Source organism: Janthinobacterium pasteuri (assembly GCF_051380775.1).
Lineage (GTDB): Bacteria > Pseudomonadota > Gammaproteobacteria > Burkholderiales > Burkholderiaceae_D > Janthinobacterium.
On the sequence record NZ_JBNYXS010000026.1, the window covers coordinates 1 to 57,671 of the forward strand.

General features: G+C 61.5%; 48 protein-coding genes and 2 tRNA genes (1 of these 50 running past the window's edge). 13 read left to right on the forward strand and 37 right to left on the reverse strand.

All coding sequences use genetic code 11. The features are described from left to right. Nucleotides 1-160 (forward strand): IS3 family transposase (locus ACQ4WN_RS21735; protein ID WP_436553450.1); only part of this gene is annotated, 160 nt, incomplete at its 5' end. A 74-nt stretch (nt 161-234) separates the two neighbouring features. Here ACQ4WN_RS21735 and ACQ4WN_RS21740 read toward each other — a convergent pair. The 11 genes from ACQ4WN_RS21740 to xsc (ACQ4WN_RS21790) all read right to left on the reverse strand — a co-directional run bounded on the left by ACQ4WN_RS21740 (nt 235) and on the right by xsc (ACQ4WN_RS21790) (nt 14,939). Then, the gene (locus tag ACQ4WN_RS21740) at nt 235-2,601 is read right to left on the reverse strand and encodes a chitinase C-terminal domain-containing protein (protein ID WP_436553401.1); all 2,367 of its coding nucleotides are present in this window, start codon (nt 2,599-2,601) and stop codon (nt 235-237) included. Between the two features lie 104 nt (nt 2,602-2,705). Beyond that, on the reverse strand, nt 2,706-4,154 hold the full coding sequence (locus tag ACQ4WN_RS21745) for a glycoside hydrolase family 19 protein (RefSeq protein WP_436553402.1): 1,449 nt from the start codon (nt 4,152-4,154) through the stop codon (nt 2,706-2,708). A 302-nt stretch (nt 4,155-4,456) separates the two neighbouring features. Beyond that, complete coding sequence (gene sorB, locus ACQ4WN_RS21750; RefSeq protein ID WP_436553403.1) at nt 4,457-5,077, reverse strand: SorB family sulfite dehydrogenase c-type cytochrome subunit; 621 nt, start codon at nt 5,075-5,077, stop codon at nt 4,457-4,459. 10 nt (nt 5,078-5,087) lie between these two features. Continuing rightward, nucleotides 5,088-6,314, reverse strand: a complete 1,227-nt coding sequence (gene sorA, locus ACQ4WN_RS21755; protein ID WP_436553404.1) for a SorA family sulfite dehydrogenase catalytic subunit — start codon at nt 6,312-6,314, stop codon at nt 5,088-5,090. Next, nucleotides 6,307-7,740 carry an amino acid permease gene (locus ACQ4WN_RS21760; protein ID WP_219135577.1) on the reverse strand — a complete coding sequence of 478 codons (1,434 nt, stop codon included), beginning with the start codon at nt 7,738-7,740 and terminating at the stop codon, nt 6,307-6,309. The genes sorA and ACQ4WN_RS21760 overlap by 8 nt, the downstream gene beginning before the upstream one ends. 280 nt (nt 7,741-8,020) lie before the next feature. Next, complete coding sequence (locus tag ACQ4WN_RS21765) at nt 8,021-8,815, reverse strand: ABC transporter permease subunit (protein ID WP_353661072.1); 795 nt, start codon at nt 8,813-8,815, stop codon at nt 8,021-8,023. A gap of 79 nt (nt 8,816-8,894) precedes the next feature. Beyond that, a complete protein-coding gene (locus tag ACQ4WN_RS21770; RefSeq protein WP_436553405.1) occupies nt 8,895-9,728 on the reverse strand; it encodes a taurine ABC transporter ATP-binding protein in 834 nt (277 codons plus the stop codon). 80 nt (nt 9,729-9,808) lie between these two features. After that, entirely contained in the window at nt 9,809-10,861 is a 1,053-nt protein-coding gene (gene tauA / locus ACQ4WN_RS21775) for a taurine ABC transporter substrate-binding protein (protein ID WP_436553406.1), read from the reverse strand. Nucleotides 10,862-10,984: 123 nt separating this feature from the next. Further along, on the reverse strand, nt 10,985-12,424 hold the full coding sequence (locus ACQ4WN_RS21780) for an NAD(P)/FAD-dependent oxidoreductase (RefSeq protein WP_436553407.1): 1,440 nt from the start codon (nt 12,422-12,424) through the stop codon (nt 10,985-10,987). Nucleotides 12,425-12,449: 25 nt separating this feature from the next. Then, nucleotides 12,450-12,875, reverse strand: coding sequence for a nuclear transport factor 2 family protein (locus ACQ4WN_RS21785; RefSeq protein WP_436553408.1), 426 nt, complete (start codon nt 12,873-12,875; stop codon nt 12,450-12,452). 246 nt (nt 12,876-13,121) lie between these two features. Then, nucleotides 13,122-14,939, reverse strand: a complete 1,818-nt coding sequence (gene xsc, locus ACQ4WN_RS21790) for a sulfoacetaldehyde acetyltransferase (protein ID WP_436553451.1) — start codon at nt 14,937-14,939, stop codon at nt 13,122-13,124. A 200-nt stretch (nt 14,940-15,139) separates the two neighbouring features. Here xsc (ACQ4WN_RS21790) and ACQ4WN_RS21795 point away from each other — a divergent pair, with 200 nt between their 5' ends. The 3 genes from ACQ4WN_RS21795 to ACQ4WN_RS21805 are packed head-to-tail and all read left to right on the forward strand — an operon-like array spanning nt 15,140 to nt 18,725. Next, nucleotides 15,140-15,991: an IclR family transcriptional regulator gene (locus ACQ4WN_RS21795; protein WP_436474645.1), complete on the forward strand. Its 852-nt coding sequence runs from the start codon at nt 15,140-15,142 to the stop codon at nt 15,989-15,991. 41 nt (nt 15,992-16,032) lie between these two features. Then, nucleotides 16,033-17,007 (forward strand): AAA family ATPase, encoded by a 975-nt coding sequence (locus tag ACQ4WN_RS21800; protein ID WP_436553409.1) that lies wholly within the window; start codon nt 16,033-16,035, stop codon nt 17,005-17,007. Beyond that, a complete protein-coding gene (locus ACQ4WN_RS21805) occupies nt 17,004-18,725 on the forward strand; it encodes a cobaltochelatase CobT-related protein (protein WP_436553410.1) in 1,722 nt (573 codons plus the stop codon). The genes ACQ4WN_RS21800 and ACQ4WN_RS21805 overlap by 4 nt, the downstream gene beginning before the upstream one ends. Nucleotides 18,726-18,737: 12 nt before the next feature. Here ACQ4WN_RS21805 and ACQ4WN_RS21810 read toward each other — a convergent pair whose 3' ends face one another. From ACQ4WN_RS21810 to ACQ4WN_RS21830, 5 genes are all read right to left on the reverse strand, one after another. After that, entirely contained in the window at nt 18,738-19,880 is a 1,143-nt protein-coding gene (locus ACQ4WN_RS21810) for an AAA family ATPase (RefSeq protein WP_436553411.1), read from the reverse strand. Then, nucleotides 19,877-20,764 carry an RNA ligase family protein gene (locus ACQ4WN_RS21815; RefSeq protein ID WP_436553412.1) on the reverse strand — a complete coding sequence of 296 codons (888 nt, stop codon included), beginning with the start codon at nt 20,762-20,764 and terminating at the stop codon, nt 19,877-19,879. The genes ACQ4WN_RS21810 and ACQ4WN_RS21815 overlap by 4 nt, the downstream gene beginning before the upstream one ends. 312 nt (nt 20,765-21,076) lie before the next feature. Continuing rightward, the gene (locus ACQ4WN_RS21820) at nt 21,077-22,741 is read right to left on the reverse strand and encodes a ShlB/FhaC/HecB family hemolysin secretion/activation protein (protein WP_436553413.1); all 1,665 of its coding nucleotides are present in this window, start codon (nt 22,739-22,741) and stop codon (nt 21,077-21,079) included. A gap of 29 nt (nt 22,742-22,770) precedes the next feature. Continuing rightward, entirely contained in the window at nt 22,771-26,133 is a 3,363-nt protein-coding gene (locus ACQ4WN_RS21825) for a two-partner secretion domain-containing protein (RefSeq protein WP_436553414.1), read from the reverse strand. A 272-nt stretch (nt 26,134-26,405) separates the two neighbouring features. Beyond that, the gene (locus ACQ4WN_RS21830; RefSeq protein WP_436553415.1) at nt 26,406-28,412 is read right to left on the reverse strand and encodes a sensor histidine kinase; all 2,007 of its coding nucleotides are present in this window, start codon (nt 28,410-28,412) and stop codon (nt 26,406-26,408) included. A gap of 81 nt (nt 28,413-28,493) precedes the next feature. Here ACQ4WN_RS21830 and ACQ4WN_RS21835 point away from each other — a divergent pair, with 81 nt between their 5' ends. Beyond that, nucleotides 28,494-29,177, forward strand: coding sequence for a response regulator transcription factor (locus tag ACQ4WN_RS21835; RefSeq protein WP_436553416.1), 684 nt, complete (start codon nt 28,494-28,496; stop codon nt 29,175-29,177). A gap of 2 nt (nt 29,178-29,179) precedes the next feature. Here the strand turns inward: ACQ4WN_RS21835 and ACQ4WN_RS21840 are convergent, their stop codons facing one another. From ACQ4WN_RS21840 to hisC, 9 genes are all read right to left on the reverse strand, one after another. After that, nucleotides 29,180-29,941, reverse strand: coding sequence for a TSUP family transporter (locus ACQ4WN_RS21840; protein ID WP_436553417.1), 762 nt, complete (start codon nt 29,939-29,941; stop codon nt 29,180-29,182). 1 nt (nt 29,942) lies between these two features. Further along, nucleotides 29,943-30,944 (reverse strand): phosphate acetyltransferase, encoded by a 1,002-nt coding sequence (gene pta / locus ACQ4WN_RS21845; protein WP_436553418.1) that lies wholly within the window; start codon nt 30,942-30,944, stop codon nt 29,943-29,945. 129 nt (nt 30,945-31,073) lie between these two features. After that, nucleotides 31,074-32,828 (reverse strand): sulfoacetaldehyde acetyltransferase, encoded by a 1,755-nt coding sequence (xsc, locus tag ACQ4WN_RS21850; protein WP_436553452.1) that lies wholly within the window; start codon nt 32,826-32,828, stop codon nt 31,074-31,076. Nucleotides 32,829-33,129: 301 nt separating this feature from the next. Beyond that, on the reverse strand, nt 33,130-34,140 hold the full coding sequence (locus ACQ4WN_RS21855) for a porin (RefSeq protein WP_436553419.1): 1,011 nt from the start codon (nt 34,138-34,140) through the stop codon (nt 33,130-33,132). A gap of 107 nt (nt 34,141-34,247) precedes the next feature. Further along, entirely contained in the window at nt 34,248-35,063 is an 816-nt protein-coding gene (locus ACQ4WN_RS21860; protein WP_436553420.1) for a thiazole synthase, read from the reverse strand. A gap of 130 nt (nt 35,064-35,193) precedes the next feature. Then, nucleotides 35,194-35,589, reverse strand: a complete 396-nt coding sequence (locus tag ACQ4WN_RS21865) for an FAD-dependent oxidoreductase (protein WP_436553421.1) — start codon at nt 35,587-35,589, stop codon at nt 35,194-35,196. 16 nt (nt 35,590-35,605) lie between these two features. Next, entirely contained in the window at nt 35,606-36,670 is a 1,065-nt protein-coding gene (locus tag ACQ4WN_RS21870) for a YeiH family protein (RefSeq protein WP_436553422.1), read from the reverse strand. A gap of 204 nt (nt 36,671-36,874) precedes the next feature. Further along, the gene (locus ACQ4WN_RS21875) at nt 36,875-37,744 is read right to left on the reverse strand and encodes an NAD(P)-dependent oxidoreductase (RefSeq protein ID WP_436553423.1); all 870 of its coding nucleotides are present in this window, start codon (nt 37,742-37,744) and stop codon (nt 36,875-36,877) included. Nucleotides 37,745-37,800: 56 nt separating this feature from the next. Continuing rightward, the gene (gene hisC, locus ACQ4WN_RS21880; protein WP_436553424.1) at nt 37,801-38,856 is read right to left on the reverse strand and encodes a histidinol-phosphate transaminase; all 1,056 of its coding nucleotides are present in this window, start codon (nt 38,854-38,856) and stop codon (nt 37,801-37,803) included. 250 nt (nt 38,857-39,106) lie between these two features. Here hisC and ACQ4WN_RS21885 point away from each other — a divergent pair, with 250 nt between their 5' ends. Then, nucleotides 39,107-39,862, forward strand: a complete 756-nt coding sequence (locus ACQ4WN_RS21885; RefSeq protein WP_436553425.1) for a matrixin family metalloprotease — start codon at nt 39,107-39,109, stop codon at nt 39,860-39,862. 177 nt (nt 39,863-40,039) lie between these two features. On the opposite strand, the gene ACQ4WN_RS21890 is transcribed toward ACQ4WN_RS21885, so the two are convergent. The 5 genes from ACQ4WN_RS21890 to ACQ4WN_RS21910 form a co-directional block, all read right to left on the reverse strand. Then, nucleotides 40,040-40,129, reverse strand: a tRNA-Ser gene (locus ACQ4WN_RS21890). A 501-nt stretch (nt 40,130-40,630) separates the two neighbouring features. Then, nucleotides 40,631-40,720 (reverse strand) — tRNA-Ser (locus ACQ4WN_RS21895). Nucleotides 40,721-40,797: 77 nt separating this feature from the next. Then, a complete protein-coding gene (gene serS / locus ACQ4WN_RS21900) occupies nt 40,798-42,087 on the reverse strand; it encodes a serine--tRNA ligase (RefSeq protein WP_436553426.1) in 1,290 nt (429 codons plus the stop codon). A 135-nt stretch (nt 42,088-42,222) separates the two neighbouring features. Continuing rightward, entirely contained in the window at nt 42,223-42,426 is a 204-nt protein-coding gene (locus ACQ4WN_RS21905) for a hypothetical protein (protein ID WP_436553427.1), read from the reverse strand. A gap of 149 nt (nt 42,427-42,575) precedes the next feature. Next, on the reverse strand, nt 42,576-43,997 hold the full coding sequence (locus tag ACQ4WN_RS21910) for an aminotransferase-like domain-containing protein (protein ID WP_436553428.1): 1,422 nt from the start codon (nt 43,995-43,997) through the stop codon (nt 42,576-42,578). A gap of 180 nt (nt 43,998-44,177) precedes the next feature. Here ACQ4WN_RS21910 and ACQ4WN_RS21915 point away from each other — a divergent pair, with 180 nt between their 5' ends. Both ACQ4WN_RS21915 and ACQ4WN_RS21920 read left to right on the forward strand, forming a co-directional pair. After that, a complete protein-coding gene (locus ACQ4WN_RS21915) occupies nt 44,178-44,468 on the forward strand; it encodes a DUF2917 domain-containing protein (protein WP_436553429.1) in 291 nt (96 codons plus the stop codon). Next, on the forward strand, nt 44,465-45,205 hold the full coding sequence (locus tag ACQ4WN_RS21920; RefSeq protein WP_436553430.1) for an NAD-dependent epimerase/dehydratase family protein: 741 nt from the start codon (nt 44,465-44,467) through the stop codon (nt 45,203-45,205). Before ACQ4WN_RS21915 ends, ACQ4WN_RS21920 begins: the two co-directional genes overlap by 4 nt. A 2-nt stretch (nt 45,206-45,207) precedes the next feature. On the opposite strand, the gene ACQ4WN_RS21925 is transcribed toward ACQ4WN_RS21920, so the two are convergent. The 3 genes from ACQ4WN_RS21925 to ACQ4WN_RS21935 form a co-directional block, all read right to left on the reverse strand. Continuing rightward, nucleotides 45,208-46,527 carry a replication-associated recombination protein A gene (locus tag ACQ4WN_RS21925; protein ID WP_436553453.1) on the reverse strand — a complete coding sequence of 440 codons (1,320 nt, stop codon included), beginning with the start codon at nt 46,525-46,527 and terminating at the stop codon, nt 45,208-45,210. 70 nt (nt 46,528-46,597) lie between these two features. Further along, nucleotides 46,598-47,254 carry an outer membrane lipoprotein chaperone LolA gene (gene lolA / locus ACQ4WN_RS21930; RefSeq protein WP_436553431.1) on the reverse strand — a complete coding sequence of 219 codons (657 nt, stop codon included), beginning with the start codon at nt 47,252-47,254 and terminating at the stop codon, nt 46,598-46,600. Between the two features lie 6 nt (nt 47,255-47,260). Further along, on the reverse strand, nt 47,261-49,621 hold the full coding sequence (locus ACQ4WN_RS21935) for a DNA translocase FtsK (RefSeq protein ID WP_436553432.1): 2,361 nt from the start codon (nt 49,619-49,621) through the stop codon (nt 47,261-47,263). Between the two features lie 215 nt (nt 49,622-49,836). Between ACQ4WN_RS21935 and trxB the strand changes: the two genes are divergently transcribed. The 3 genes from trxB (at nt 49,837) to ACQ4WN_RS21950 (ending at nt 52,235) form a co-directional block, all read left to right on the forward strand. Next, nucleotides 49,837-50,790, forward strand: a complete 954-nt coding sequence (gene trxB, locus ACQ4WN_RS21940) for a thioredoxin-disulfide reductase (RefSeq protein WP_133992711.1) — start codon at nt 49,837-49,839, stop codon at nt 50,788-50,790. Nucleotides 50,791-50,797: 7 nt separating this feature from the next. Beyond that, the gene (locus ACQ4WN_RS21945; protein ID WP_436553433.1) at nt 50,798-51,472 is read left to right on the forward strand and encodes a Smr/MutS family protein; all 675 of its coding nucleotides are present in this window, start codon (nt 50,798-50,800) and stop codon (nt 51,470-51,472) included. Nucleotides 51,473-51,605: 133 nt separating this feature from the next. After that, on the forward strand, nt 51,606-52,235 hold the full coding sequence (locus tag ACQ4WN_RS21950; protein WP_436553434.1) for a trimeric intracellular cation channel family protein: 630 nt from the start codon (nt 51,606-51,608) through the stop codon (nt 52,233-52,235). A 25-nt stretch (nt 52,236-52,260) separates the two neighbouring features. Here the strand turns inward: ACQ4WN_RS21950 and ACQ4WN_RS21955 are convergent, their stop codons facing one another. Beyond that, on the reverse strand, nt 52,261-52,599 hold the full coding sequence (locus ACQ4WN_RS21955; protein WP_034758685.1) for a P-II family nitrogen regulator: 339 nt from the start codon (nt 52,597-52,599) through the stop codon (nt 52,261-52,263). 41 nt (nt 52,600-52,640) lie between these two features. Then, entirely contained in the window at nt 52,641-54,257 is a 1,617-nt protein-coding gene (locus ACQ4WN_RS21960) for an NAD+ synthase (RefSeq protein ID WP_436553435.1), read from the reverse strand. A gap of 90 nt (nt 54,258-54,347) precedes the next feature. Between ACQ4WN_RS21960 and ACQ4WN_RS21965 the strand changes: the two genes are divergently transcribed. Then, on the forward strand, nt 54,348-55,481 hold the full coding sequence (locus ACQ4WN_RS21965) for a GNAT family N-acetyltransferase (protein WP_436553454.1): 1,134 nt from the start codon (nt 54,348-54,350) through the stop codon (nt 55,479-55,481). Nucleotides 55,482-55,533: 52 nt separating this feature from the next. Here the strand turns inward: ACQ4WN_RS21965 and ppa are convergent, their stop codons facing one another. Further along, nucleotides 55,534-56,076 carry an inorganic diphosphatase gene (ppa, locus tag ACQ4WN_RS21970; protein WP_101480430.1) on the reverse strand — a complete coding sequence of 181 codons (543 nt, stop codon included), beginning with the start codon at nt 56,074-56,076 and terminating at the stop codon, nt 55,534-55,536. Between the two features lie 684 nt (nt 56,077-56,760). On the opposite strand from ppa, the gene ACQ4WN_RS21975 reads away from it, so the two are divergent. Next, nucleotides 56,761-57,078, forward strand: a complete 318-nt coding sequence (locus tag ACQ4WN_RS21975) for a hypothetical protein (RefSeq protein WP_436553436.1) — start codon at nt 56,761-56,763, stop codon at nt 57,076-57,078. 77 nt (nt 57,079-57,155) lie between these two features. On the opposite strand, the gene ACQ4WN_RS21980 is transcribed toward ACQ4WN_RS21975, so the two are convergent. Then, nucleotides 57,156-57,671 carry the final stretch of a heme biosynthesis protein HemY gene (locus ACQ4WN_RS21980; protein WP_436553437.1) on the reverse strand. 681 nt of this gene lie beyond the right edge of the window, so 516 of the gene's 1,197 nt are visible here — the last part of the coding sequence; its start codon lies off the right edge, out of view; the stop codon is at nt 57,156-57,158.

Here is a 57,671-nt window from a genome sequence, read left to right on the forward strand (position 1 = left end):
GTTGAAGTCGGAGTTCTTTTACTTGAACAAATTCGGCAGCGTCGACGAGCTGCAAGCTGGCATCAAGAAGTACATCCGATATTACAATCACGACCGCATCAAGATGAAACTAAAAGGTCTGAGTCCTGTGCAATACAGAACCCAGCCCTTGGCTACCTAACAAACTTAACCGTCCAACTTTACGGGGTCAGTTCATCTCTCCGCCCTTTTCTGTTTACCCTACCGTATCACTCCTTACGGCAAGGCCACCGGCAGTTCCGGATACTCCTGCGTCAGCGCATACTTGGTGCCGCCCACGGTGACCGTGTAGTTGGCCGGTCCCGAGATGGGCAAGCGGTAGTTCAGGGTCAGCGCCACGGAGCCGCCCGGCGCCAGCGATTGCCATGCGGGAATCGCGAAGCGGGCCCGGTTGTAGTTCTTCGTGAAGCCGCCGATATTGTTCGGCCCCGTGTAGCCGGCATTGATCACCGTCAGGCCGAAGCCCGACTGGTCGCTCATGTCCGATGGTGCCGACACGGGATAGTCGAACTCCACCACGGTGCCACCGGGCAAGGTCGAGGTCGTGTTGTTCTTCACCGTCATCACCGGGTTGATGGGGAAGTTATTGTCGCCCAGCTTCCAGCCGCCCAAGGTGATGCTGACGTTAGCCGTCGTGCCCGGCATGGCGATTTCGGCGCGCTTGTTGCCATACACGCCAGCCGTGCGGAAAGCCTGGTACAGCACGTCCGTCAGGGTGGTGCCCATGAAGTACTCACCCTTGCCGCCATTGCGCGTGGCATCCCAGGCATAGTCGCCCGCCATTTCCCAGATCATCACGCCGCCGATATGATTGTTGACGATGTACTGGGCCTTGGCCGCGATGGACTGCGTGGTTTCCGTGGAAATGAACACTTTCTTGCTCGCATTCCACAGCCACGGCGCCACCATGGTGCTGCTGTAGTACGGCACATAGGTGCCTACCAGGGCCTTGTCCGTGACTTTATACGCATCGAGGTAGCTTGGCACGATGCCGTTTTGCAAGTTCAGCGCATGCCAGATGGGGTTGCCACCGCCCGGCGTTGGCTTGCCTTGCGAGTCGAGGTCGTACCACACGTTATCGATGCCGGTAGCGCCCGTGCCGCAGGTTTTCACGCCCGCGCAAGTGACAGTGGAATTGCTTAGCGCCGTCGTGCCCCACAAGCCGTTGGTGCCGCCAGTGACATCCTTCCAGCCCCGCGTGTAGAACGGCACGCCGATATTGATGCGTCCCGCCTGCATGGCACCACGGTAGTAGCGGTAGGCCCAGTCCGTATTCAGGTAGCCGATGTTCTGGTACTGGTAAGCGTTGCCGGCCCGCAGTTCCCCATCGTTGCCGTCGTCAAACAGCGCCGCATTCGGTCCCACATACTGGTTCCACGCGCCATGCAAGTCGTAGGTCATCAGGCTGGCGTAATCGAGATATTTCAATCCCGACATATTTTCCTCGCCGCGCAAGACCCAGCCCGAGGCGGAACCGGCGATGGTCAGCAGATAGTATTTATTATCCTGCACCGCCGCTTCGTCGAGCTTCTGGCGCAGCACTTTCAGCAGCACGTTGTAGCTCGTCATCAACCCAGCCAGGCGCGGTTTCGAGATGGCGAAGTCGTTCGGATTGCCCGCTTCATTGTTGGTGGTCGGGTGTTCATAATCGACATCGACGCCATCGAAGAAGTTGTACTGGCGCACGAATGCCACCATGGAATCGGCCAGGGTATTGATGCCGGCCATGTTCACGCTACCGTCCGCATTCGTCGTGGCCGTGTAAAAGCCGCCGCTGCCGGCCCAGCCACCCACGGAAATCATCAATTTCACGCCCGGATACTTCTTCTTGTATTGCGACAGCAAGTTGAAGTGGCCCTTGTACGGCAGGGACGGGTCCATGGCCGCCGCCGGCACGTTCGGCCAGGTCAGGCCCGTATCGGGGTTGGCCGCGCCGCTACCGATGGCGATCTTCGAGGTGGCCGGGTCGACGGAAGCAAACGCATAGTTCAGGTGGGTGATCTTATCCCACGGCAGATTGTTTACCAGATAGGTGGGGCTGCCATCGACGCCCGTGCGCCAGCTGGCGAAATAGCCGACGATGCGCCGGTTCAAGCCATTGCCCAGCACTTCGCGGCCATTCGCGTCATACACCTTGCAATACGGCACATTCGGCACGGCCGAGATCAAGCCGTCGGGACGGCAAGCCGTAGGGGTCGGTGTTGGTGTTGGTGTTGGTGTTGGTGTTGGTGTTGGTGTTGGTGTTGGTGTCGGTGTCGGTGTCGGTGTCGGTGTCGGTGTCGGTGTCGGGGTCGGGGTCGGGGTCGGGGTCGGGGTCGGTGTTGGCGTATCCGTCACTGCCCAAGGCCCCCACTGATCGGCGGCGCTGGGGACATTGCCCTGCGTCCACCACTTGGCCTTGTAGGTGACGCCCTGGTAGAGCACGCACTGGCCGCCCGTGTAGACGGTGGCGGCATCCCATAAGGCGCACGCTTCGACGGCGGCCAGCAAGGTGTTTGGCGTGGCGGTCGTGCCTTCCTGGCCGCCGCCGCAAGCGACGAGCACGCCGCTGAGCAGGGCCATCAATAATGCATTCGATTTCATGTGGTGTCTGTCTCCGTTATGGTGGTACATCGAAAGCTTGTTGCAGGCCCCTGAAGGGGCTCTTGTCAACTGTTATCCCTGGCCGGCTATTCCTGCATTGACTGCTATTGCAACTTCACATTCCAGTTGGCTTCCACGCATTTCACGTAGTTCCCCGCCTGCAAGGCGCTGTACGGGGTTTGATAGCTGACCAGCTGGCATTGGTTGTCGCCACCCGCGCTCCAGTTCTTTTCCCAATAGATGTTGTAGGAAGCGGAACTGGCCGGTGTAAAGCGTTGCATATTGGCGCACGACAATTGTTCGCCGGAATAATCCCAGCCCATGTCGGCGGCAAATTGCTTGTAGTAATCGATGCGGTTTTGCGCGGCCTGCTTTTCCGTGCCCTGTCCGCATTCGGCGTTGATGATCATGATGGTGGTGGCGAAATTGTTGCCCGCGCCGGCCGCCGTATCGGCCGCATTCGGCACCCACGTGCCGTCGAGCACATGCAGCATCGACGGTTTCGGCGGTTGCGGATAGACAAAGAAGAACGTGGCCGACGCCAGGTTCAGCCAGGTCGAGGCCACCAGGTCCGGATTTTTCAGCAGCACGGACTGGTCGCCGTCATGCATGGCTTGGGAAAACGGACCGTAGTTGTAGTTGTAGGAAAGCTGCTTGGCGCCGCGGCCAAAGTATTTCTTGAAGCTGCCATCGGCATTCTTGCCGCAGGTCCACACCTTGTTGAAGACGGGATCCGCGCATTCGATGTTGTAGCCGCAGCCCGCACCCGTTTCATCGCAGCCCAGCTCGCGCAGATACTTCAAACCCTGACGCCATTGCGGCAAGGGGCTGCTGGCGTTATGGTCGCCCGTCTCTTGCCCGAAGTGGGCAAACATGGTGGCCAGGCTGTGGCGGCAAATGGCATCCGCATTGCGCCCGTCGCTATAGTCGTCGCACACGGCGGGAAACTTGGCCACGGCTTGCAGGAAACGCTGATAGGTATAGCTGGCGTCGCGCGCGGCAAAATAATAATCCCACTTCGCCGCCGGCAGCAGGCGTTCGACGCGCTTGACGTTGAGCGGATTGCTGGCCAGGCCAGGCTGCACGGCTTCGACGGCCGTATTGCCCAGGGTGCGGATCGACGCTTTTACCTTGCGGAAGAAATCGTTGTTCGTCAGCGCCGCCTCGTTCGCCTCGGCCTGGGCTTTGGTGGGCACGCCTGGCGTGGGTGTCGGGGTCGGGGTCGGGGTCGGGGTCGGGGTCGGGGTCGGTGTGGGGGTCGGTGTCGGCGTCGGGGTGGTAGCGTCGAGGCTCCACGGTCCCCACTGGTCATTGCTCGGCGCGGTGCCCTGCACCCACCATTTGGCGCGGTAGACCTTGCCCTCGTAGACGGCGCACTGCCCCGCCGTGTAGACGGCGCTGGCGCTCCAGGCCGCGCAACTGTCGCTGGCGGTGGTGGCGGCCAGCAGGGTCGCCGGGGGTTCGGTGGTGGAATTGCCGCCGCAAGCGAGCAGCGCGCTGCCCAGCAGGCCAGCCATGAATGGCGTAGCCAGCCGGCTTGATTGCCGTGTCATCACATTGTCTCCTGAACGTTATACGAAAACTATCGAAGTAGCTTTTTATGTTGTACGTAAAGAAAGCGCAGCGAAGCATCGGCTTTCTGCACAGAGAATGCGACGCCGAAAATTGGTAGTCAAGTGGTTTTATATAACGGTGTTTTTTACAATACCAGTGGCAGCAATCACTGCGCTGGCAAACGATGCGTCGGCGAATGGCGGAAGTCATAAAAAGCCCGCTGCACGATGGCAGCGAGCAATACCGCACAGGAGGCGTGGCGGCAAGTGGTATTAAGGGTTGCCGCGCGATAAGGACGAACTTATCTGTTCAGCACGTATTTCGCCAGGGTCGCCGCATCGGCCACGCTGAGCTGGCTGAATGGCGGCATGGGCACGGGACCCCATTTGCCGGCGCCGCCACTGCGGATGTTGGCCGCCACGACAGCGACACTGTCCTTGCCCTTGTATCTGGCTGCCACTTCCGCAAAGCCGGGGCCGACCACTTTCTGGTCGAGAGCGTGACATGCCATGCAGCCATTTGCCGCCAGCAAGGTTTTGACATTGTTGCCGCTGGCGGCCTGGACAGCCGCTGCGGCTGGCCTGGCCACGTCAGCGGCAGGTACGGCGGCGCCCCGCTCCACGCCATAGGTTTTCACCAGGTAATCGACCATGGCCGGCATGTCCGCGTCGTCAAACTGGGCGCCGAACGGCTTTTTCATCTTCTTGACAGTCGCTTCCCAGTAGGCGCGCGGCGAGGCAGGCGGCTGGCTCGATGCATACTGCGCCGCGTGGCACGTCATGCAATTACGCTGCACCAGCTGGTAGCCAGGTAATTCGCTGGGTTTGTAGGTCGCCGTTTCCAGCGGCAAATGGATTTCCAGCGCACCCGCGCTGCCCGACAGCATCAAGGCCACGGCGGTGGCAAGTGTTCTGATCAGCATGGCACTCTCCTCACACTGCCTGGATGCGCGTGGTTTCCACCACGTTGCGCATATAACCCATGGGATTCCACAGGGCTTTCATCGGTTGGCTCTGGCCAATGCGGTTGACGGCGCGCACCATCAGCACATGCTTGCCCTTGCGCGGCGCTTTCAGCACGGCCGTCCACTCGCGGAACGAGAAACGGCCCAGGTCCTTGCCCAGTTGTGCTTCCTGCCAGCTCTGGCCGCCATCGGCTGAAATCGCCACTTCGCTGATGCCCTGGCCGCCATCAAAAGCGATGCCGCGCAAGGCCAGGTCGCGCCCGGCCTTGACTTGCGCGCCATCTTGCACGCTGGTAATGAAGGAGCGCACGTTGAGGCGGCTGATGGGCGTCGTCTTGCCCACGGGCGCGCCCGGTTCGATGAAACCGGAGCCATTGTCCGGGATGCGGTAGCCCGTGCTCATCCAGAAACCGTCGAACGGCTTGTCCAGCACGGTGATGTCGCTCAGGTGTTTGACCCAGTAAGTGCCATAGAAGCCCGGCACGATCAGGCGCAGCGGATAACCGTTGAGGAAGGGAATGTCTTCGCCATTCATGGCCCAGGCCAGCATGACGTCACCGGCCATGATGTGCTCGACGGACAAGGCTTTCTGAAAATCAGGGCCGTCGCCCACGGGCGGCGTTTCCAGGCCATTGAAGGCCACCTGCACGGCACCGGCCCCGATGCCGGCCTTTTCCAGCACGGTTTTCAGGGCAATGCCCGTCCAGCGAGCATTGCCCATGGCGCCATTGCCCAGCTGCCCGCCGTTGGCGCGCGGGGCAAAGAAGCCGCGGCTGTTGCCCGAGCATTGGGTCACGGCCACCACATCCACCGGGTCGGCCAGCTGTTTCAGTTCCGCCAGCGACAGCGCCAAAGGCGCTTTAACGAGGCCACCTATGCGCAGGCGGTAGCTGTCGCCATCGATGCTGGTAGGCAAGCCACTCCAGTGATAACGCACGAAAAATGCGTCGTTAGGGGTAATCGCGCCCTCATTGAAGACGCTGAACGGCGTTTCCAGCTGGGGCGGGCGGCTGGTCAGCAAAATCAGCGGGCGCTTTTGCGGGAAGGCCACCAGTTCGCGCTCGCCATTTTCAAACGGCAAGGTGACGGAAGCGGCCAAGGCTGACCCAGGCCCCGCCAGTGCGGCGGCGCCCAGGGCGGTCGAGGTGCGCAGGAAGCGGCGCCTGCTTGCAGGCAACAAGGTCGTGTCAGACATGTTTGAGTTCCACTTTGGTATCGGCGGAGGCACCGCCGTTGCGGTCATCGTTGACCAGTTTCTTGATGTAATACATGACGCTCATGATGGCCACGCTCAGCAGGCCAAACCAGAACGACACGCGCTGCTCCGTATCGGACGACACGCTCATGGCGCCCAGGATCACCAGCATGGCGATGATGGTGAAATACGTCAGGTAGGGAAACAGCCACATACGCACCTTGATGCGTTCCGGGCATTCGCGCTCCAGGCGACGACGCAAACGCAATTGAGATATCGCAATGAGCAGGTAGACAAACAGGATCAGGATGCCGTAGGAATTGACGATGAAGGGGAACACCAGGTCGGCCGACACATACGAGACGGCAATGGCGAAATAGGCGAACAAGGTGCTGAACAAAATGGCGCGAATAGGCACGCCGTTCTTGCTCAGTTTGACCAGGCCCGTGGGCGCGTCGCCACGACGCGTCAGCGCAAAAATCATGCGCGACGAGGCGTACAGGCTGGAATTCAAGGCCGACAGCACGGCCGTCAGGATGATGGCGTTCATGATATGGGCCGCGTACGGGATGTTCATGACGGTCAGGGCGCTGACGAAGGGCGTGGCGATGGCCGGCGAATCCCAGGGCACGATGCAGACGACGACAAACATGGAGCCCACATAAAACATCAGCACGCGCGTGATGACAGAATTGGTGGCGCGGGCGATGGCCTTGGCCGGGTCCGACGTTTCGGCGGCGGCGATGGTGACGATCTCGGCGCCGGAATAAAAGGCCGTGGCGGCGACGGCGCCACTGAGCACCGGTCCCCAGCCGTGCGGCATGAAGCCGCCGTTGCTGGTCAGGAAACCCAGGCTTGGGATGCTGTTGGGCAAGCTGCCCGTGATGAACAGGGCGCCGACAAACAGGAAGACGACGATGGCGACCACCTTGATCGAGGCGAACCAGAATTCGAACTCGCCGAAGGCCTTGACGGAAAACAAATTGAGCACCGTCATCGAGACGAGCAGCACCAGGCTGATGGACCACGACGGCACGTCGGGCAGCCAGAAGTTGACCAGCTTGGCGCCAGCGATGGCTTCCAAGGCCACGACGACAACCCAGAAATACCAGTACATCCAGCCGCTCATGAAGCCGAGGAATTTCGACACTTTCGGCTTGTCGTCGAAGGCCAGGCGCGCATATTCGTAAAAGGAGCCGACCACGGGCAGGGACGAGGCCAGCTCGCCCAGCATGCGCATGATCAGGACGACCAGGCCGCCCGTGAGCAAGAAGGAAAGGATGGCTGCCGGGCCGGCGGCCTTGGCGATGACGCCGCTGCCGACAAAGAGGCCGGCGCCGATCACGCCGCCGATGGCGATCATGCTCATGTGGCGTTGCTTCAGCGAGTGCTGCAAGCCGGTATTATTGTGGTTGTCGCTAATCATGTGTGTCTCCTAGTAATATCTGAAGCTCGGTGCGCCCTCGCCTGCTGCGGCTCTGTTTCTGCCGCGCGGCTTTGTTTTATTTGAGCAACACCGTCAAGCAGCATCGATACATCATCAAATCAGTCTGGTTGGCTGCATGTCATAAGTCAATCTGGAAATGCAGCGGCCCGGCGCAGTTGCCAAGGGGCAAGCGCACTGGAGGATACGTACGGGGTATGGCGGTTGAAAAAAAGGGAGCGGCCGCAACACTTGTGGCGTCGGCGCCACTCCCGGGAACGTCTTACACCTTGCCCTTCCATGGCACGAGGGTACGTTCGAGGTAGCGCATCATCAAATCAAACAGAAAAGCAAAGAAGCCGATCACGATAATGCCCATGATCACCACGTCGCTGGCCAGGAACTCGGACGCGCTGAGCACCATGTAGCCTAGGCCGCGCGTGGCTGCCACCATCTCGCCCGCCACCAGGGTGGTCCAGCCCACGCCGATGCCGATGCGCATGCCGGTGAGAATTTCCGGGATCGCGGCCCGCAGGATCACATGCACGATCACCTGGAAACGCGTGGCGCCCATCGAGTACGCCGCGTGGATTTGCTCCAGCGACACAGAGCTGACGCCGGCCCGGGCCGCAATCGCCATCGGGGCGAAAATGGCCAGGAAGATCAGGTAGACCTTCGAGAATTCGCCGATGCCAAACCAGATGATGACCAATGGCAAGTAAGCAAGCGGCGGCAACGGACGGTAGAACTCGATCAAGGGATCGAAGATGCCGCGTGCCACGCGATTGACGCCCATCATCACGCCGACGGGAATGGCGAACAGGCACGCCAGGCCAAAGGCGCCGAACACGCGCACCAGGCTGGCCACCGTGTGTTCCCACAAGGTGGCGCCGCCGAAGCCCGTGGTAGCCGCCATGATGAATTTCTCGTACACGGCTTGCGGCGAGGGCAGGAACAGGGGCTTGACCATGCCGCTGGCCGTCACGGCGAACCACAGCAAGAGCACGGCGATGACGGTGACGGTGGCGATGCGGCTGGAATTGCCCTGCCCCGGCGCGCCGAACGCTTCGCCGGGCATGGCGCAGCGGGGAGCGAACAGGCGTCCAAAGAAACCGGCGCGCTTGGCGGTGGTGGGAGGAAATCCCACGACGGATGGGCTATGCATGGGACACCTCCAGCTCTTTGTTGACCGCGCGCTCTTGGTTCATTGCGCGCTCGTCGCCATAAATGATGTTGAGCACCGTTTCGCGCATCTTGATGAAGTCCGGACTCGATTTCACGGCGCGCGCATCGCGGCATTCGAGGAAGCGCTTGTTGAAATCGAGTTCATACGTGTGCGTGATGCGGCCCGGACGGGGCGACATGACGATCAGCCGGTTCGCCAGGAACAGCGCCTCGTCGACGCTGTGGGTAATGAAGAAGAACATGGTGCTGGACTTGGCCCAGATATCGAGCAGCAATTCCTGGATGGTTTCGCGCGTCAGCGCATCGAGCGCCGCCATCGGTTCATCCATCAGCAGCATGGCGGGATTGCTGGTCAGGGCGCGGGCGATGCCTACCCTTTGCTGCATGCCGCCCGACAATTGATAAATCATATTGTCGTGAAAGTCCTTCAAGCCCACCAACGCCAGGTTCTTGGCCGCCTGTTCGCGCCGCACGGCTTTAGGCACGCCTTGCAGCTTCAAGCCGAATTCCACGTTTTCCATCACGTTCAGCCATGGCAGCAAAGCATGTTTCTGGAACACCACGCCACGGTCGGCGCCCGGCCCTTCCACTTTATTGGCACCCAGCATGATCTCGCCCTTGGACGGGGCGATAAAGCCCGCCATCAGGCTCAGCAAGGTTGTCTTGCCGCAACCGGAGGCGCCCAGCGCGACGACAAAGTCGCCGCTATTGATGGTCAGGTTGATATTATTTAAGGCATGTACGCGTTCACCGGCCGTCTTGCCCGGATAAATCACGCTGACATCCTTGACGTACAGATTTTCCATGATGTCCCCGCATAAGTAGTATTTCAGTTCAACGCATTCTGTTCAGTCAGCGCGCCCGCAGGCGCGCCATCGCACAACGTTTACTTCAGCAGGCCAGCGGCCTGCGCATACTTGGGGGTCACATATTTGGCGTAGTCAGGGGCCAGCGTATCGATCTTGCCTTCGCCCTTCAAAAATTGCGCCGTGGCCAGCAAGGCTTGCGCCACGCCGCCCTTCGCGCCGCCACCGAGCCAGGCCGGCGAAGCCTGCTCCTGCAGCGATGGGTAAGCGTACAGGGCCACGGAAGCGGCCACGTCCTTGGCGGCCGCGCCCGAATGCTTGACGTTGGCTTTCACTTGCGGCGAATCGATGGTCCAGGCCTTGGGATTGGCGCGGTAGTCGGCGTCGGCCGCGGCCATCACCTTGACGAACTTGGCCATGAAGTCGGCGTTCGCCTCACCCCAGGCGCGCTCGACGGCCATGCCGTCAAACGTGGCCTTGCCCTTCTTGCTCAGTTCGCCGGAGGTGACCAGCACCTTGCCGTTTTGTTTGAGCTTGCTCAAGGCCGGGTCCCACACGAAGGCGGCATCGATGTCACCGCGCTCCCAGGCAGCGGCGATCTGGTTCGGCTGCATGTTCAGCAACTTCACTTCCGTGGGCTTGATGCCCCAGGTTTCCAGCGCGAACATGGTGTGGAAGTGCGTGGTGGAAACGAATGGCACGGCAATCTTCTTGCCGCGCAAGTCAGTGGGCTTGCTGATGCCGGCGCCGTTGCGGGCCACCATCGCTTCGGCTTCATTGATGTCGTCGATGATCCAGAACAGCTGCAGATCGACGCCGCGGCTGATGGCCGCCGTCAGGGGGCTCGAACCGATGACGCCGATCTGCACGTCGCCGGAAGCCATGCCGGTGGCTACCTTGGCACCCGAATCGAACTTGCGCCAGTTGATTTTATAGCCGGTGGTCTTTTCCACTTCGCCGCTGGCGATCGCCACCAGGAAGGGACCGTTAATTTCCTGGTAGGCAATCGTCACTTCCTTGCCTTGCGCAAAGGCCGTACCGGCGGAGGCAAGGGTAACGCCCAGCAGCAGGGTGCCGAGGACGGCGCGGCGCATCGTTGAAAAAACCGTGTTTTTGCTCGTATTTGTGTTCATGTCTCACTCCAAGATTTATTGTTATGTGTGAACGTGCGGGCAATCTCATCCCTCGCGGGAGGCGCCGCTGGTCGATCTATGTCAACGCATGCGGCGGCTTAGTACGGCTACTGCTATTACTATTTAAAACACTTCATCCTTCAAGTGATACCAGCGGTACAGGAAGCGCTGGCCCAGGCGGCGGAATGGGGCGAAGGCTTGCGACTCGACCAGTTCCATCATGTTCGGATACGGCAGTTTCGAATTGAAGATCGGCAAGCCCGTGTCGCTGGCCTTGCCCGCGATGCGCTCGGCCATGCGCCGGCCCGCCTGCGCCGAGTACATGACGCCGTTGCCGCCATAACCGAGCGAATAAAAGATCGATTGCCTGGGGTCCGGTTGCACGATGCGCGGCATCATGTCATGGCTGACGTCGACCCAGCCCCACCACGAATAATCGATGGCGATGCCCGTCAGCGCGGGGAACTTGCGGTGCAGATCGTTGATCAAAAACTGTTTGTACTTGTCGTCCGGCGCGTCGGCGCCCGTGATGGCGCTACGGCTGCCGATCTGCACGCGATTGTCCGGCATCAAGCGGTAGTAGTGGCGCAGGATGCGCGTATCCGTGATCACCTGGTGGGTGCGGAAGTTGCACGCCTCGATTTCCGCCGGAGTCAGCGGACGCGTGACGAGCGAGTTCGACAGGATCGGCAGCAAGCGGTTTTTCACTTGCGGATGCAGATGGGGCGAGGTGTAGCCGCCCGTGGCCACGGCCACGGAGCGGGCACGCACCACGCCACCCGGCGTTTGCAGATAATGCACGCCGTTGCGCGTTTCCCAGCCCATGACGGGGCTGGACGGATGCACCTTGGCGCCCAGCGCGCGCGCCTTGCGCAGGTAGCCGAACGCCAGCTTGCCCGCGTGGATGCCGATGCCTTCGGGCTCGTGCAGCGCGCCGGCCGCTTCCTTGTCGTCGACGAATTCACGCTTGACGGTGTCGGCGTCGAGAATGCGGGCGTCGTACTTGAAGATCTCGCGCATGACCTTGGCTTCTTTTTCCAGCGCGGGCATGGCTTTCGCCTTGTGGGCGATGTACAGGTGGCCGCCCGGTTGCGGGTCGCAATCGATGTCGGCCGTGATCTTCTTGAACGTTTCCATCGCGTCGCACACTTCCGTATGCAGTTTCAGGGCCGTATCCAGCCCATAGCGGTCTATCCACTGCGAGCGTTTCAGGCGGCCCGTTGTGCATTGGGCCTGGCCGCCATTGCGCGTGCTGCAGCCCCAGCTGACGCGGTTCGCTTCCAGCACCGTCGCCTTGATGCCGTGTTCCTGGGCCAGGAAGATGGCGCAGGAGAGACCGGTAAAACCCGAGCCGATGATGGCCACGTCGACGTCGATGTCATGCGTGATGGGGCCGTCGTCGGCCGGTGGTTCGCCGGCCGTGCCGATCCAGTAGGTGGGCGCGTAGGCATTGCCGTGGCCTGGGCGCTGGGCCACCAGGGGATCGAAGGCGGGATCGTAGGGGGTGCGGGCGGCGGTGCTGTTGCCCAGTACGCCAGGCGGGGTGTCGACAGGTTTGTTCATGATCATTCCTGGTGAACGTGCTGGCTCAGGCTTTGGCAGCCGTGACGACCGGTGGGCGATCCTTGCGGAAGGCATTCTTCACGGCGATCTTGCCATCACGGAAGGTAAAGATGTCGACCATGCGCGCTTCGATGCGCGTGCCGTCCGCCTTGGTGCCGGAAAACGTGCATTCCGTCACGCCGCGCTGGCCGCTGACAAAGTGCACGGGATTGAGCCAGGCGGCGTCGGGAAAGGTTTGCCAGGCCAGCTCGAAACCGGCGCGCACGGCATCGCGGCCGATGAAGCTCTTGCCCAGCAAATCAGGACCGGCCACGGCGTGGAATTCGCAGTCATCGGCCATGGCGGCCATCAGGGCGTCGATATCGTGGCGGTTCCAGGCATCGCCGAACGCTTGCAGGAAATCAGTAGTCACGGCGGTGGTGACGGCGTCGGTAGGTACTCGTGTGTTCATTTTTGTCTCCGTAAATCGTTTTTGATACGATACGTTCCGTTTTTTGTCTTTTATTGAATTTAAGCCTTAAGTATGGCCTTGTCAAATCAAATAATCCAAAAAACGGGACGGTTTGTATTCTTTATTGAAATTGCGCTATTGAAGTGACAATGTGTGAGGATTTCGTCACAAGCCATCCAAACCCGGATGCAAGTACCGGGGTCGAACCCTCAGGGTTCGCCCCCAGCATTTGCGACCTTGGGTTACTTAAACATAGTCTTTATATTTGTCCAGGTGACGCACAGGTTTGCTCAGCGCATCGCGGCGGAACGGGTCGCCCAGTTCGCGCGTGCACATGATTTCGATGATGGTGGTCTTGCCTTCATTCATCTGCATATCGATGGCCTTTTTCAAGGCTGGCCCCACATCTTCCAGCTTGTCGACCGTGATGCCTTCGGCGCCCATGGCCCGCGCGATTTCCGCGAAGCTCTGGTTGTCGAGTTCACCGGCGACGAAGCGGCGGTTGTAGAAATCGACCTGGTTTTTCTTTTCCGCACCCCACTGGCGGTTGTGAAACACCACGGCCGTCACGGGAATGTTGTGGCGCACGCAGGTCATCGTTTCCATCAGGCTCATGCCCCAGGCGCCGTCGCCCGCATACGACACGGCCGGACGGTGCGGTGCGGCCACTTTCGCGCCGATGATGGTTGGAAACGCATAGCCGCAGTTGCCAAAGCTCATCGCCGCAAAGAAGCTGCGCGGCTTTTCGAAGCGCAGATAGCTGTTCGCCACCGAGTTGATGTTGCCGATGTCGGTCGACACCATCACGTCTTCCGGCATGGCTTTTTCCAGCTCGCGCAAGACCTGGCGCGGGTGCAGGTAATTGCCCGGCTCTTTCTTTTGCTCTTCGATCATGTCCAGGCTGAACGCATCTTTCTCGTGCGTCCAGTTCGTCAATTCCTCTTCCCACGCGGCCTTTTCCGCTTGCACGGTGGCATAGCGCTCATCGCGCGTCGCGTCGCAATCGAGGCTCTTGCCATCCAGGCGGGACAGGATGGCTTTGGCGGCTGCCTTGGCGTCGCCGCAGATACCCACCGAAATTTTTTTCACCAGGCCCAGCATCTTGTTGTCCGCATCGATCTGGATGATCTTGGCATTCTTGGGCCAGTAATCCATGCCGTGCTGCGGCAGGGTGCCGAACGGTCCCAGGCGCGAACCGAGGGCGACGACAACGTCGGCCTGGGCGATCAGTTTCATCGCTGCTTTTGATCCTTGATAACCGAGCGGACCGCACCACAGCGGGTGGCTGGCGGGAAACGAGTCATTGTGCAGATAGCTGTTGACGACGGGCGCGCCCAGGCGTTCGGCCAGCGCCTTGCATTCTTCGATCGCTTCGCCCATGACCACGCCACCGCCCGAGATGATCACGGGGAACTTGGCTTTTGCCAGCAATTCGGCCGCATCGTTGAGGCTTTGCTCGCCGCCGGCACCACGGTCCAGGCGGTTCGGTTTCGGGATTTCCGCCTTGATTTCGCCATAAAAATAGTCGCGCGGGATGTTCAATTGCGTCGGGCCCATTTCCGACATGGCGCGGTCGAAGCAGCGGCCCGTGAATTCGGCCATGCGGGCCGGATTGGTGACGTGGCCTTGATATTTCGTAAATTCCTCGAACATCGGCAACTGGTTCGCTTCCTGGAAGCCGCCCAGGCCCATGCTCATCGTGCCCGTCTCAGGGGTAATGATGACGACCGGGGTATGCGCCCAGTAGGCGGCGGCGATGGCGGTGACGCAATTGCTGATGCCGGGGCCGTTCTGGCCGATAACCACGCCGTGGCGGCCCGAGACGCGGGCATAACCGTCGGCCATGTGGCCGGCGCCCTGCTCGTGCACGACGGGGATCAAACGGATGCCGGCGGGGGCAAAGATATCCATCGGGTCCATGAAGGCCGAGCCCATGATGCCGAACATATCGGTCACGCCATTGGCGGCCAGGGTTTCCACGAACGCTTCGGAAGGCGTCATCTTTTGCGGGCCGACAGAAGCGGGAGGATTTACTGCGGCGGCGGCGGCTTTTTGCTCAGTCATGTCATTCATGGGGGTCTCCTGGTCTGTGGTGTGAGGCTGTCGAAATGATCAACTAATTTATTAAAAATCGGTATATTTTGTTCCGAAATTTGATATACAATTCAATTTAAGCGTTCAGGAATCAAAAGTCAAACAGATTTTCAAGGAAACGGTACAATTTGAGTTCGAAAATGAAATAACACACCGAGGCAACCATGGACATGATTTCATCCCCAAAACTTGAGCCAGAAAAACTGGAAGGCGACACGCCCACGATGCGTTTGTTTGCCTTGCTGGAAGTGATTGCCGAGAAAGACCAGTTGCTGTCGCTGCAAGCGCTGGTGGAAGAAACGGGGCTACCGAAACCCACCTTGCACCGCATGCTGCAACAGCTGGAAAGCGTGGGCGTGCTGCAGCGCGAAAGCGATGGCCGCCACTACAGCACGGGCGTACGCTTGCGCCGGCTGGCGTCGAACCTGCTGATTAACAACACTTTCCATGGCGCCCGCCGCATGGTCTTGCGCCAGCTGGTCGAGGAAGTGGGCGAAAGCTGCAACCTGACGGCCTTCAGCGGCAGCGAAGTGGTGTACCTGGACCGGGTGGAAACGGCGGCCCCGCTGCGCTTCTACCTGCATCCCGGCTCGCGCGTGCCGGCCCACTGCTCGTCGAGCGGCAAGCTGTTCCTGGCGCAAATGACGCCCGTGCAACGGCGCCGCCTGCTGGGCCATATGGAATTGACGCGCTTTACGGACAAGACGGAGACGGACCCCGTCAAGCTGGAGCGCGAACTGGAACTGGTGCGCCGCAACGGCTACGCGCTGGACGACGAGGAATTCCTGCCCGGCCTGCTATGCGTGGCCGTGCTGGTGCCGAATCCGAACGGCCGCTCGAACCTGGCCGTGGCGATCCAGGCGCCCATCATCCGTTTGACGCACGACAAGGCTTTACATTTCTTACCAGCATTGCAGCGCGCGGCGCAAGCCCTGGCCGCCATCGAATCGGAAACCATGCCGACGACGGGCGGGGACGACGACGCCGCATTTCAAGCCGCTCATTCGGCAGGTAATTCATAACCGCTGCGGCACCCATGCTGCGGCCAGACCAGGAGAACAAGGTGCCAGATTCACACCAACATCCCCCCGCCGCAGCGGCGCAAACCCTGCAGTCCGTGCGCAGCCTGTTCCATATCGACAGCGACCTGCTCGTGCCCGTCTTCACGGAGCGCGATCCGCATGTGCCCGACATCGACCCCGCCTACCGCTTCAACCAGGATGTGACGCTGGCGATTTTGGCCGGCTTCAGCCACAACCGCCGGGTGATGGTGCAAGGCTTGCATGGCACGGGCAAGTCCACGCATATCGAGCAGGTGGCGGCGCGCCTGAACTGGCCCTGCGTGCGCGTCAACCTCGACGGCCACATCAGCCGCCTGGACCTGGTGGGCAAGGACGCCATCGTGCTGCGCGAACAGCAGCAGGTGACGGAATTCCAGGAAGGCATCGTGCCCTGGTCGCTGCAGCGCCCCGTGGCCCTGATCTTCGACGAGTACGACGCGGGCCGCCCCGACGTGATGTTCGTCATCCAGCGCATTCTGGAGCGCGACGGCAAGTTCACCCTGCTGGACCAGAACCGGGTCATCACGCCGCATCCCCACTTCCGCCTTTTCGCCACCTCGAACACGGTGGGCCTGGGCAACTTGAACGGCATGTACCACGGCACGCAGGTGCTCAATCACGCGCAGATCGACCGCTGGAATATCGTTGCCACTCTTAACTATCTGCCGCAAGACGAGGAAACGCAAATCGTGCTGGCCAGAGTCCCCGCCATGAATGACGAGGCCGGCCGCCAGCTGGCTGCCACCATGGTGGCCGTGGCCAGCCTCACGCGCCACGGCTATGCAGCGGGCGACCTGGCGTGCTTGATGTCGCCGCGCACGGTGATTACCTGGGCGGAGAATTGCCAGATCTTCCGCGACCCGGCGCTGGCCTTCCGCCTGTCCTTCCTCAACAAATGCGATGAGGCCGAGCGGCCCATGGTGGCCGAGTATTACCAGCGTTGTTTCAATGAGGAATTGCTGGCGACGACGCCATGAGCGCCGAAGCAACTGTTCCTGCCGCCTACACGCGCGAGCAGCAGGAAACGGATGAACTGTGCGCGGGCGCGATCCGGGCACTGAGCGGCGTTGCCGCCATCCGCTACCGGGGCCGGCGCCTGCACGACGGCCACCGCGCCCTGCCCATCCACGCAGCCCATCTGCAGCCCGATGCAGCACTGCAGGATTTGCCCTCGCTGCGCGGCGCGGCCGACAGCGTGGCCCTGCGTTTGCTGCATACGGACGCTGCCTTGCACAAAACGCTGTGTCCGGTCGAACCCGTGGCACGCCTGGTCTTCGAACTGCTGGAACAGTTAAGAGTGGAAACGCTTGCGCCAGAGCACCACGCTGGTGTCATCGACAATCTGCGCCACCGCTTCACGGCCTGGTCGCATGCGTTTTACGATTCCGGCCTGGCCGAAGGCACTTCCGGCTTGCTCTTGTATACAGTATTCCAGATGTGCTGGTCGCGCCTGACGGCCCGGCCCGTGCTGGAAAAGACGGAAGATGTCATCGAGGCCACGCGCTGGTCCGTTGCTTCGCAACTTAGTGGCGACCTGGCGGGATTGCGCCGCCACCGATTGGCCCAGGCTGCCTTTGCCCGCCACGCGCTGGCCATCAGCCACGCCGTCGATGCCATGCTGAAAGAGGCGCAAGCGGCGCAGGATGAGCAGCAAAACGCGGCCGAGGACGCGAAAGCGCAGGCGGCCTTCAAGCTGCTGCTCGATTTCGACAGCGACAACGACAATCTTCCCGCTAGCGCCCTGCTGGGCGACAGCCGTGCCTTCGGCGACGGCGATGGCGCCTACAGGGCTTACTCCACGGCTTACGACCGCGAAGAAAAAGCGGCAGAGCTGGTGCGCCGCGCCCTGCTGCTCGACTACCGCGAACGCATGGATGGTCGCATCGCCAGCCTGGGCATCAACACGGCACGCCTGGCACGGCGTTTCACGCAATTGCTGGCCGTGCCCCAGCGCGACGGCTGGTCGTTCGGCGAAGAAGAAGGGACGATCGACGGTCGCCGCCTGGCGCAGCTGATCAGCTCGCCGTCCGAGCGCCGGCTGTTTCTCAAGGAACAATTCCTGCCCCAGGCCGATTGCCTGGTCACCTTCCTCGTCGATTGCTCCGGTTCCATGAAGACGCATGCGGAATCCGTGGCCGTGCTGCTGGACATATTGCTGCGCGCGCTGGACCAGGCGGGCATCAAGACGGAGTTGCTGGGCTTTACGACGGGCGCCTGGAACGGGGGACGAGTCAAACGCGACTGGATGCGCGCCCGCTCACCCGTCAACCCGGGCCGCTTGAACGAACGCGTACACATGGTCTTCAAGGATGGCGACACGAACTGGCGTCGCGCGCGGCCCGACATCGCGGCCCTGTTAAAGGCGGATCTGTACCGCGAAGGCATCGATGGCGAAGCCGTGGATTGGGCGTGCAAGCGCATGCTGGCGCGCCCGGAACGACGGCGCATCCTGCTCGTCGTCTCCGACGGTTGCCCGATGGATACGGCCACGAATCTGGCCAACGACGAGTTTTACCTGGCGCAACATTTAAAACAAGTGGTGGCGTGCCGCGAAGCGCAGGGCGCCGTGGAAATCTGCGGGCTGGGACTGGGCCTGGACCTGGGCGCCTACTACAGCCGCAGCCTGGCCACCACCCTGCCCGCCTCGCTGAACAATGAGCTGTTTGGCGAGATCGCGCAGATGCTCGGGGCATGAGGCGATAATGCCTCAAGCTACCTCATAGCGCACCGTATGCGCTTCCATCGGCAGCGGGATTTCCCAGTTCCACAACATCGCTTGCAGCTTCTTGTTGCTGAGCGAAGTATCGCGCTGGCCGTTGCGCCGGAGTAATTCCTTGCGCGACTGTTCCAGGTACACGAGTTCCACCTGCGCATGGTATTTGTACAACAGGTTGAGCGTCTTTTCACGCATCAGCTTGGACAGATGCGTGGCATTCCACACGAACGGCTCGCCCTTGCGCAACAGTTCGCGCGCCCGCTCTTCCGCATAGTCGCCCACCAGCCCCTCGTTCTTGCCGTGCTTCAAGCCCAGTGCGATCCGCGCATCGTCGAAGGAGACGACGGGCAGGCGCGGATGGTGCTTGTCCACCCACGTATTCTTGCCGGACGCGGGCAAGCCCGACATCACGATCACATGCGAACCCGGCTCCTGGAACAGGGAATAATCGGGATGCGCCTCGGCGCCGCGAAAATATTTGACGCGCGTGTGATCGTCGACAAAAACCCGCCGCTGGCCATAGCAGCCTTCCTCGCGCGCCAGTTCGCGGAACAGCTCGATGGCGTCGAGTATGCGCTGCGGATCGGGGCAGATGCGCCCGCGGATGTCGGCCTCGGCCAGCATGGCCAGCAGGCGGATATCGACCTGCCACGACAGTTCGCGCACGGTAAATTCGGGCGTCGCGCCGCGCCGCGATTGTTCCAGCGCAAAAAACGGCACCTGGTGCACATTGATCAGGCGGCAGATTTCCTCGCGCACGGCAAACGGCACGTCGCAATCCCACAGGGCGATGCGCGCATCGAGCGCGCCCTTGCGCGAATGGCCGGGCTGGCCGATGGCGCCCGTTGCCGGGTCGATCACCGTGGTGCTGCACTTTGCCACGTCATGCAGCAAGGCGGCGAGAAACACGATTTCCTGTTCGGCGCGCGTGGCAGCCTGGTAGTCGGGCATGGCCAGCAGCGATTCCACCACCATCATCGTATGCGTCCACACATCGCCTTCCGCGTGGTAGACGGGATTTTGTGGCGTCGTCTTCGCCAGTTCCAGTTGCGGAAAGGCGGCCAGGCAGGCGTTGAAATCGGGCGACTGGCCCGCTGGCGGCACCAGTTGCTGCAGGGTTTTCCAGTGCATCATGTTGTACTCCTTGAGTAGGCTGCCAGTTCATCAAGCGACTGGCAGGTATGTAAACCCAGGCTTTCCCACGTGACCAGCGGCTGCGGCGCGTACAGGTCGACGCCGTCGGCCAGCTGGTTGGGGATCAATGGCCGCGTGCTGTGGTGCGAACCGCTGTCGAGGATGGTTTGCGTAAAGTCATGCCGCACCAGCTTATAGCGGGCCAGCACTTGCTCGTCGTCTTCCACTTTCAGGTACAGGCCTTCCGCGTGGTCGGACTTGTCCGTCTGCTTCCAGCACAGATCCAGCGGCAGGCGTTCGCGCGCCACCACGCCCTCGAATGCGTCGCGCCACAGCCGGGACTTGGCCAGCGAATGGCGCAGCAGCTGCCATAGCTGTTTCGGCGACGTGGGCATCAAGCCCGCATACAGCACGGGCACGGACAGCACGGGCGAGCCGGCCAGCATGGCGTGGCGGCGCGCCGTCGACAGGAACATCTGGCTGCGGCGGCAATACACGTCGAACTCGTTGAAATAATGCGGCAAGCGGTCGTAAAACACGGAATGCTTGCTGTAAGACCATTCGCCAAACAGCACAAATTGATCTTCCAGCAGATGCAGCAAGGCGTGTTCATGCGCGTGCGACCACGGTTTGAGCAGGTTGAACTGGCGTTCGCTGCCGCCGCCCGCCAGGTAGTGGCCGCGCGACTGCAACAGCACCTCGCCCGCATCGCTGAACGACACGGCAGAGTTGGCGCCATCGATTTTTTCCTCGATGACGACGTACTGGCCGGCCAGCTTTTTCAGGGGCATCTGGTCGGAGCCGTCGTCGCCGTCCTGCAGGCGCGAGCCTTCCAGGTGCGGCGTGCGCGGGTATTTGAATAAGGGTAAAGATTGTAAAAACATAGCGTCCCACGCCGCGTTCACCGGGGCGTGTCCATACAGGGTCAGGGATACTGACGACGTGTTCGGGCGTGGACGATCGAGACTAGCGTCACGGATACGTGTGCGGATGGAGCAGTGCCGCAGCAATCGGGGGCGTCAACGCGCCGAACGATGCTGCAAAGAGCATTTCGTCAGCGTTAGCAGGTGATGGCGAAGTAGCGAGGCACTTTTGGCTCCAATACGGAAGAGGTTCGAGAAAGAACGGGGAATATAACGGCAGTTTGATTATTTTGCAAGGCGCACGTTTCAATCGTGCGCCTTGCAACTGTCCGCTTAGAAGCGGTACTCGAGGTTCAGCCAGACGCGTGGCTGGGGATCGCTGTTCGCCTCCGACTGCGGCCGGCCGCCCACCGTGCGCCAGGCCAGCGCCGCATCCGCGCTCCATGCCTGGTACTGGTAGCGCAAGCCCAGGCCACCGCCGCGCAGGCTGCGCCGGTTATCGCCAGCCACCACCGGCTTGGCGTTGACGCTGATGCGCCCCGCATCCATGAACACATACGGCACACAGGCGCCGGCGCCGTAGCGCAGTTCCAGTTGCGCCAGGCCGCCCTCGTCACCCGTCGCCTCACCGGACGGATACGCGCGCACGCCGCTGGCGCCACCCAGGCTCAGCTTCTCGGACGAGTCGAGGTTCTTGTTCGCCTGTTGCCAGGCCAGGTGGGCCATCAGGCTGAAGCCGGCAGGCAAGGATTGCAGGCGCACGAGGTCGAGGTTGAACTTGTGAAAGCTGCCCCTGGTGCCGTATGCATCGATGGCCGCCAGGCCCGCATCGAGCTTCAGCTTGCCCGGAGTCCAGCTCACGCTGCCGTACGTCACGCCGTCGTAGCCATCGCGGTAATCGAACTGCAGCGCCACCGGCAAGGATTTGCTGGACTTGCTTTCATAGGTGGCGGTGCTGTCGCGGTTATCCTGCAAGTCTTTCGACTGGTAGAAGGCGCTCAGGGTCAGGTTGGCCAGCCGCGAACGCAGAATAGGATAGCTGAGGCCGGCACTGGCCACCTTGGCCGTGCCGTTTGCATGCAGGCTGGCAAATTCCTTCGCCAGCACATAGCTGGTATGCGAGTACCCCACGCTGCCGCGCAAGCCGGAAACGCCGAGCGGCAGGCTGTAGCCAAGCGAACCGAGCCACAATTCTTCCTCGCTGAGCAGGGCCCGCACGCTGATCTGGTCGCCCAGCAGGAAGGGGCTGCGGATATCGACATTCGTCCGCACGCGGTTTTTCCCCGTGTAGCGGCTGCCGGCGTTGTCCAGGCCAATGTCGCCGCTGATGCGCCGCTCGCGCGCCACCTGGACGATCAGGTCGCCCGTGCCCGCCTGTTCGCCCGGACGCATCGTGGCGCTGGCCTGGATGCCGGGCAAGTCATCGAGCAGCAAGGCGGCACGTTCGAGCGGCGCGCTGGCGATCACGCTGCCAGGCTGCAAGCTGCCAAGGAAACCCGTCGCCTGGCGTGCCAACGCGGCGTCATCGCCTTCCGCCCGAATCGCGCCGTAGCGCCCCTCGATGATGTCGATGCGCAAGTCGCCGTGCTCGAGCCCTTGCGGCGGCACGATGGCGCGGGCAAACTGATAGCCGCTGGCATGGTAAAACGCGCTGAGTCGCCCGGCCAGGCTGCGCAAGCCGGCCAGGTCAAACGTCTTGCCCGTCACATCGCCCAGCACCGCGTGCAGCGCCTGCTGGCTGAAGACGGAGTTGCCCGCCAGGCTGACGGCGCGCAAGGTCACGGCAGGCCCGCCGGGCGCCACGGGTGCCGCATCGAGTGGCGCCTGGATCGTCAACGGCTGGCTGTCGCGGGGCGGCGCCAGCGGCGGCTGCAACTGCTGCAGGGTTTGCCCCGCATCCGGCGGAACTTGCGCTTGCGCAATGGAGACGAACGGCAGGAAGACCAGGCCCAGCGCCACGGCAAGACGTGTCGCTTGTGGATGTTGATGTTTTTTCATAGATACTTTTGTAGGTTGATTCAGTGCCATCATTGCGCCACGCCTTCGGCCACGGGTGCCGCAGGCGCCAGGCGGATGCCGCCGTTGACGACGCGGATGCGCGTAAAACCGGCGCTGTCGGTGCCACCGACGGCGGCCAGCAAGGTGCCGGCAGCCGGCGTCGGCTGCGCCTCGTCGGCCACGGCAATGAGCAGCAGGCCGCCGACCTGACTGGCAGTACCATCGGGCGCGCTGCCGGCAGCCACGCCCGGCAGGAGCGGTGCCGCCAAGTTGGCCGTCGTGCCCGCCGGCACATCGTTGGTGCCTGTCGTGACCTGGCGTTGCGCCAGGCGGATCGCATTTTCCAGCGAGGGATCCGGCGCAATGTTCAGGCTGCTATTGTGCGCCGTGACCACATAGTTGCCGTTGGCCAGGCCGGAAGCGTCGATGGCGTAGCTACCCACCTGTTCGCCCGCCGCGCGGCGCAGCGCACCGTCCAGGCTGTCGCCATCCACCAGGCTACCGCCCGTTACCTGGTACGTCAGGCGGGGGTCCGCTGCGCCATACACCTTGCTTTTCGTATCGGCCGTCACGGCGATGGCGCGCGCTTCGATACTGGCGCTGGCGCCGCTGCCCAGTACATAATTGCCGTTCGACAAACTCAAGGTGCTGGTGTCGAAACCGCTGTAGCGGCCGGCGTTGCTGCCGCTGACGCGGACCGTGCCGGTGACGCCGGGCGCGCGGTCTCCATTGACCAGGCCCGACAGGACAAAGCCCGCATTGAAGGTGGCGCTGCCGTCGTACGTCTTGCTGACGGCCACGTCGAGCACGCGCGGCGCGACCGTCCAATACACGGGGCCGCCCGGCGTCAGGGTATAGCCCGTCTTGCCCAGGACGAGGCCCGTGTCATAGGTGATCGTGTACACGCCGGCCGACGAGGTGGCGGTAGGCGCGCCCAGCCACGAGATGGTGCCGCTGGCACTGGCATCGGTGACCGACTGGCCGCCGCTCAGAGCGTCGTACAGCGCATAGTTAAAGACGGGCACGTCGCCGTACACGCTGCTGCCCGGGGTCAGGCGGATGTAGACGGGCTTGGAGGCATTGCCGGCGGCATTGTCGACCGAGGTAATGGCATCGTTCAGCTGCGCCACGGGCGCGGCCGCATAGTAGACGGACATGCCGCCGGACTGGCCCGGGGCCAGGTCGGCCGCGCGCAGGAACATGGCGTAGCTACCGTCCGTACGGCCCGAGGCCACGGAGGTGGTGCGGGGATCCTGCACGATGGCATTCGAGAAGGCGCAACACCGGCTATGCACGGTGTCGACGCCCGCCGTCGTGGAATAGAACAGGATGGCGGAGCCGGACGTGGTGCTGTCCGTTTCCGTGACCATGATGGCATTCGACGCGTTCTTGCCATCGGTCAAAGGTGCAAATGCGCCCGCGACGATATTGCCCTTGATCTTGTAGTTGGCGTCGGAGGAACCGATAAAGTCATCGCCCGTGCCCAGCCACATGCGCACGTTCGTCAATGGCGTTTCGCTCAGGTTGGTGAGCCGGCTATCCATGTTGACGAAGGAATCGCCCGTCTTCAGGGCATAGGTATGCGTGACGCGTGCCGACTGGTTCAGGGTGCGGAAAGTCAGCGTGCCCGACGTCACCACCGTGCCCTGCCCCTCCTGGTAGCCGGCGATATTCAGGGAGCGGCTGCTCAGCGCGGCCGAATAATCGCCGCCCGGCATGCCTGGCATGCCGCCTATGCCACTCCTGCCATTAGCGATCAGCAACTCGCCATTCGCATTCCACGACGTGCCGCCATCGCCGCCTGCCGCCACGGCAAACTCGAAGGGCCGGCCCAGAGTCAGCTGGTACCAGCCATTTCCGTCGGCACTGGTATTATCAAAGTAAAACGGGGTTTTCAGCAGGCCATCAGCCGTGAAGGAATCCTCGTTGCCATCGCCGAAACGCACCTTGCCATTGTTCAGCACCAGGTTGTTCACCTTGCCCGCGCTGCCTTTTTGCCAGGTGAAGGCGCCGGACGAGGGGATATTCACAGCCACGCCTGCCGCCACCTTGTAGCCGCTGCCCGCGCCATCGGCCGTGGCGTGGCCGTACTGGTATGCCAGCGCGCCGCTGCCCGTCGCATTCAGGTTCGCATTGATGTTGATGTTGCGCTCGGCAATCAGGCTGAGTTTGTTGGCCGACCAGGTGATGGCGTCATTCACGTGGATATCGCCATTGCCCCCCGTCGTGCCCATGCTGCTGGTCATGATGGCGAAATTATTGCTGGCCAGCGCATTCGACACCTCAGCCCCCGTCATGTTGCCGCCGTTGGCAGCGACCGTGAAGTCGTTCGGATCGATCAGCCAGGTACCGGTGGCGCCGCGCGGCGCGACCGTACTGACCTGCGCGGCGCCGATGGCAACGTGGTTCGCGCTCGTTTCGATGAAACCGCCGTCGCCGCCCTGCGGCGCACTCGCGTCGAGCTTGCCAGCTACCCTGACGCTGCCGCGCTCCATGTCGCCCAGCAGCACGATCTGGCCTTTTTCGCCCGTGGCCAGGGTGTGCGCCTCGATCACGCCCGTATTGTTGATGACGCTCGTCGTCAGCTCGCCGGCCGCCTTGGCCGTCAGGAATACGCGCCCCCCGTCGGCCTGGATCGCGCCGCCATTCTCGATCAGCGTGTCGAGCGCGCCCTGCGCGACTTGCAGCTTGATGGGCCCGCCCACGTCCAGCGTGACCTGGCTGCCGGCCCCCATCAGCACGCTGCCGCCGCGCGCGGCCAGCGTGCCGCTGTTGACGATGCGGGCCGCGATCAGCGCCACATAGCCGCCGTCCGCCGCGCGGATCGTGCCTTCATTGACGATGCTGCCGCCGCCCTTGCCGCTGAAGACATGCTTGTTGCTACGCAAACTCGTGCCATCCACATCCAGGGTCGAGGCCACCAGGCCGCCCACGTTGACCTGCGCCGTGCGGCCAAACAGGATGCCGTTCGGATTGATCAGATACACCTGGCCATTCGCGTTCAGGCGGCCAAGGATTTGCGAACCATTGCTGTCAAGAATGCGGTTGACGGCCAGCGCACTGGCCGATGGCTGGACGAAATTGACGCTTTCCTGGCTGCCGATATTGAAGCTGGACCAGTTCAGCGTGGCCTGCTGGCTCGCCTGCCGCACCGTGGTCGTGCCGCCGGACTGGCTGATGGTGGCCGTGCCCGCCACTACCTTTCCACCCGCAGGCCCGGCACAGGCGGGCCCGCCCAGCGCCAGCGCCCCGATAGCCGCCACGGCGGCGGCCAGCCTGCGGCGCGCGCCCTTGCCGCGTCCGCGCGACGTCTCGGCGACGGCAACCCAGGCATTCAGGACGTGGCTCCAGACGAGCCGGTAAATATGGTTGAGTGATGCGTGACGATGCATGCTGTAAATCCTTGTCGGTGTGGAGGGGGGACGCAGCCGCGCGCAACCCCTATCTCCGGCAGGAGGGGGACGCTCACGGATGGGGAAACGGCTGCGCATGCGCGATACGGCAGCCCGTCTCTCCCAGACGCCATTTCTGTTGCCTTGTGCTACATAGTCATAGCCAAAAGCTACAGAAATTTCTTGGGTGAAATATAACAAAAATTGCAGATTTGTAAGTGAGCAAACCTGAGCAATTCCCGACTGAATCAGTCGGGAATGTCATCATGAAATCAGGCCGGCAGGTACAGCGAGAAGCTGACGATGCCGTCGCTACCTGTGCGTTCCAGCGTAACCTGGCCACCGTGCAGTTCGGCGATGCGCCGCACCAGGTACAAGCCCAGTCCGGCTCCAGGCTTGTGCTGGGCGATGCGGCCACGGAAGTATTTCTGGAACAGGCGGGGAATCTCATCGGCGGGCAGCGCGTCGCCGTCATTGCTGATGGTAAAGTCGATGCCGCCACCGGCGCGCATGGCCGCGTCGAAACGGATCGCCTGCGCCTGCGGCGCGTGCCGGTCAGCATTGCTGAGCAGGTTGCGCAGCGCCACGCGCAGCAGGCCGGGGTCGCATTGCAGGCGCTCGGGCAAGCCGCGCAGGCTGGCCTCCACCCTGCCTGCCGGCCACTCGGCCAGCAGGGACGCGATCAGCGCCCATGGCTCGCACCACTGGGGGCGGAAGGTGGCCGCGCTCGTTTCCATGCGGTCTGCACTCAGGTACTCATCGACGAGGGCGGCCATGCGGCCGCTGGCCTCGCGCAGGTTCTGGCAGCGCTGCAAGGTTTTGTCCCACGACGCTTCGGGATTGCGGGCGATTTGCTGGGCCGTCGTATTGATAATGGCCAATGGCGTGTGGAATTCATGCGACACCATGGCAACGAAATCCTGCTGTTCCTCGCGCGTGCGCGTTTCCACTTCGAGCGCCGCGCGTAGTTCGCCTTCGAGCGCGGCGCGCCGGCCGATTTCCTGCCGCAGGGCGGCCGTGCGCAGCGCCACCTGCTCTTCCAGCCGCTCATTCATGGCGCGCACGGCGCGCACGGCTTCGGCTTGCGCCTGATCCTTGGCGCGGCGCAATTCCGCATAGCGCCGGTTGAGGCGCAAGCTCATCAGCATCATGTGGACAAACGCCCCCAGCGTGGCCGCATGGTTGGTCCAGAAGTTCGGTGGCAGCACGGCCATGTTACGCAGGAAGCTGACCAGCACGCCCGCGTAAAAAATGCCGAATATCAGCAAAAAGGCGCGCGCCGGACGGTGGCCCCGCATGGCCAGCCAGGTGGCCAGCGCCACGAAAATGGCGATCAGCGGCAGCGCCGCGCCCTGCACCACCAGCACGCCGGCGGCATACTGGCCGGACAGCACCAGCAAGGTAGCGACCAGGGCGGCGCCGGCCGTGACGCCGACCACGCCGCGGCTGAAGCGCGGATATAGGGCGGGCAGTTCCAGCTGCAAGGTCGAGAAGCGGGCCCCGATGACGAGGGAAGCGGCCATCGACACCCCGAGCAGGGGATCGGAAAGCCAGTTGGGCATGCTGAAAATCTGCTGTGGAATGGCGATCGTCAACGCTTCCGTGATGGCATTGCTCAGTACATACAGCAGGTACCAGCCGCTGTGGGCTTCCCGCGTCATGCGCCAGAAAAAGATGTGAAACAGGATCAGCAACAGATAGCTGCCGAACTGCAAGCCGTAATACAGGTATTCGCGGCGCGACGCATCGTCGAACGCCGAGCGCGGCCACAAGGTCAGTTCCGTTGACATGGCTTTCTTGCTGTGCAGGCGCAACAGCCAGCGTTCAGTCGTGCCATCATGCAGGCGAAATGGAAACACCACCTGGCGCGCATCGACGGGCCAGGCACCGCGCGCCACGTCCGCCCCGGCCGCCTGCAGGGTCCATTGTCCCGCCGCATCCTGTCGGTACAGGCGCACATCGTCGAGCACGGCGTTGCTGAAACGCAACACCCACTCCTCGGGTGCATGCGCGGCGCGCGCCACGTCCAGCCGCAGCCAGACGGCATCGTCCGTGTAGCCAGCACTGACGGCACCCGGCAACGCACGCCAGCCGGGTACCGCCAGCACCGTACCCGGGCCCAGCGTACCACCCGGCTCGCGCAGCATCAGCATGTGACCGGTGACGGACACCGCTTGCCCGCTTTCCGGTAGCACCAGTGGGGACGGGACAGAGGCGGCCCACGTGACCAGCGGGCACATACTGGAAGCGAACAAGAAAATGGCAAGCAGGATAGTCATGGCGGCGCAGCTTATCATAGGCAGATCAAGGCACTGACAAGTTGCCTTCACGCCACTTGGGCGATCGGTTATCCTTGCGCCATGCTGAACCTTATCCTGCTTGAAGATGAAGCCGTCCTGCGGCAAGAACTGACTGAATTTCTTGGCGACTGCGGTTATCGCGTGAGCGCCGTCGCCGACCTGGCCAGCTTTCATGGTTGCTACCAGCCCGCGCAGCACCGCATCGCCGTCATCGACCTGGGCCTGCCCGATGGCGACGGCTTGGAACTGGTCAGGGCCCTGCGCGCGCGGGATCGCCAGCTTGGCATCGTCGTGTTTACGGCGCGTGGCACGACGCCGGACAAGATCAGCGGCTTGGGCGGCGGTGCCGACTACTACCTGCCGAAAAGCACCGACCTCGACGAGCTGGCCGCCACCCTGGCCGCATTGCAGCGGCGCCTGGGCGAAGCGCAGGCGCCGGCCACCTGGATACTCGAACTGAGATCACGCCGGCTGTTGCCGCCGGGCTGCGGCCCTATTTCCCTGTCGCAGCAGGATGCCACCGTACTACAGGTACTGATGGCCGAGCCGGAACGCATCGTCAGCCGCCAGCAGATCGTGCAATCGCTGGGCGAGGATTTTCTCGACTACGACCAGCGCCGCCTCGATACGCAGATCCGCCGCCTGCGCCGCAAGACGGAACAAGCCACGGGCCTGCCCCTGCCCATCAATACGGCGCGCAACGCCGGCTACCGCTTTTTCGCCGACGCCGCCGTGCGCCCCTGAGCCTAGGCCAGCAGCCGCGGCACGGCCGCCGCCATCAAGGAAAGGCCGATCAAGGTCAGCACGGCAAACGCGATGCGGCGCATGCCGCGCTGGGCGATCGGTGGCGGGTAGCGCTTGCCGGCCATGGTGGCCAGCACGCCGACAGGCAAGGCCAGCAGGCACAAAAGTAACACTTTCGCATCGAGCTGGCCCTGGCTACCCGCCATCAGCGAGCGCCCGCCCGCGCTGATGGCGAACAAAAAAATCAGGCTGTAGCGGATGGTGGCCAGGCTCATTTCCTGGCGGTAAAACTGGTACACGAGCGGTGGCCCGGCCAGCGAAAACAGGCCCGCAAACAGACCGCCGCACACGCCGCTGATGAAGAAGCTGCGCTTGTCGGCCGCGCCCGGTCCCGGCGGCGCCTGCAGCAGGATGCTGACGCCGCCATACACGATGGCCGCGCCCAGCAGCAGCTTCAGCAAGGGCGCATATGCCTGGTCCAGATATCCCAATAACAACACGCCGGCCGCCATGGCCGGCAGCAAGCCGATGCTGGCCGCGCGGATGGCGCGCCAGTCCAGGTGGTGCAAGGCGCCCGGCAAGGCCACCAGGCAATTCGCCAAAGACAACAGACTGACGAGGGCCGCCAGCGCGGGCACGGACGCCAGGCCCAGTCCGCTGGCCACGCCCATGACGATCATGCCCAGGCCAAAGCCAGTGACAGTCTGGAAATACGTGCCCACCGCCACCACGCCCAGCAGCGCCAGCACGGGCAGGCTGAACAACTCAGCGCCCACCCTGGGCCTGCACGGATGTGACCGCGATCACGTTATACACATCGTCGGCGCTGCAACCGCGCGACAGATCGTTGGCCGGCTTGTTCAAGCCTTGCAGCAAGGGGCCGATGGCGACGGCGCCGCCCATGCGCTCGGCCAGTTTGTAGCCGATATTGCCTGCATCGAGGTTCGGGAACACCAGCACGTTCGCGCGTCCGTTGACGACGGAATCCTTGACCTTGCGCTGGGAAATCTCGGCCACGATGGCCGCATCGAGCTGCACGTCGCCATCGATGGCCAGCAGCGGACGCTGGGCCTTGACCCGGTCCGTGGCTGCATGCACCTTGTCGACGGCCGCGTGATGGGCGCTGCCGCTGGTGGAAAACGACAGCATGGCGACTCGGGGCTCTTCCATCAGCAAGGCTTGCGCGCTGTCGGCGGCGGCCATGGCGATGTCGGCCAATTCCTCCGCCTTCGGATCGACCACTAAAGCGCAGTCGGAAAAAATGAAACCGCCCTTGAGGCTGTGGAAAGGTTCGCACAGCATCATCAGGAAAAAGCTGGACACCAGCTTGAAGGCCGGATCGACGCCGATGATCTGGATGGCGCTGCGCACCACGTCGGCCGTCGTGCGCACGGCTCCCGCCACGCAGCCGTCCGCGTCGCCCAGGCGCACCATCAGGTTAGCGTAGCACAGCGGGTCTTGCACGGCGAGCCTGGCCTGCTCCACCGTCATGCCCTTGGCCTGGCGCAGCACAAACAATTGCTGGGCATAATGTTCCGACTCCTCGGAAGTGGCAGGGTCGACCAGGCGCACGGCGTCCAGGTCCAGCGCATGTTCGCGCGCCAAGGCCAGGATGACGGCCGGCTTGCCAACGATGGTGATATGCGCCAGGCCTTCGGCAGCTGCCCGCGCGGCCGCCTGCAGCACGCGCGCATCGTCGCCCTCGCACAAGACGATTTTTTTCGGCACGGCGCGGGCTTGGGCGATGATGCGGTGCATGGCTTTCATGGCGACTCCAATTCGGTAAAAAAAGTACCGGAACCATGCAAGCATGAGGCATGAAGAATGAACCATGGTTCCGGCACATAAAACCCGGCAAGCCGGGGTCATACAAGGATCGGGCAGACTGCTGACTGATTACACGTAGTCTTTGTACTTGTCCAGGTGACGCACAGGTTTGCTCAGCGCATCACGGCGGAAGGGGTCGCCCAGTTCGCGCGTGCACATGATTTCGATGATGGTGGTCTTGCCTTCATTCATCTGCATATCGATCGCCTTCTTCAAGGCCGGACCCACATCTTCCAGCTTGTCGACCGTGATGCCTTCGGCGCCCATGGCGCGCGCGATTTCCGCGAAGCTCTGGTTGTCGAGTTCACCCGCGACGAAGCGGCGGTTGTAGAAATCGACCTGGTTTTTCTTTTCCGCGCCCCACTGGCGGTTGTGGAACACCACGGCCGTCACGGGAATGTTGTGGCGCACGCAGGTCATCGTTTCCATCAGGCTCATGCCCCAGGCGCCGTCGCCCGCATACGACACGGCCGGACGGTGCGGTGCGGCCACTTTCGCGCCGATGATGGTTGGAAACGCATAGCCGCAGTTGCCAAAGCTCATCGCCGCAAAGAAGCTGCGCGGCTTTTCAAAGCGCAGATAACTGTTCGCCACCGAGTTGATGTTGCCGATGTCGGTCGACACCATCACGTCTTCCGGCATGGCTTTTTCCAGCTCGCGCAAGACCTGGCGCGGGTGCAGGTAATTGCCCGGCTCTTTCTTTTGCTCTTCGATCATGTCCAGGCTGTACGCATCTTTCTCGTGCGTCCAGTTCGTCAATTCCTCTTCCCACGCGGCCTTTTCCGCTTGCACGGTGGCATAGCGCTCGTCGCGCGTCGCATCGCAATCGAGCGTCTTGCCATCCAGGCGAGAAAGAATCGCTTTGGCGGCCGCCTTGGCGTCGCCGCAAATGCCCACCGAAATCTTTTTCACCAGGCCCAGCATCTTGTTATCCGCATCGATCTGGATGATCTTGGCGTTCTTTGGCCAGTAATCCATGCCATGCTGCGGCAGGGTGCCGAACGGTCCCAGGCGCGAACCGAGGGCGATGACGACGTCGGCCTGGGCGATCAGTTTCATCGCTGCTTTTGATCCTTGATAACCGAGCGGGCCGCACCACAGCGGGTGGCTGGCGGGAAACGAGTCATTGTGCAGATAGCTGTTGACGACAGGGGCGCCCAAGCGTTCGGCCAGCGCCTTGCATTCTTCGATCGCTTCGCCCATGACCACGCCGCCGCCCGAGATGATGACGGGGAACTTGGCCCTGGCCAGCAGTTCGGCCGCATCGTTGAGGCTTTGCTCGCCGCCGGCACCACGGTCCAGGCGGTTCGGTTTCGGGATTTCCGCCTTGATTTCGCCATAAAAATAGTCGCGCGGGATGTTCAATTGCGTCGGGCCCATTTCCGACATGGCGCGGTCGAAGCAGCGGCCCGTGAATTCCGCCATGCGGGCCGGATTGGTCACGTGGCCTTGATATTTCGTGAATTCCTCGAACATCGGCAGCTGATTCGCTTCCTGGAAGCCGCCCAGGCCCATGCTCATCGTGCCCGTTTCCGGCGTGATGATGACGACCGGGGTATGCGCCCAATAGGCGGCAGCGATGGCCGTCACGCAATTGCTGATGCCGGGGCCGTTCTGGCCGATGACCACGCCGTGGCGGCCCGAGACGCGGGCGTAACCGTCGGCCATGTGGCCGGCGCCCTGCTCGTGCACGACGGGAATCAGCCGGATGCCGGCGGGGGCGAAGATATCCATCGGGTCCATGAAGGCCGAGCCCATGATGCCGAACATATCGGTCACGCCATTGGCGGCCAGGGTTTCCACGAACGCTTCGGAAGGCGTCATCTTTTGCGGGCCTACTGGAGCAGGAGGATTCACTGCGGCAGCGGCGGCGGCTTTTTGGTCGGACAAATCGGTCATGGCACAGTCTCCTTACGGTTTTATGAAAAATCGGTATATTTTGTTCCGATATTTGAAATACGTGTTCAATTTAACGGTTGCGAAAAGCGCTGTCAATGAAAATTAATGAAAAATCGGACTGTTTCATTCCTGAATCCGGAATCCGTGCATGTGCACCACTGCTGAAACAACAATGGCGGACTATCCGCAACAGACAGCCCGCCATCGATACCTGCTGCGCTGCGCCTTAGAACTTCAGGCGCATGCCGGCCGTGAAGGCGCTCGAGTTATGGCCCGGCAAGGGCACACTGCCGCCGCTCGATGCGTCGCCAACGAAGTTGGTGCCCGCGCCATCGTTGCTGATACGTCCGTACGAGGTGTACAGATTGGTGCGCCTGGACAAGGCATAGGTATAGCCGATGGCCAGCTGGCGCCCGCCGCGGCGTAGGTTCGTGCGGTCATCCTTCTTGATGTAAGACGCCATCACGCTGCCCGCCGCGCCCACGGGGGCCGACACACCCAGCATGACATCGCGGAAATCCGTGCCCGCATCGTCCTTGTCCGTTTCATACGCGGCGTGCAGCTTGGCGGGGCCGAAGTCGTAGGTACCGCCCAGCAAGGTGACTTTCGCCGTATTCAGCGGCGTGTCCTTGCGGTTGTCGTGCGCCAGGGTCAGCACCAGCGGGCCGTTGGCGTAATCGATGGAAAAGTCGATGGTGCGGCCCAGGGTGTTGCTGTCCGGCTTTTCGCCGAGGCCAAGCATGATGGCGGCCGACAAGCCGTTCACTTTCGGCGTTTCGTACATGATGGCGTTTTTCGTGCGCAGGCTGGCCGCGCTCATCAGGTTAAGCGAGGCGCCCGTCAGGCCCGTCTCGAAGGGGTCGATATTGTCCAGCGCAGTGAACAGCGGGTTGTGCTGCAAGCCGATATTCACGGCGCCGAAGTCACCGGACAGGCCCACGTAGGCCTTGCGACCAAACAAAGCGCCCTGGCGGTTGGCGCCCGTATCGAGGTCGAGGCCATTTTCCAACAGGAAATTAGCCTTCAAGTTGTTGCCCAGGTCTTCCGTGCCCTTGAAGCCGATGCGGCTGCCCGACTGCACGCCGGTGGCCAGCTTGGTGACGGAGCCTTCCGCGCCACCGTGTTCGGACGTCAGGCCCGCGTCGAGCAAGCCGTACACGGTGACGGACGATTGGGCGCTGGCGCTGCCGGCGACGAGTGTGGCCAGGATGGCCGCCGCTACGAGTGTGTGTTTCATGTCATCTCCAGGTATTGTGGTTTTTATCGTGCGTTCTTCAAGCAAAAAATCAACAGAAATCAACAGGAATCAACAACGGTGCTGCACGTTGCACTAAATGCGGCGGCTCAGGCGATCAGCCCGGCCATCGGCGACGAGGGCGAGGCGCGGATAAGCGCTGCTCTCCGGGGCATGCGTCCGGCCAGGTAAGCCTCGCGTCCACCCTGCACTGCCAGTTTCATGGCGCGCGCCATGCGTATCGGTTCGCGCGCCGCCGCGATGGCGGTATTCATCAGGATGCCGTCGCAACCGAGCTCCATGGCGATGGCCGCGTCCGACGCCGTGCCGACACCGGCATCGACCAGCACGGGTACCGTGGCTTGCTCGATGATCAGCGACAAGTTCCACGGATTCAAAATGCCCATACCCGAGCCGATCAGTGATGCCAGCGGCATGACGGCGATGCAGCCGATCTCTTCCAGCATGCGCGCCTGGATGGGGTCGTCGCTGCAATACACCATCACCTGGAAGCCATCCTTCACCAGCTGCCCTGCCGCCTTCAGGGTTTCCGGCATGTTCGGGAACAGGGTCTTCTCGTCGCCCAGCACTTCCAGCTTGCACAGCGGGTGGCCGCCCAGCAGTTCGCGTGCCAGTTGCAGGGTGTAGACGGCGTCGCGGGCGTTGTAGCAGCCGCCCGTGTTGGGCAGAATCGTGTATTTCGACGGTGGAATGTAGTCGAGCAAATTCGGCTCGCCCTTTTCCTGGCCAATATTGACCCTGCGAATCGTGACGGTGACGATCTCGGCGCCGCTTTCTTCGATGGCGAGGCGCGTTTCCTCGAAATCCTTGTACTTGCCGGTCCCCACCAGCAGGCGCGACTGGTAGGTGGTGCCGGCCAGGGTCAGGCCGGTCGGTGGTTGGCTGGGGGTGGCGTCGTCTCTCATCGTGGTGCTCTCCTAAGTTGAACCAAAACGGCATCTTGCCGGGGGGATTCGCCGCAAAACGCAAAATCGACTTCGGGCCGTCGTCCCGACACGAGGTCGGCCAGCGCCCTGCCCGCGCCGCAGCCCATGGTCAGCCCAGGGTGCCGTGGCCCGTGTTGCGGAAGAGCTGGCGGTAGCGTCCCTGCGCATCGATGCATTCCACGCCCGTGATGCGTTCTCCATCCGCCAGCAAGCGCGTCACCGTCGTGCCAAAGCAAAAATCCACGCCGGCAGCGGCCGCGCGCGCGGCCAAGGCCGTGGTACACAAATGCACGTCGCCCGATTCGTCGCTGGCCGTGAAGTCGCCGCCGACAATGCGGCGGCGCGCGTGGCGCAGGGCCGGTTCCAATCGGATCACTTCGTCGGCGCTGACCGTGTTGCGCGGGCAACCCAGCTCGCGCAAGAGCGCGGCACCCGCCTGGCACAAATACCAGGCCGATGCCGTGCCGACCACGCCGGCGCCGAGGACGAGGACGAGGATCTTCATGGCAGATGGCCAGGAATCAGCGCACCAGCAGCACGGCGATGGCGACAAAGGCGGCGATCCAAACCGTTTCCATCACCAGCATGATCACGGGACGCCAGCCCAGCGAGGCCAGCGACTGGAACGAGGTTTTCACGCCCAGCGCGGCAATGGCGATGACGAGACAGGCGCGCGAGGCATTGTTGATCCAGCCATTCACTTCCTGCGGGATCAGGCCCAGGCTGTTGGTAATGACGAGCCAGACAAAGCCGATCAGAAAGAAGGGCACGAGCGGCGGCGCATCGACTTCGCTCTTGCCATCCTTGCGCTTGAACATGATCGACAGGCCCAGGACGACGGGCACAAGGCAAGCCACGCGCGTCAATTTGACGAAGGTGGCCACGTCGCCCGTATGGTTGCTGACCAGATAGCCGGCGCCCACCACTTGCGCCACGTCATGGATGGTGCCGCCGATGAACACGCCCGCTTCCGTGGGGTCAAAGCCCAGCAGCTTGACCAGCAGCGGGTAGACGATCATGGCCAGGGTCGACAGCGAGGTCACGCCCACCACGGTCAGCAGGGTGAATTTTTCATTTTCCTTGGTTTGCGGCAGCACGGCCGAGATGGCCAGCGCAGCCGAGGCGCCGCAGATGGCCACGGAACCGCCCGACAAAATACCTTCTGTGATGGGGCGTTTCAGCCACTTGGCCAGCAGGTAGCCGAAACCCAGGGTGGCGATCAAGCCGCCGACGACGATCAGCAGGGGCGTCACGCCGACCGAGGCGATCTGGTTGAAGGTGATGCGCGCGCCGAGCAGGGCCACGCCCGTGCGCAGCAGCACTTTGCTGCAAAATTCGATGCCGGGCTTGCAGGTGGGGTCGGAGGCGAGGAAGTGGAAGGCCAGGCCGAAGAACAGCGCGTACAGCAGCTGGGGGCCGCCGTAATTACTGGAAATAAAGGTGGCCGACAGGGCGATCACCAGCGCGATGGCCACGCCGGGCCAGCTGCGCAACACAGCGCGGGGGCGCCAGATGGCAACGGCGGAAGACAGGTAGGGAATGTTCTTGTCGACAACGCGTGTTATCGCTGAGGAGTTGGTTTTCATGCGGGTCCGCTCATAATGTTTTAAAAATTGGGACATTTCATCTCGTTTTTTAATAATACACGATGAGCTAACGAAGTCCATGATTTTCCATGAAAATCGAAACCGGATGTTCCGGAAACTGACGTTTTATGGTTGATGCGGGCGTAAACGACGAGCGGCGCGGCCCTTTGCAGGGACGCGCCGCTCAAGTGTCGTTGTGACGATCTATTTCTTGCTGAGGCGGGTGATCAGGCTGGACGTGTCATAGCGGTTGCCGCCCGCCTGCTGCACTTCGCCATAGAACTGGTCCGTCAAGGTCGTCACGGGCAAGTCGCTGCCGTTGCGCCTGGCTTCGGCGAGGCAGATGCCCAGGTCCTTGCGCATCAGGTCGACGGCAAAACCGAAGTCGAACTTGCGTTCGATCATGGTCTTGCCCCGGTTTTCCAGCTGCCACGACTGCGCCGCGCCCTTGGAAATGACGTCGACCACCAGGGCCGCATCGAGGCCCGCGTTTTCCGCAAAGGCAATGCCTTCGCTGAGCGCTTGCACCAGGCCAGCGATGCAGATCTGGTTGACCATCTTCGTCAACTGGCCGGAACCGGAAGCACCCATGTAGGTGACGGCGCGCGCGAACAGCGCGATGACGGGTTCTGCCCGCGCATAGGCTTGCGCGTCGCCGCCCACCATCACCGTCAGCTTGCCATTTTCCGCGCCCGCCTGGCCGCCAGACACGGGCGCGTCGAGGAAGAACACGCCCTGCTCTTGCGCCGCAGCGTGAATGGTGCGCGCCGCTTCGGCCGAGGCCGTCGTGTGGTCGATCAGGACGCTGCCCGGCGCCATGGCGGACAGCAAGCCGCCTTCTTCCAGGATAACTTGATACAGGTCGTTATCGTTGCCGATGCAGGTGAAGACGAACTCGGCGCCTGCAGCGGCTGCGGCCGGCGTGGCGGCGCTGCTGCCCTTGTGCTGCTCCAGCCAGGCGGCCGCGCGGGCTGGGTTGCGGTTGTACACGGTGACGTCGTGCCCGCCCGCCGCCAGGTGACCTGCCATGGGGAAACCCATGACGCCCAAACCGATGAATGCCACTTTTGCCATATTGTCCGCCCTGTCGATGAATGAATCCGATTATTGTTGCATTACCTTGCACAAGTTCAAAGCACTTCACGCAATGCGGTCATCAAGGCTGCACACTCTGCCGTGTTGCCGATGCTGATGCGCAAATACTGGCTGATGCGCGGGGCATTGAAATGGCGCACGATCACGGAACGGGCGCGCAAGCCGGCGGCCAGTTGCGCCGCATCATGCTGCGGGTGGCGGGCGAAGACGAAATTGGCCACTGAGGGCAGCACCTCGAAGCCCAGCGCCGCCAGGTCCGCCGTCAGCTGTTCGCGGCTGGCGATGACGGCCTGGCGCGTCTGCTGGAAATACGCTTCGTCGCGCAGCGAAGCGACGGCGCCGGCCAGCGCCAGCCGGTCCAGCGGATACGAGTTGAAACTGTTCTTCACTCTTTCCAGCGCCTCGATCAGGTCCGGATGCCCGAAGGCACAGCCCACGCGCAAGCCCGCCAGCGAGCGCGATTTCGAGAACGTCTGCACCACCAGCAAGTTCGGATAACGCTCGACCAGGGCCACGGCGCTCTCGCCGCCGAAATCCACATACGCTTCATCGACCACCACCACGGCATCGGGATGCTCGCGCAGCAAGGTTTCCACGCCGGCCAGCGGCAAGTCCACGCCCGTGGGCGCGTTGGGATTCGGGAAGATGATGGCGCCGCATGGGCCCTGATAGTCTTCCGTGCGTATGCGCATGGCATCGTCGAGCGCTACCGTGCGGTAATCGATGCCGTACAGCTTGCAATACACGGGATAGAAGCTGTAGCTGATGTCCGGAAACAGCAGGGGCGCATCGTGTTTGAGCAAGGCCATGAAGGCCAGCGCCAGCACTTCGTCGGAACCGTTGCCGACGAACACTTGCGCGCTGGTCAAGCCGTGGTAGGCGGCCAGGGTTTGCTTCAGTTCGCTGGCTGAAGGATCGGGGTAGAGGCGCAGGGTGTTGTTACTTGCTTCGCTCAGCGCGGCCAGGACGTGTGGCGATGGGCCGTAGGGATTTTCGTTGGTATTGAGTTTCACCAGGTCGGGCAGTTTGGGTTGCTCGCCCGGGACGTAGGGGGTCAGCTCGCTGACGATGTTGCTCCAGAATCGGCTCATTGCACGGGAATCGTTAAAGTGGGATGGGGGACGCTGTAGGGTAACACAGCACATAGGACGCATCGACGGCCCGGGCGCGGAGATCAGATCGGAAACACTTTAGTTCCCCTCTTTGAGTACCATCATCAGGCAATTCGATACCGATCAAGAAGACCGTTCCTTCATAAGCTATGCAGACACGCATAGTACAAACTGCATGCAGCGGTAAGGGCAATTTACTTGGCAGGGATATTGAAAAGGAACCCCATTCATGTCTTCGATTATTATTTTGCAAAGCACAAAAGAACTCGCACCGGAAGCCGACACCTTGTTTCACGTTTTTGGTAAGGATCGAACAATCGTGTGCGATACGGACCGTCGCGGGTACGAATACCCGGGCAGTGCATCCCCCCTTGATCTTGCGGTTGAGGCATCCGAGGGATTCATTCCCCTGTGGGCCAAAGGCACGATATTGCGCTGGCGCGTACAAAAAAGGGGCTTGAGCGATTTCGTTGATCCTGCCGGCGTCGTTCAGGCCATACGAACGCTGTTTGGCGAAGCCATCGTCGCCTGGGGAGATGCGGTACCAATCAAATTCACGGAAAACGACGATTTATGGGATTTTGAGATCGTCGTCAGAAATTCAGACAACTGCCACATTAACGGATGCGTCCTGGCAAGCGCGTTTTTTCCCGATGGCGGAAGGCATGAGTTCGTCGTCTATCCCAAAATGTTCGCGCAAAGCAGGAAAGAACAGGTTGATACATTCATCCATGAGACAGGACACATCTTCGGGCTGCGCCATTTCTTCGCTAACATTTCAGAGAAGAAATGGCCATCCGAAATTTTTGGTACATGTAGTCCATTTAGCATCATGAATTATGGCGATGACAGCACACTGACAGAGACAGACAAAAACGATTTGAGACAACTATATGAATCGGCGTGGAGCGGCAGGCTGACGGACATTAACGGAACGCCGATCCGGCTGGTGCAGCCCTATCACGTTTCCGGTTTGATGCTGTAGGACGATGGGATGGAAGATTCGGAGAGTCCCTCGCAAACATGCGCGAAGCTTCGAATCCCCCGCGCAGGGTAAGGCAGGGAATTCGCAGGGCACGGCCTTGCGCCTACCGAACGAAGTACTCTTCTCCGCCGCCACAAATAAAAAAAGCTCCCTTTCGGGAGCTTCTTCTATGTATTCTGGCGGAGAGGGTGGGATTCGAACCCACGGTACGATTTAACGTACGCTTGATTTCGAGTCAAGTACATTCGACCACTCTGCCACCTCTCCGTTTACTGCGGTCTATTCGTTCAAACTGGCGTGCCTGTTTGAACGAGGCGCTATTTTAGCATGGGTGTTGTTGGGTTGGGTAGGGGTTTTATTGGCGATTTGCAACTGGGGGCTGGCAGCCAAACCAAAAAACCAACTGGACGATTCGGAGAGCCTCGCGCGAGTACGCGCTCGTCTTCGAACCTGCCGCCTTGGCGCACGCGTCAAAACCAATTGGACGATTCGGAGAGCTCCGCGCAAATATGCGCGGAGCTTCGAACCTGCCGCCTTGGCGCACGCGTCAAAACCAATTGGACGATTCGGAGAGCCTCGCGCGAGTACGCGCTCGTCTTCGAACCTGCCGCCTTGGCGCACGCGTCAAAACCAATTGGACGATTCGGAGAGCTCCGCGCAAATATGCGCGGAGCTTCGAATCCCACGCGTACGCCCCGCAGGGGGCGTACTCCTCTGCGCCGGCACAAATAAAAAAAGCCCCCTTGCGGGAGCTTCTTTTATTTGTTCTGGCGGAGAGGGTGGGATTCGAACCCACGGTACGATTTAACGTACGCTTGATTTCGAGTCAAGTACATTCGACCACTCTGCCACCTCTCCATTTGCTGCGGTCTTTTCCCGCATTGCTGCGAGAAGGCAAGATTATAGCAGCCCTCGGCGAAAAGAAAAGGACTATTTTAAGCCTTCAAATGCGTCAGACCACCCATGTACGGACGCAGCACTGGCGGGATTTCGACGCTACCGTCCGCTTGCTGGTAGTTTTCCAGCACGGCCACCAAGGTGCGGCCCACTGCCAGGCCGGAGCCGTTCAGGGTGTGCGCCAGTTCCGGCTTGCCAGCGGCATTGCGGAAACGCGCCTGCATGCGGCGGGATTGGAAGGCTTCGCAGTTCGACAGGGACGAGATTTCGCGGTAAGTGTTTTGCGCCGGCAACCACACTTCCAGGTCGAAGGTCTTGGTGGCGCCAAAGCCCATGTCGCCCGTGCACAGCGACATCACGCGGTATGGCAGGCCCAGGCGTTGCAGGATGCTTTCCGCATGGCCGACCATTTCATCGAGCACCTGATACGAGGTGTCCGGGTGCACCACTTGCACCATTTCCACCTTGTCGAACTGATGCTGGCGGATCATGCCGCGCGTGTCGCGGCCATAGCTGCCCGCTTCCGAGCGGAAGCATGGCGTATGGGCCGTCATTTTCAGGGGCAATTGATCGAGCGCCAGGATTTCGTCGCGCGCGATGTTGGTCAGCGACACTTCCGACGTGGGGATCAGGTAGAAGGTCTCGCCCTCGCCTTCCGCGCCGCCCTTTTTCACCGAGAACAGATCGGCTTCGAATTTCGGCAACTGGCCCGTTCCGCGCAGCGAATCGGCGTTGACCATGTACGGCGTATAGCATTCCGTGTAGCCGTGCTCGTCCACGTGCGTGTTGAGCATGAATTGCGCCAGCGCGCGGTGCAGACGGGCGATGCCGCCCTTCATGACGGAGAAGCGCGAACCGGTCAGCTTGGTCGCCACTTCGAAATCGAGGCCCAGCGGGGCGCCCACGTCGACGTGATCCTTGACTTCGAAATCAAAGGTGCGCGGCGTGCCGACCTTGCGCACTTCCACGTTGCCCGACTCGTCCTTGCCTACTGGCGACGATTCGTGCGGCAAATTCGGCACGGCCATGATGAAATCGCTCAACTTGGCTTGCACCAGGGTCAGGGCCGCTTCATCGGCTTTCAGTTCATCGCCCAGGCCGGCCACTTGCGCCATCACGGCCGAGGTGTCTTCCCCCTTGCCTTTCAACATGCCGATTTGCTTGGACAGCGCGTTGCGTTTGCTCTGCAGCTCTTCGGTGCGCGTCTGGATCGCCTTGCGTTCGGCTTCGAGGGCATTGAAACCTGCCACGTCGAGCTGGAATTTGCGCGTCGCCAGGCGTTCTGCGACGTTTGCGATGTCTTTACGGAGAAGTTGGATATCTATCATGGGTGGATGGCGGTGCCGATGTATCGAAAGCACTCATTGTACCAAGACCCGTTCAGTTCTTTATGAGTTTTGCACATGGCTGGCCATCGTCATGGCGGCATGGCTGGGCACTCGCGCCCGCTTTGCAGCGACCATTTAAATAAAGGCGGCTTTTTCGGCAGCGCTCAAACGGCGGGCGCTGACGGTAACGACGGGCATCGTGCGGTCGGCAGCCTGGGCGATCACGGTGCTGCTGGCGCTCACTTCCACAGTGTTCGCACCGGCGGTGGCGAAGCTGGCACCGATAGCGATGATGGCGGCGGCGACAAAGGTGATTTCCATGTTTTTCAGTGCGTGCATGATGTGACTCCTGGTTGGTTTGTGTTGTTGACTGCTGCTGGTATGGTGGTACTTTAGCCAACGGCGAGAAACAACGCCACCGGCTTGCGACCAGCGGCGAAAAACAGGGAGCGAACGGTGAAAAACGGGGACTGAAACGCAAAGAATAGTTACAAGGCCTCATGCACCAGACGGCCCAGGCGACCAATGGCTTGCTCGATACGCGGCGTCCACACATTGCCGCAATTAAGGCGCAGATAATTACCGAACTTGCCCGAGGCGGAGAACAGCTGGCCCGGCATATAGGCTACCCCGTCGGCGATGGCCTGGCCGTGCAGGGCCAGTGCATCGACTTGCCGCGGCATCTGTACCCACAGCACGAAACCGCCCTGCGGCTCGGACAGCATGCACTCAAGCGGAAAGCTGGCCGCCACGGCGTCGGACATGCGGGCAATGCGCTGCACCAGGGTGCGCCGCATCTTGCGCAGCTGCTGGTCGTAGCTGCTGCCCTCCAGGAAGTCGGCCAGCACGGCCTGGAAGAAATGACTGGTGGCGCCGCTCGACACGGTTTTCAGCAAGGCCACCTCTTGCGCGAATCGCCCGGCCAGCACGTAGCCCACGCGCGAAGCGGGCGTGATGGCCTTGGAAAACGAGGAGCACAGCAAGACGTTGCCGCTCGTGTCGTAAGCCTTCACGGGCCACGGTCGCTGCGGGGCAAAGCACAAGTCGCCATACACGTCGTCTTCCACCAGTGGAATATTGAATTCCGACAGCAGACTGGCCAGGCGCTTCTTGTTTGCTTCCGGCATGACGCAACCGAGCGGGTTATTCGCGTTCGGCACGAACAGACACGCCTGCACGAGGCCGGCACGCAAGGCCAGCTCCAGCGCGTCGAGCGACGGCCCCGTCTTCGGGTCGGAGGGGATTTCCAGCGCCTTCATGCCCAGACGCTCTATCATCTGCAGCAACACGAAATACGTGGCGGACTCGATGGCGATGGTATCGCCCGGCTTGGCCACGGCGCGCAGGCACAGGCTGATCGCTTCCGTGCAGGAATTCGTCACGACGATCTCGTGCGGGTCCAGCTTGCCCCAGTCCAGCGCCCGGCGCGTCACCTGACGCAAGAAATTGCCTTCGCTGACGTCGTAGCAACTGACCTTGCTCAATAAAGCGGGTTCGCGTCGCGCCACCGCACTGATGGTGCGCTGCATGCGCTTGATGGGAAGTATCTCGTCGGGCGGCCAGGCCGTGCCCAGCTGCACGACATTTTCCGTCTCGTTGTCCTTCAGCACGCGCATCAAGAGATTATTGATGCCGACAAAGGCCGGTTCCTTCAAGTGCTGGGCGTCCGCGCTGCAGGGCCGGCGCGGCGCGCGGTGGCGCACGAAATAGCCGGACTGGGGCCGCGCATCGACTTGCCCCCGGTCTTCCATCAGGCGCAAGGCTTGCATCACCGTGCTCACAGAGATACGCTTTTGCTGCGCCAGATGGCGGATCGACGGCAAACGGTCGCCGGGCGCGAACACGCGCGAGTCGATCAGGGCGCCCAGCTCGTTGGCCAGGTGCTCGTACAGATTCAAATGCGCGCTCATGTTCATCCCTTCAGTATGCGGCTGCCGCGCGGGAGCCGCACAGATACAGTTGCCCAATTTTTTGACAAGCACAGTGTACGACAAAGGTCACTGTGATCATCACAATTTCGTTTTCCTGCATCTGTCATGGTTCAAGGCAAGCGCCTAAGCTGTTCCTGTCAGCACAACAGGAGCGATGCCATGCATACCGACCACGAATTACGCAACGAACGACCTTTACGCCTGGAAAAAGCGCGCACCAAAGTCATCGAATGCCTGTCCGGCATGGCGTGGATCACGGCCTATGCCCAGTTCGAGGATTGCGTGCTGCGCAGCGGCGAACGTTACACGATACCGAATGACGGCCTGGTGCTGGTCGAAGCCGTGGGTAGCGGCCACATCCGCGTGCATGGGACAGCCGCACCCCGTCCCGCCCTGCTGCGCTGGCTGCATCGGCACCGCCCTCAACCATTAATCACAAGGAATACATGATTCAAGCACCACCACTGCGCGTGCTCGTCACGGGCGCCGCCGGCATCATCGGCACCGCTTTCTGGAAGCGCCGGCACGGGGACTTCTCCCTGCGCCTGGCCGACCTGCACACAGGCAAGCTGGCCGAAGCGCCCTGCCCGTCCATACAGCTCGACGTGAGCGACTACGCCGCCTGCCTGGCCGCCTGCATGGATACCGATGTCGTGCTGCACCTGGCCGGCGTGCCGCACGCCAGCGCTGATTTCGATGCGCAATTGCTGCAGCCGAACATCATCGGCACGCACAACATCTTCCGCGCGGCACAGGCGCAGGGAGTAAAAAGAGTGGTGTTTGCCAGCAGCGCGCAAGCCATCGAGGGCTATCCGCTGGACGTCCAGGTGCAGGAAAGCATGCCGGCCCGGCCCGCCAACATGTATGGCGCCAGCAAGGCGTTCGGCGAAGGCGTGGCCTCCGTGTTCGCACACCAGCATGGCATGACGGCGATTGCCGTGCGCATCGCCAACGTTGCCAACTTTGCGCCAGGTCAACAACACAGCGCGCGCGACATCGCCGCCTTCATCAGCGAGCGCGACGTGGTGCAGCTGCTGGCCCGCTGCGTGAGTGCACAGGTGCCGGCCGGCTACCACGTCGTGCACGGCGTGTCGGACAACCGTTATAAACGCTTGTCGATCGCGGCGACGCGCCAGCTGGTGGGCTACGCACCGCTGGATGACGGTTTTACCTTGCTGGGCCTGTAGTCTCAGCCCTTGCCGGCTGGTTTTCCTGCTTTTCTGTCCAGCTCGCGCAGCCAGGCCAGCTTGTCGGCTATTTTACTTTCCAGTCCCCGTGGCACGGGCTGGTACCAACCCGGTTCGGCCATGCCGTCCGGGAAGTAGGTTTCGCCGGCCGCATACGCATCGGGTTCGTCGTGCGCGTAGCGGTAGGCGTGGCCGTAACCGAGTTCCTTCATCAGTTTCGTCGGCGCATTGCGCAGGTGCACGGGCACTTCCTTGGATTTATCCTTCTTGACAAACGCCATGGCCGTGTTGAAGGCGTTGTAGCCGGCATTGCTTTTCGCGGCAATCGCCAGGTAAATCACAGCCTGGCCCAAGGCCAGTTCGCCTTCAGGAGAACCCAGGCGCTCATACGTTTCCGCCGCGTCATTGACCATAGTCAAGGCGCGGGGATCGGCCAGGCCGATATCTTCCCACGCCATGCGCACGATGCGCCGCGACAAATAGCGCGGGTCGGCGCCGCCATCGATCATGCGGCAAAACCAGTACAGGGCCGCATCCGGGTTCGAGCCCCGCACGGATTTATGCAGGGCGGAAATCTGATCATAGAAATTGTCGCCTCCCTTGTCGAAGCGGCGAGAATTGAGGGTCAGCGCATTGTCGACGAAGGCCGCGTCGATCTTCGTCGTTCCCGTCGAGCTGGCAGCCGTCTCGGCCTGTTCCAGCAAGTTCAGGAAGCGGCGTGCATCGCCATCCGCGTAGCCGATCAGGGTGTCGGCAGCCGCTTCGTCGAAGCTCAGGTGCGTCAGCGCCGTCGACTGCGCCTTGGCCAGCAGCAGCTTCATCTCGTCTTCGTTGAGCGATTTCAACACATACACTTGCGCACGCGACAGCAGCGCCGAATTGACTTCGAAGCTGGGGTTTTCGGTGGTGGCGCCAATAAACGTCACCAGGCCCGATTCGACGAAAGGCAGCAAGGCATCCTGCTGCGACTTGTTGAACCTGTGGATCTCGTCGACGAACAATAAAGTGTGCTTGCCGAACTGGTCCAGGCTGTGGCGGGCCTGGTCCATGGCTGCACGAATATCTTTCACGCCCGCGAACACGGCCGACAAGGCGATGAATTCGCTGTCGAAAGCATTCGCCATCAGCCGCGCCAGAGTGGTCTTGCCCACGCCGGGCGGCCCCCACAAGATCATCGAATGGGCCTTGCCCGCCTCGAAGGCCAGGCGCAGCGGCTTGCCCACACCCAGCAGATGCGTCTGGCCGATGACGTCGTTGAGAGTAGCAGGCCGCAAGGCTTCGGCCAGCGGCTGGCGCGGTGCGGTGGAAAAGAGATCCGCCATCATATTTACCGGGTAAGAATGCAAAGGCCCCGCATTGCTGCGAGGCCGGTCAACAGCAAGACGTCAAGAATCAGTTATTAATGACGTCTGCGCCTTTTGGCATCACAAATTTGAAATGGTTCGCGGCCAGCGCGGGATTTTTCTGGAAATTCTTGAACGCCAGCACCGAGGTCTGGCCGAACGAGTCGCGCAATTCCATCGCTTCGGGCACGCCATTGCGCAGGCCGATGGTGATTTCATCGAACGTCGTGTCCTTGGCTTTCGGCGTGGCTTTCAGCCATTCCAGGCCATCGCGCGTGCCTGCTTCGGCCAGGGTGAAATTCTTTTCCAGGTCGTTGCTGCCGAAGAGGATGGCGGCTGGCGAGGAACCGAGCGCGTCACCCAGTTTCTTGACCGTCACCTGGCTCAAGTCCTTGTCGTAGATATACAGCTTGTCGCCATCGGCTTGCAGCAATTGCTCGTACGGTTTCAGATAGGTCCAGATGAACTTGCCTGGACGGGCAAATTCAAACGTGCCGCTGGCTGGCGTCGATACTTTCGCCTTGCCGCTGGCATCCGCCTTCTTGACCTGGCGCTGCACGAACTCACCCTTGGCCGACTTGGTGCCGGCCGCAAAGCTCTTGAATTGCTCCAGCGCGCTGGCCGAGGCGCTGGCCGCGAACAGCAGGCTGCAGGCAACGCTGGCCGCGCCTATCATCATTTTTGTTGCGAAAGTCGTGTTCTTCATTCTGTTTTACCCTTGTTCGCTACTTGCCGCCGGCACCAGGATTTCCCGGTTGCCATTGGATTGCATGGTTGATACCACCCCGCTCTGCTCCATCTGCTCAAGCAGACGGGCGGCGCGGTTGTAGCCGATGCGCAAATGACGCTGCACCAGCGAAATCGAGGCGCGGCGGTTTTTCAGCACTACCGCCACCGCCTGGTCGTACAGGGCATCGGCCTCGCCGCCACCCTCGCCCGGCGCGCCGCCTTCGGCGCCATCGCCTTCCACGGTGCCGCCTTCGAGGATGCCCTCGATGTAATTCGGTTCGCCCTGCAGCTTCAGATGGCTGACGACCCTGTGAACTTCTTCATCGGACACAAACGCGCCATGCACGCGCATCGGCAAACCGGTGCCGGGTGGCATGTACAGCATGTCGCCCATGCCCAGCAGGGTTTCCGCCCCCATCTGGTCGAGAATGGTGCGCGAGTCGATCTTCGACGACACCTGGAAGGCGATACGCGTAGGAATGTTGGCCTTGATCAAGCCCGTGATCACGTCTACAGATGGGCGCTGCGTGGCCAGAATCAAGTGCAAACCGGCGGCACGCGCCTTTTGCGCGATACGCGCGATCAATTCCTCGACTTTTTTGCCCACCACCATCATCAAATCGGCCAGCTCGTCGATGATGATGACGATAGTTGGCAGTTTTTCCAGCGGCTCGGGCGAGTCCGGCGTCAGGCTGAATGGATTCGGAATGTGTTCTTCGCGCTTCTTCGCGTCGGCAATCTTCGCGTTGTAGCCGGCCAGGTTACGCACGCCCATCTTGCTCATCAGCTTGTAGCGGCGTTCCATCTCGTTTACGGCCCAGTTCAGCGCGTGGCCGGCCTGGCGCATGTCGGTGACGACGGGCGCCAGCAAGTGCGGAATGCCTTCGTAGACGGACATTTCCAGCATCTTCGGATCGATCAGGATCAGGCGCACGTCGAGCGGGTCGGATTTGTACAGCAGCGACAAGATCGTCGCATTGATGCCGACCGATTTACCGGAACCGGTAGTACCGGCCACCAGCAAGTGAGGCATCTTGGCCAGGTCGGCCACGACGGGCTTGCCGGCGATATCCTTGCCCAGCGCAATCGTCAGGCTGGACACGCCATCGTTGTAAACCTTGGAGCCGAGGATTTCCGTCAGGCGCACGATCTGGCGCTTGCTATTCGGCAGTTCCAGGGCCATGTAATTCTTGCCGGGAATGGTTTCCACCACGCGAATCGAGGTGAGCGACAGCGAACGGGCCAGGTCGCGCGCCAGGCCCACGATCTGGCTACCCTTCACGCCCGTGGCTGGCTCGATTTCATAGCGCGTGACCACAGGACCGGGGTAAGCGGCCACTACCTTGGCATCCACGCCAAAGTCCGAGAGTTTCTTTTCGATCAGGCGGCTCGTGAATTCCAGGGTTTCCACGGAGACCGTTTCCACCACGGGCGGCGCTTCATCGAGCAGTGACAGCGGCGGCAGCTTGCCATCGCCCAAGCCCTCGAACAGGTGCGCCTGGCGCTCTTTTTCCACGCGCTCCGATTTCACCACGGTCACGACTTGCGGCTCGATCTTCACGGGCGGCGCGGCCACGTGCTTTTCCACGTGCTTGGCCCGTTCGATGACCACCACTTCGTCGCGGCGCACGGCAGCCACTTCGCCCTGGCGGCGGTCTTCGCGATCCTGGTAGCGCAGCACGAACCAGTTGAACGCGTCTTCGATGGCGCCGCCGATGCGCTCGGCTACTTGCAACCAGGAGACATGGAAGAACAGGCTGAAACCCAGTCCGAACAGCAGCAACAGTAATAAAGTAGCGCCCGTGAAACCGAAGGCTACGTGGGCAGAGTGGCCCACCAGCTGGCCCAGCACGCCGCCCGGCTCGCGCGGCAGCTGCACGTGCAAGCTTTTCGCCATGCGCAGGTATTCCAGGCCCATGCTGCCGATCAGCATGATAGAGAAGCCGACGATGCGGATCAGCATCTCGACATGGTGCTCGCGCTCCACCTCTTCCTCTTCCAGCAGGAAGCGCTTGCTCAAACGGCGATAGCCATTCCACACCGTGCGCAGCAGCCAGACGCACCACCACCATGCGGAAAAGCCGAAAATGTACAGTAATAGGTCGGAGAAGGTCGCACCCAGCTTGCCGCCCAGGTTGGCCACCTTGTCGACGGAAGTCGCATGCGACCAGCCCGGGTCGAGCTTGTTGAAGCTGGCCAGTATCAGCACGAAATACAAGGCAAACGCGGCCAGCGCGAACCAGCGCGCCTCGGACAGCAGCCGCACCAGCCGGTTCGGCAGGGGACGGCGTTCGACCGGTTTTCGGGTGTAGCTATTTTGATTGGCCTGGGCTGGTTTAGTCATTCTGGGAAGCACTGCAAGGTGATAAATGTTTCTGAAAGGGAATTTCCCATAATAAGGAAGTATTCTAAGCCATATATGCCTTGGGCGGCCCCACGATTCGTCGCTACAGGCGGCTTGGTCTATAATCGTGGATTGATTGCGCAAGCGCAATACGCCCTTGTTCTTCGCGCGTACGCCCCAAATTCGGATAGACCCCACTCATAGAGAAGCCTCCCATGACCACTACCAAACACGCCCGCGTTTTGATCCTCGGCTCCGGCCCAGCCGGCTACAGCGCCGCCGTCTACGCCGCCCGCGCCAACCTGAACCCAATGCTGGTCACCGGCGTGGAGCAAGGCGGTCAATTGATGACCACCACGGACGTGGAAAACTGGCCAGGCGACCCGATGGGCGTGCAAGGCCCGGACCTGATGCAGCGTTTGCTGCAGCATGCCGAGCGTTTCAATACGGAAATCGTGTTTGACCACATCCACACCACCTTCCTCAATGAAAAGCCGATCCGCCTGAAGGGCGACAGCCACGAATACACGTGCGACACCCTGATCATCGCCACGGGCGCATCCGCCCAATACCTGGGCCTGCCATCGGAAGCGCAATTCATGGGCAAGGGCGTGTCCGCCTGCGCCACCTGCGATGGCTTCTTCTACCGCAACCAGGAAGTGGCTGTCGTCGGCGGCGGCAATACGGCCGTCGAAGAAGCGCTGTACCTGTCGAACATCGCCAATAAAGTTACCCTGATCCACCGCCGCGACAAGTTCCGCGCCGAAGCGATTCTGATCGACCGCCTGAACGCCAAGGTTGCCGAAGGCAAGATCGTGTTGAAATATAACCACACTCTGGACGAAGTGACGGGCAACGAAGGCGGTGTGACCGGCCTGAACATCAAATCGACCATCGATGGCAAGGTCGAAGCGCTCTCCGTGCATGGCGTGTTCATCGCCATCGGCCACAAGCCGAACACGGGCATCTTCGAAGGTCAGCTGGACATGCACAACGGCTACATCAAGACGAAAACTGGCCTGGAAGGCATGGCTACGGCCACCAGCGCACCGGGCGTGTTTGCCGCCGGCGATGTGCAAGACCATATCTACCGCCAGGCCATCACCAGCGCCGGCACGGGTTGCATGGCAGCACTGGACGCCCAGCGCTACCTGGAAGGCCAGGAGTAAGCGTCGCATGGCGTCGATGAAAGACTTCGCCGACCTGAAAGCGGTCAGCAAGCAACTCAAGGAGCAGGCGGACGCGCGCGCGCAAGCTGCGGCAGAACGCGCCCAGCAGGTCAAGGTGCAGGCCGTGGAAAGCAATCTGTTCAAGGCCAGCATCGGCGGCGTCAAGCGCCTGCCGGAGTCGGACCGCTACGTGCCCAGCCTGCCCAAGGCGGGCGCCATGGCGGCCCAGCAGCCGGCGCGCAAGCTGACGCCGGAAGAGGATCATGCGGCCGTGCTGCGCGAGTCGCTGTCGGACTTGTTCGAGGTCGACCATTACCTGGAAAACGATCCAGCCCTGAATTACGCCCGCCCCGGCGTGGGTCCGGACGTAGTGAAGAAGATGCGCAAAGGCCACTGGCCCATCCAGGATGAGCTGGACTTGCACGGCTTGCGCCGCGACGAGGCGCGCGACGGCATCGGCGCCTTTTTGAACCAGGCCACGCGGCGCAAGCTGCGCTGCGTGCGCGTGATCCACGGCAAGGGTTTTGGCTCGAAAGGCCAGGAACCGGTCTTGAAATCGATGGTGCACAGCTGGCTCGTGCAAAAGGATGAAGTCGTTGCCTTTTGCCAGGCGCGCCGCTCCGAAGGGGGCGATGGCGCGCTGGTGGTATTACTTTCTTCCGCTCTTCAGCCCATTCGCTGAGCTTGTCAGCAAGAAATCACAATTCAGTAACAAGTTAGCCCAATTAAGTCCCATGCGCACGGCCCCGTTTGTCACCATTCGGGGCCGTGTCATGTTAACCTGTGACAATTATTTCCTGCTCAAGCGCTCCCCCATGATGCCACCCCAATTGCCGCCTGGCTCACTGATCAAGATCATTGAGGTCATCGCCATCCTGGTGGGCGCGTTTTCCGGCTTCATCGAAGCGCGCCGCAAGCGCATGGACCTGGTCGGTGTATTCGTGGTGGCTTTCATCACGGCGTTTGGCGGCGGCACCTTGCGCGATATCCTGCTCGACAAGCGGCCCCTGTTCTGGGTCTCGCACCAGGAATACGCGATTCTCATCTTCGTGCTGGCCCTGACGGCCGCGCCATTGATCCAGCATTTGCGCCAGATCGTCTCGGAACGCCTGATCGTCATCGCCGACGCCATCGGCCTGGGCATGTTCGCCATCGCAGGCGTCGCCGAAGCCGTGCGCGCCGGCATGCCGCTCTTCATCGCCTCGATGATGGGGGTGATTACGGGAATTTTTGGCGGCGTGATGCGCGACATCGTCTGCAATGAAGTGCCGATGGTATTTCGCGACGGCAAACCGTACGCCATCTGCGCGTTTTTCGGCTGCTGGGCCTACCTGCTGCAAATGCACTTCGGCGCCGAGCACGACTTCGCGCTATGGACCAGCGCCAGCGGCATCACGATCTTGCGCCTGATATGCTGGAAATTCGACATGCGGCTCGGGCGCTGAAGGTCAGCGACCCAAGCCGGAACACTTACACTGCGTCCGGGCCCGTCTCTCCGGTGCGGATACGGATGACTTGCTCCACATCGCGCACGAAGATCTTGCCATCGCCGATCTTGCCCGTGCGGGCTGCCTTGATGATGGCGTCGACCACCAGTTCCGACACGCTATCGTCCACGACCACTTCGACTTTGACTTTCGGCAAGAAGTCGACCACGTACTCGGCGCCACGGTACAGCTCGGTATGCCCCTTCTGGCGACCAAAACCCTTCACTTCCGTCACGGTCAAGCCCGTCACGTTCACATCGGCCAGGGCTTCGCGTACTTCGTCGAGCTTGAATGGTTTGATGATGGCGGTAATCTGTTTCATGGCTACTCCTTAAAATTGTTGGATTGTGGACAGATGGCTGCTTACTCGTAGAACTTGGAGGTAATCGGATAACGCCAGTCGCGGCCGAAGCCACGGTGCGTGACGCGGATGCCCACCGGCGACTGGCGCCGCTTGTATTCATTGATCTTGATCAGGCGCGTGACCCGGGCCACATCGGCCGGCGGGTAGCCAGCCTCGATAATGTCGGCGATCGGCCGGTTTTCTTCCATGTACAGCTGCATGATGCCGTCGAGTACGTCATATGGCGGCAAGGAATCCTGGTCCAGCTGGTCGGCGCGCAGCTCGGCCGACGGTCCGCGCGTCAGGATACGCTCGGGTATCACGCTTGAGATGCTGTTGCGCCAGGCACACAGGCGGTACACCAGCGTCTTGGCGATATCCTTGATAACGGCAAAGCCGCCCGCCATGTCGCCGTACAGGGTGCAATAACCGACGGCCATCTCGCTCTTGTTACCGGTCGTCAACACAATGCTGCCATGCTTGTTCGACAGGGCCATCAGCAAGGTGCCGCGGATGCGCGCCTGGATGTTTTCTTCCGTCGCGTCTTCCGCCAGACCGGCGAACTCGTTCGCCAGGGTGGCGCGGAAGGCGTCGAAGGTTTGCTTGATCGGAATTTCATCGTAGCGCACATTGAGGCGTTTTACCATGTCGCGCGAATCGATCCACGAGATATCGGCCGTAAATTGCGACGGCATCATCACGGCGCGCACCTTGTCGGCGCCCAGCGCATCGACGGCGATGGCCAGGGTCAGGGCGGAATCGACGCCGCCGGACATGCCGATCAGCACGCCAGGGAAGCCGTTCTTGACGATATAGTCGCGCACGCCCAGTACCAGCGCCTGGTACACCTGCGCCTCCGTCGTCAACGGCGCGGCCAGCGCCTGCGGCACGGGCGTGGCGCCGTCGAACTCGACCAGCTGCAAGTCTTCCTCGAAATGGCGCAGCTGGGTGCAAATGGTGCCGGCCGCATCCATGACAAACGAGTCGCCGTCGAAAATCAGCTCATCCTGGCCACCGACCAGGTTGGCGTACACGAGGGCCAGGCCTTGCGCGCTGACGTTCTTACGCATGGTTTCATAGCGCAGATGCTGCTTGTTCATGTGGTACGGCGAACCGTTCGGCACCAGCAGCACTTGCGCACCGGCCGCGCGGGCGCGCATGGGCGCGTGCTCGAACCACGTGTCTTCGCAGATATTGATGCCGAAACGCACGCCCTTCACGCCAAATACGAAAGCCTGGTCCGACGACGTAAAGTAACGCTTTTCATCGAAAACGGTCGTGTTCGGCAAGTCGTGCTTGCGGTAGGTACCCAGCACTTCACCGTTCAGCAGCACGGAGGCGGCATTGTGGCGCACGCCCTTCTCGTCCTGCAGGGGCAAGCCCACCACCACGTGCAAATCGGTGAACTGGGCCAGGTCGGCGGCCAGCGCCGCAAACGCTTCCTGCGTTTTTGCGTAGAATGCATTGCGCAGCAACAGGTCCTCGGGTGGATAGCCGACCAGCGACAGTTCCGGCGTGAGCACGATATCGGCGCCCGCTTCAAAGGCGCGGCGGGAAAGGTCGAAGATCTTGGCACGGTTGCCGGCCAGATCGCCGACCGTACTATTCATTTGAGCAATTGCGACTTTGACTGTCATGATGATGATGGATATTTCGTTCTATTAAACAAGACAGGGGCGCGCAGGCCAACGGCGGCGCCCCGAGAGTGATGAATGCACACTACAACAATGAATTATCGCACGGCTATCGTCTCCACTCTGGCTGAAATTGGCGAAGCGGCATGGTCTGAGCTGCTGGCAAGCCAGGCGGACGCCACTCCCTTCCTTTCCTACGCCTTTTTGCACGCGCTGCACGAGTCCGGCTGCGCCAGCGCGGACACGGGCTGGCAGCCGAATTACCTGGTGCTGTGGCAAGGCGAGACCCTGGCCGCCGCCCTGCCCCTGTACCTGAAGATGCACTCGTATGGCGAATACGTGTTCGACTGGGCCTGGGCCGAGGCGTATCAGCAGCATGGCCTTGAATATTACCCGAAACTGTTGTCCGCTATTCCCTTTACGCCCGTCAGCGGCACGCGCTTGCTGGCCCGCGATGGCCAGGCGCGCGCGGCCCTGCTGGCCTTCCTGCAGGCGCAGCAGCAAGCGGCCGAGGTCTCGTCCTGCCACATCCTGTTCCCGCCGGAAAGTGAAGCGCGCCAGCTGGCGCAAGCTGGCTACCTGATGCGTAGTGGCGTGCAGTTTCACTGGCTCAACCCCGGCTACACGGATTTCGAGCAATTCCTGGCCACCCTGGAGCACAAGAAGCGCAAGAATATCCGCGCCGAGCGGCGCAAGGTACAGGAAGCGGGCGTGACTCTGCGCCAGGTACGCGGCATGGATGCGCTAGACGCCGACTGGCAACTGTTCCACCGCTGCTACAGCAATACCTATGCGGAACACCGCTCGTCGCCCTATTTGTCGCTGGACTTCTTCCGGCGCATCGGTGACAGCATGCCGCAGAACATCTTGCTGGTGATCGCCGAGCGCGAAGGCCGGGCCATTGCCGCCTCGCTGGTGATCCACACGGCTGACACCCTGTATGGCCGCTACTGGGGTGCGCTCGAACACGTACCCTGCCTGCATTTCGAGACGGCGTATTACCAGCCGCTGGAGTTTTGCATCGCCAATGGCATCACCACCTTCGAAGGGGGTGCCCAGGGCGAGCACAAGATGGCGCGGGGCTTCCTGCCGCAAAAGACCTGGTCCGCCCACTGGCTGGCGCACCCGGCCTTCGCCGACGCCGTACAGCGCTTCCTCGAGCGCGAACGGGGCGGCATCGACGCTTACCTCGATGAATTGAACGATCACAGTCCGTTCCGCGCATAAAAAAACGCTCCCGGCCATGACTGGCGGGGAGCGTTTTTTTTACCAGGTGCTGTTATGCTTTTTCAGCATCTTTCTTGAAGGCGGCGACGCCGTTCAGGATTTCTTCCTTGGCCACGTCTGGACCATACCAGCCGTCGATCTTGACCCATTTGCCTTTTTCCAGATCTTTGTAATGCTCAAAGAAATGCTGGATCTGGCGCAGGCGCAGTTCGTTCAAGTCTTCCGGCTTTTGCCAGTGGCTGTAGATCGACAGGACCTTGTCGACTGGCACGGCCAGCACTTTCGCGTCTTCGCCCGACTCGTCGGTCATTTTCAGCACGCCGATAGGACGGCAGCGCACAACCACGCCCGGGATCAGCGGGAACGGGGTGATGACCAGCACGTCGACCGGGTCGCCATCCGGCGACAGGGTGTTCGGCACGTAGCCGTAGTTGCACGGGTAATGCATGGCGGTACCCATGAAGCGATCAACGAAAATCGCGCCGCTTTCCTTGTCGACTTCGTACTTGATCGGATCGGCATTCATCGGGATTTCGATGACAACGTTGAAATCGTTCGGCAGGTCGCGGCCGGAAGAGACGTTATTCAAACTCATGGGGTTCCTCATTAGCGGATGGTGTTTTAACCGCGTAATTATAGCGAAGTACAGGCAGCTTGTGCGATGCAGCAGCGGCGCGCCGGCGTTTTGCGCCTCGCGCCAACAACAGTGGCATGGATGGCGCGCAGGCCCGCGCAGCCTGCCATCGAGAAAACAAACAGGCCTCTGGAAATCATAACTATAGACACCTAATTAATACCAATACCATTCCGAAGTTAATGCCTTCAGTACCGTTATATTTTCATTTCAATATCACCACGCCACACACTCTCTTATCATAACCGGCATTGCATTTCTTGCAGCCAATCATAACAAAAGTTTCAGCCCTATTCTCCCGGCGACGCATGCACATGATGACGTTGCCGCACCAACACGCATGCGCATTGCCCGCCCACCTTGCCGCCGCAGCGCCTAAATCTCCCCTTTTCAGCATAATATTTTTTTCTATTTGAAGATTTTATTTGATTCAAATTTCAACCCTGCCAAAATATGGCACAACCAGAAGACAATCAGCAATTCTTATAAACTATAACATTCTTGCGATTCCGAACTTTGTATATTCTGCAATCGACTCCTTCATTGAATTCAATATGGCGCATCAACGCGCCACCGATAAATCCATGCAAATAGGAATATGATGATTCCCTCTTTCCGGCCCTGCCCTATATTAAAGTGCGCTAGTTGCTAATCGTCAACCCTGACTACATGGGCTTCCTGGAAAAACTCGCGCCGCACGCCGAAACGACGGCCAAGGGCGGCACGGACGGCGAAATGGGCTTGCAGCCACAGACGGGCATCCCGTTCGCCATGGAAATCAAGGTCTTTTTGTCGCCGCTGGGCTTCCCATGCCAGGCTACGCCGATAAGCTATGTGTCGAACAAGGCGGGACGCCAGTTCGTCGTCGTCATGGCCGGCGGCCACGGTTCGCTGGGCGTAAAGATGAGCGACACCCTGGTCATGTATGCCTTGCCGGAAAGCACTGCCGTAGCGAAGAAGTAAAGCAGCAGCATACAAAAAAAAGCCGTTCAGTCTGCACTGAACGGCTTTTTTACGTCTGGCGAAACGAGCTACAAGGCTTACAGGATGGTCGCCAGCGCGCACTGCCGGTAATGCGCGGCGGCCTGTTCCGTTTGTTGCAAGGCATCGTGCATCTGCGCCAGCTTCAGGTGGGCATCGCGCACCATTTGCGGCTCGTTTGCGTCCGACAAAGCCTGCTCCAGGTGGCGCTGGGCCTTGCCCCACAGTTTTTGCTTGAGGCACAGGGTGCCCAGGGTCAGCGCCAGTTCCGCGTCCAGCGGACGCTGTTTCATCCATTGCTCGCAATGCTCGATCTGCAGCAGCAGGGCAGGCGTGCCGGCCGGCGCCGCCGCTTCGCGGTAGGCGCGCACGACGCGCTCGTCCCAGTCGGCGGCCAGCGACTCTTCGCACACGAGGCGCGCTTCGTCGTGCAGGCCGCGCGCATTCAGGGCAGTGGCGGCGCGGCAGGCAATATACGGCTTGACCCGGTCGCTGCTGGGCACGCTGGACCAGACGCGCATCAGCGATTCGGCGTCATGCGAAGGATCAGACAGCAAATGGTCGTAGGCCAGCTC

What these genes read in the sequence shown, in the direction of transcription:
- ACQ4WN_RS21875 (WP_436553423.1), bottom strand. Translation starts at nt 37,744, where the DNA reads ATGGCAAAAGTGGCATTCATCGGTTTGGGCGTCATGGGTTTCCCCATG.
- ACQ4WN_RS21835 (WP_436553416.1), top strand. Translation starts at nt 28,494, where the DNA reads ATGCTGAACCTTATCCTGCTTGAAGATGAAGCCGTCCTGCGGCAAGAA.
- ACQ4WN_RS21865 (WP_436553421.1), bottom strand. Translation starts at nt 35,589, where the DNA reads ATGAAGATCCTCGTCCTCGTCCTCGGCGCCGGCGTGGTCGGCACGGCA.
- lolA (WP_436553431.1), bottom strand. Translation starts at nt 47,254, where the DNA reads ATGAAGAACACGACTTTCGCAACAAAAATGATGATAGGCGCGGCCAGC.
- ACQ4WN_RS21830 (WP_436553415.1), bottom strand. Translation starts at nt 28,412, where the DNA reads ATGACTATCCTGCTTGCCATTTTCTTGTTCGCTTCCAGTATGTGCCCG.
- ACQ4WN_RS21805 (WP_436553410.1), top strand. Translation starts at nt 17,004, where the DNA reads ATGAGCGCCGAAGCAACTGTTCCTGCCGCCTACACGCGCGAGCAGCAG.
- ACQ4WN_RS21915 (WP_436553429.1), top strand. Translation starts at nt 44,178, where the DNA reads ATGCATACCGACCACGAATTACGCAACGAACGACCTTTACGCCTGGAA.
- ACQ4WN_RS21760 (WP_219135577.1), bottom strand. Translation starts at nt 7,740, where the DNA reads ATGATTAGCGACAACCACAATAATACCGGCTTGCAGCACTCGCTGAAG.
- ACQ4WN_RS21855 (WP_436553419.1), bottom strand. Translation starts at nt 34,140, where the DNA reads ATGAAACACACACTCGTAGCGGCGGCCATCCTGGCCACACTCGTCGCC.
- ACQ4WN_RS21945 (WP_436553433.1), top strand. Translation starts at nt 50,798, where the DNA reads ATGGCGTCGATGAAAGACTTCGCCGACCTGAAAGCGGTCAGCAAGCAA.
- xsc (WP_436553452.1), bottom strand. Translation starts at nt 32,828, where the DNA reads ATGACGCCTTCCGAAGCGTTCGTGGAAACCCTGGCCGCCAATGGCGTG.
- ACQ4WN_RS21820 (WP_436553413.1), bottom strand. Translation starts at nt 22,741, where the DNA reads ATGAAAAAACATCAACATCCACAAGCGACACGTCTTGCCGTGGCGCTG.
- ppa (WP_101480430.1), bottom strand. Translation starts at nt 56,076, where the DNA reads ATGAGTTTGAATAACGTCTCTTCCGGCCGCGACCTGCCGAACGATTTC.
- trxB (WP_133992711.1), top strand. Translation starts at nt 49,837, where the DNA reads ATGACCACTACCAAACACGCCCGCGTTTTGATCCTCGGCTCCGGCCCA.
- xsc (WP_436553451.1), bottom strand. Translation starts at nt 14,939, where the DNA reads ATGACTGAGCAAAAAGCCGCCGCCGCCGCAGTAAATCCTCCCGCTTCT.
- ACQ4WN_RS21825 (WP_436553414.1), bottom strand. Translation starts at nt 26,133, where the DNA reads ATGCATCGTCACGCATCACTCAACCATATTTACCGGCTCGTCTGGAGC.
- ACQ4WN_RS21960 (WP_436553435.1), bottom strand. Translation starts at nt 54,257, where the DNA reads ATGACAGTCAAAGTCGCAATTGCTCAAATGAATAGTACGGTCGGCGAT.
- sorB (WP_436553403.1), bottom strand. Translation starts at nt 5,077, where the DNA reads ATGCTGATCAGAACACTTGCCACCGCCGTGGCCTTGATGCTGTCGGGC.
- ACQ4WN_RS21745 (WP_436553402.1), bottom strand. Translation starts at nt 4,154, where the DNA reads ATGACACGGCAATCAAGCCGGCTGGCTACGCCATTCATGGCTGGCCTG.
- ACQ4WN_RS21950 (WP_436553434.1), top strand. Translation starts at nt 51,606, where the DNA reads ATGATGCCACCCCAATTGCCGCCTGGCTCACTGATCAAGATCATTGAG.
- pta (WP_436553418.1), bottom strand. Translation starts at nt 30,944, where the DNA reads ATGAAAGCCATGCACCGCATCATCGCCCAAGCCCGCGCCGTGCCGAAA.
- ACQ4WN_RS21910 (WP_436553428.1), bottom strand. Translation starts at nt 43,997, where the DNA reads ATGAGCGCGCATTTGAATCTGTACGAGCACCTGGCCAACGAGCTGGGC.
- ACQ4WN_RS21765 (WP_353661072.1), bottom strand. Translation starts at nt 8,815, where the DNA reads ATGCCCGGCGAAGCGTTCGGCGCGCCGGGGCAGGGCAATTCCAGCCGC.
- ACQ4WN_RS21740 (WP_436553401.1), bottom strand. Translation starts at nt 2,601, where the DNA reads ATGAAATCGAATGCATTATTGATGGCCCTGCTCAGCGGCGTGCTCGTC.
- ACQ4WN_RS21925 (WP_436553453.1), bottom strand. Translation starts at nt 46,527, where the DNA reads ATGGCGGATCTCTTTTCCACCGCACCGCGCCAGCCGCTGGCCGAAGCC.
- tauA (WP_436553406.1), bottom strand. Translation starts at nt 10,861, where the DNA reads ATGAACACAAATACGAGCAAAAACACGGTTTTTTCAACGATGCGCCGC.
- ACQ4WN_RS21965 (WP_436553454.1), top strand. Translation starts at nt 54,348, where the DNA reads ATGAATTATCGCACGGCTATCGTCTCCACTCTGGCTGAAATTGGCGAA.
- hisC (WP_436553424.1), bottom strand. Translation starts at nt 38,856, where the DNA reads ATGAGCCGATTCTGGAGCAACATCGTCAGCGAGCTGACCCCCTACGTC.
- ACQ4WN_RS21920 (WP_436553430.1), top strand. Translation starts at nt 44,465, where the DNA reads ATGATTCAAGCACCACCACTGCGCGTGCTCGTCACGGGCGCCGCCGGC.
- ACQ4WN_RS21770 (WP_436553405.1), bottom strand. Translation starts at nt 9,728, where the DNA reads ATGGAAAATCTGTACGTCAAGGATGTCAGCGTGATTTATCCGGGCAAG.
- ACQ4WN_RS21955 (WP_034758685.1), bottom strand. Translation starts at nt 52,599, where the DNA reads ATGAAACAGATTACCGCCATCATCAAACCATTCAAGCTCGACGAAGTA.
- ACQ4WN_RS21780 (WP_436553407.1), bottom strand. Translation starts at nt 12,424, where the DNA reads ATGAACAAACCTGTCGACACCCCGCCTGGCGTACTGGGCAACAGCACC.
- ACQ4WN_RS21885 (WP_436553425.1), top strand. Translation starts at nt 39,107, where the DNA reads ATGTCTTCGATTATTATTTTGCAAAGCACAAAAGAACTCGCACCGGAA.
- ACQ4WN_RS21785 (WP_436553408.1), bottom strand. Translation starts at nt 12,875, where the DNA reads ATGAACACACGAGTACCTACCGACGCCGTCACCACCGCCGTGACTACT.
- ACQ4WN_RS21795 (WP_436474645.1), top strand. Translation starts at nt 15,140, where the DNA reads ATGATTTCATCCCCAAAACTTGAGCCAGAAAAACTGGAAGGCGACACG.
- sorA (WP_436553404.1), bottom strand. Translation starts at nt 6,314, where the DNA reads ATGTCTGACACGACCTTGTTGCCTGCAAGCAGGCGCCGCTTCCTGCGC.
- ACQ4WN_RS21860 (WP_436553420.1), bottom strand. Translation starts at nt 35,063, where the DNA reads ATGAGAGACGACGCCACCCCCAGCCAACCACCGACCGGCCTGACCCTG.
- ACQ4WN_RS21905 (WP_436553427.1), bottom strand. Translation starts at nt 42,426, where the DNA reads ATGCACGCACTGAAAAACATGGAAATCACCTTTGTCGCCGCCGCCATC.
- serS (WP_436553426.1), bottom strand. Translation starts at nt 42,087, where the DNA reads ATGATAGATATCCAACTTCTCCGTAAAGACATCGCAAACGTCGCAGAA.
- ACQ4WN_RS21935 (WP_436553432.1), bottom strand. Translation starts at nt 49,621, where the DNA reads ATGACTAAACCAGCCCAGGCCAATCAAAATAGCTACACCCGAAAACCG.
- ACQ4WN_RS21870 (WP_436553422.1), bottom strand. Translation starts at nt 36,670, where the DNA reads ATGAAAACCAACTCCTCAGCGATAACACGCGTTGTCGACAAGAACATT.
- ACQ4WN_RS21810 (WP_436553411.1), bottom strand. Translation starts at nt 19,880, where the DNA reads ATGATGCACTGGAAAACCCTGCAGCAACTGGTGCCGCCAGCGGGCCAG.
- ACQ4WN_RS21815 (WP_436553412.1), bottom strand. Translation starts at nt 20,764, where the DNA reads ATGTTTTTACAATCTTTACCCTTATTCAAATACCCGCGCACGCCGCAC.